At 27.8% G+C, this 57,671-nt stretch carries 55 protein-coding genes and 1 pseudogene (1 of these 56 only partly in view); 45 read left to right on the forward strand and 11 right to left on the reverse strand.

Going from position 1 to position 57,671, the window contains the following annotated elements; all coding sequences use genetic code 11:
- The first annotated feature begins 38 nt into the window (after nucleotides 1-38).
- The 7 genes from ACYUCG_RS01465 to ACYUCG_RS01495 all read left to right on the forward strand — a co-directional run bounded on the left by ACYUCG_RS01465 (nucleotide 39) and on the right by ACYUCG_RS01495 (nucleotide 7,474).
- Nucleotides 39-1,298: a GntP family permease gene (locus tag ACYUCG_RS01465; protein WP_460267914.1), complete on the forward strand. Its 1,260-nt coding sequence runs from the start codon at nucleotides 39-41 to the stop codon at nucleotides 1,296-1,298.
- Between the two features lie 160 nt (nucleotides 1,299-1,458).
- The gene (locus ACYUCG_RS01470) at nucleotides 1,459-2,580 is read left to right on the forward strand and encodes a glycerate kinase (protein ID WP_003465955.1); all 1,122 of its coding nucleotides are present in this window, start codon (nucleotides 1,459-1,461) and stop codon (nucleotides 2,578-2,580) included.
- 401 nt (nucleotides 2,581-2,981) lie between these two features.
- Nucleotides 2,982-4,418: a DEAD/DEAH box helicase gene (locus ACYUCG_RS01475; RefSeq protein WP_460267915.1), complete on the forward strand. Its 1,437-nt coding sequence runs from the start codon at nucleotides 2,982-2,984 to the stop codon at nucleotides 4,416-4,418.
- A gap of 237 nt (nucleotides 4,419-4,655) precedes the next feature.
- Nucleotides 4,656-5,114, forward strand: coding sequence for a hypothetical protein (locus ACYUCG_RS01480; protein WP_003454082.1), 459 nt, complete (start codon nucleotides 4,656-4,658; stop codon nucleotides 5,112-5,114).
- Nucleotides 5,115-5,303: 189 nt separating this feature from the next.
- Complete coding sequence (locus ACYUCG_RS01485; RefSeq protein WP_265884436.1) at nucleotides 5,304-6,680, forward strand: MATE family efflux transporter; 1,377 nt, start codon at nucleotides 5,304-5,306, stop codon at nucleotides 6,678-6,680.
- Nucleotides 6,681-6,786: 106 nt separating this feature from the next.
- Nucleotides 6,787-6,960 (forward strand): small, acid-soluble spore protein, alpha/beta type, encoded by a 174-nt coding sequence (locus ACYUCG_RS01490; RefSeq protein ID WP_003454088.1) that lies wholly within the window; start codon nucleotides 6,787-6,789, stop codon nucleotides 6,958-6,960.
- 334 nt (nucleotides 6,961-7,294) lie between these two features.
- A complete protein-coding gene (locus ACYUCG_RS01495) occupies nucleotides 7,295-7,474 on the forward strand; it encodes a hypothetical protein (RefSeq protein WP_110034946.1) in 180 nt (59 codons plus the stop codon).
- Between the two features lie 110 nt (nucleotides 7,475-7,584).
- Here ACYUCG_RS01495 and alr read toward each other — a convergent pair whose 3' ends face one another.
- Nucleotides 7,585-8,745, reverse strand: a complete 1,161-nt coding sequence (gene alr, locus ACYUCG_RS01500; RefSeq protein WP_265884742.1) for an alanine racemase — start codon at nucleotides 8,743-8,745, stop codon at nucleotides 7,585-7,587.
- A 541-nt stretch (nucleotides 8,746-9,286) separates the two neighbouring features.
- On the opposite strand from alr, the gene ACYUCG_RS01505 reads away from it, so the two are divergent.
- A complete protein-coding gene (locus ACYUCG_RS01505; protein WP_283679065.1) occupies nucleotides 9,287-9,856 on the forward strand; it encodes a GNAT family N-acetyltransferase in 570 nt (189 codons plus the stop codon).
- Nucleotides 9,857-9,918: 62 nt separating this feature from the next.
- Here the strand turns inward: ACYUCG_RS01505 and ACYUCG_RS01510 are convergent, their stop codons facing one another.
- The 3 genes from ACYUCG_RS01510 to ACYUCG_RS01520 form a co-directional block, all read right to left on the reverse strand.
- Nucleotides 9,919-11,013 (reverse strand): sensor histidine kinase, encoded by a 1,095-nt coding sequence (locus tag ACYUCG_RS01510; RefSeq protein ID WP_242862234.1) that lies wholly within the window; start codon nucleotides 11,011-11,013, stop codon nucleotides 9,919-9,921.
- Between the two features lie 170 nt (nucleotides 11,014-11,183).
- Nucleotides 11,184-11,306 (reverse strand): hypothetical protein, encoded by a 123-nt coding sequence (locus ACYUCG_RS01515; protein ID WP_257722256.1) that lies wholly within the window; start codon nucleotides 11,304-11,306, stop codon nucleotides 11,184-11,186.
- A 1-nt stretch (nucleotide 11,307) separates the two neighbouring features.
- On the reverse strand, nucleotides 11,308-11,871 hold the full coding sequence (locus tag ACYUCG_RS01520) for an accessory gene regulator AgrB (protein ID WP_139933049.1): 564 nt from the start codon (nucleotides 11,869-11,871) through the stop codon (nucleotides 11,308-11,310).
- Between the two features lie 361 nt (nucleotides 11,872-12,232).
- Between ACYUCG_RS01520 and ACYUCG_RS01525 the strand changes: the two genes are divergently transcribed.
- From ACYUCG_RS01525 to ACYUCG_RS01545, 5 genes are all read left to right on the forward strand, one after another.
- Nucleotides 12,233-14,008, forward strand: coding sequence for an aminopeptidase P family protein (locus ACYUCG_RS01525; RefSeq protein WP_460267916.1), 1,776 nt, complete (start codon nucleotides 12,233-12,235; stop codon nucleotides 14,006-14,008).
- A 125-nt stretch (nucleotides 14,009-14,133) separates the two neighbouring features.
- On the forward strand, nucleotides 14,134-14,616 hold the full coding sequence (locus ACYUCG_RS01530; protein ID WP_060795657.1) for a hypothetical protein: 483 nt from the start codon (nucleotides 14,134-14,136) through the stop codon (nucleotides 14,614-14,616).
- Between the two features lie 161 nt (nucleotides 14,617-14,777).
- The gene (locus ACYUCG_RS01535; protein ID WP_060795655.1) at nucleotides 14,778-15,008 is read left to right on the forward strand and encodes a hypothetical protein; all 231 of its coding nucleotides are present in this window, start codon (nucleotides 14,778-14,780) and stop codon (nucleotides 15,006-15,008) included.
- Between the two features lie 107 nt (nucleotides 15,009-15,115).
- Nucleotides 15,116-16,243: an aminopeptidase gene (locus ACYUCG_RS01540; protein WP_060795653.1), complete on the forward strand. Its 1,128-nt coding sequence runs from the start codon at nucleotides 15,116-15,118 to the stop codon at nucleotides 16,241-16,243.
- A gap of 103 nt (nucleotides 16,244-16,346) precedes the next feature.
- A complete protein-coding gene (locus tag ACYUCG_RS01545; RefSeq protein ID WP_460267917.1) occupies nucleotides 16,347-16,790 on the forward strand; it encodes a GNAT family N-acetyltransferase in 444 nt (147 codons plus the stop codon).
- A gap of 253 nt (nucleotides 16,791-17,043) precedes the next feature.
- Here the strand turns inward: ACYUCG_RS01545 and ACYUCG_RS01550 are convergent.
- Nucleotides 17,044-17,715: pseudogene (locus ACYUCG_RS01550) on the reverse strand (HAD hydrolase family protein).
- 306 nt (nucleotides 17,716-18,021) lie between these two features.
- Between ACYUCG_RS01550 and ACYUCG_RS01555 the strand changes: the two are divergent.
- The 5 genes from ACYUCG_RS01555 to ACYUCG_RS01575 all read left to right on the forward strand — a co-directional run bounded on the left by ACYUCG_RS01555 (nucleotide 18,022) and on the right by ACYUCG_RS01575 (nucleotide 25,535).
- Entirely contained in the window at nucleotides 18,022-18,960 is a 939-nt protein-coding gene (locus ACYUCG_RS01555) for an FAD:protein FMN transferase (protein WP_283679118.1), read from the forward strand.
- Nucleotides 18,960-19,352 carry an FMN-binding protein gene (locus ACYUCG_RS01560; RefSeq protein ID WP_283679125.1) on the forward strand — a complete coding sequence of 131 codons (393 nt, stop codon included), beginning with the start codon at nucleotides 18,960-18,962 and terminating at the stop codon, nucleotides 19,350-19,352. The genes ACYUCG_RS01555 and ACYUCG_RS01560 overlap by 1 nt, the downstream gene beginning before the upstream one ends.
- Before the next feature lie 11 nt (nucleotides 19,353-19,363).
- Nucleotides 19,364-23,155, forward strand: coding sequence for an FMN-binding protein (locus tag ACYUCG_RS01565; RefSeq protein ID WP_283679137.1), 3,792 nt, complete (start codon nucleotides 19,364-19,366; stop codon nucleotides 23,153-23,155).
- A gap of 250 nt (nucleotides 23,156-23,405) precedes the next feature.
- Nucleotides 23,406-24,857 (forward strand): oligosaccharide flippase family protein, encoded by a 1,452-nt coding sequence (locus tag ACYUCG_RS01570; RefSeq protein ID WP_460267918.1) that lies wholly within the window; start codon nucleotides 23,406-23,408, stop codon nucleotides 24,855-24,857.
- 12 nt (nucleotides 24,858-24,869) lie between these two features.
- A complete protein-coding gene (locus tag ACYUCG_RS01575; RefSeq protein ID WP_283679157.1) occupies nucleotides 24,870-25,535 on the forward strand; it encodes a CPBP family intramembrane glutamic endopeptidase in 666 nt (221 codons plus the stop codon).
- A 222-nt stretch (nucleotides 25,536-25,757) separates the two neighbouring features.
- On the opposite strand, the gene ACYUCG_RS01580 is transcribed toward ACYUCG_RS01575, so the two are convergent.
- On the reverse strand, nucleotides 25,758-26,423 hold the full coding sequence (locus ACYUCG_RS01580; protein WP_460267919.1) for a YitT family protein: 666 nt from the start codon (nucleotides 26,421-26,423) through the stop codon (nucleotides 25,758-25,760).
- 471 nt (nucleotides 26,424-26,894) lie between these two features.
- Here ACYUCG_RS01580 and ACYUCG_RS01585 point away from each other — a divergent pair, with 471 nt between their 5' ends.
- Nucleotides 26,895-27,434 (forward strand): GNAT family N-acetyltransferase, encoded by a 540-nt coding sequence (locus tag ACYUCG_RS01585; RefSeq protein WP_283679162.1) that lies wholly within the window; start codon nucleotides 26,895-26,897, stop codon nucleotides 27,432-27,434.
- Between the two features lie 190 nt (nucleotides 27,435-27,624).
- On the opposite strand, the gene ACYUCG_RS01590 is transcribed toward ACYUCG_RS01585, so the two are convergent.
- On the reverse strand, nucleotides 27,625-28,383 hold the full coding sequence (locus ACYUCG_RS01590; RefSeq protein ID WP_460267920.1) for a DUF1189 domain-containing protein: 759 nt from the start codon (nucleotides 28,381-28,383) through the stop codon (nucleotides 27,625-27,627).
- Between the two features lie 195 nt (nucleotides 28,384-28,578).
- Here ACYUCG_RS01590 and ACYUCG_RS01595 point away from each other — a divergent pair, with 195 nt between their 5' ends.
- A complete protein-coding gene (locus ACYUCG_RS01595) occupies nucleotides 28,579-32,469 on the forward strand; it encodes a beta-N-acetylglucosaminidase domain-containing protein (RefSeq protein WP_460267922.1) in 3,891 nt (1,296 codons plus the stop codon).
- A 164-nt stretch (nucleotides 32,470-32,633) separates the two neighbouring features.
- Here ACYUCG_RS01595 and ACYUCG_RS01600 read toward each other — a convergent pair whose 3' ends face one another.
- Together ACYUCG_RS01600 and ACYUCG_RS01605 are read right to left on the reverse strand one after the other, a co-directional pair.
- Complete coding sequence (locus ACYUCG_RS01600) at nucleotides 32,634-32,774, reverse strand: hypothetical protein (RefSeq protein ID WP_003461987.1); 141 nt, start codon at nucleotides 32,772-32,774, stop codon at nucleotides 32,634-32,636.
- Between the two features lie 15 nt (nucleotides 32,775-32,789).
- On the reverse strand, nucleotides 32,790-33,110 hold the full coding sequence (locus ACYUCG_RS01605; protein ID WP_003453892.1) for a heavy metal-binding domain-containing protein: 321 nt from the start codon (nucleotides 33,108-33,110) through the stop codon (nucleotides 32,790-32,792).
- Nucleotides 33,111-33,547: 437 nt separating this feature from the next.
- On the opposite strand from ACYUCG_RS01605, the gene ACYUCG_RS01610 reads away from it, so the two are divergent.
- From ACYUCG_RS01610 to ACYUCG_RS01620, 3 genes are read left to right on the forward strand one after another with little or no spacing between them, the layout of a single operon-like run.
- Entirely contained in the window at nucleotides 33,548-33,736 is a 189-nt protein-coding gene (locus tag ACYUCG_RS01610; RefSeq protein ID WP_460267923.1) for a hypothetical protein, read from the forward strand.
- Between the two features lie 54 nt (nucleotides 33,737-33,790).
- A complete protein-coding gene (locus tag ACYUCG_RS01615; RefSeq protein ID WP_460267924.1) occupies nucleotides 33,791-34,606 on the forward strand; it encodes an ABC transporter ATP-binding protein in 816 nt (271 codons plus the stop codon).
- Nucleotides 34,603-36,252 carry an ABC transporter permease gene (locus ACYUCG_RS01620; protein ID WP_131439363.1) on the forward strand — a complete coding sequence of 550 codons (1,650 nt, stop codon included), beginning with the start codon at nucleotides 34,603-34,605 and terminating at the stop codon, nucleotides 36,250-36,252. The genes ACYUCG_RS01615 and ACYUCG_RS01620 overlap by 4 nt, the downstream gene beginning before the upstream one ends.
- A gap of 153 nt (nucleotides 36,253-36,405) precedes the next feature.
- Here the strand turns inward: ACYUCG_RS01620 and ACYUCG_RS01625 are convergent, their stop codons facing one another.
- Complete coding sequence (locus ACYUCG_RS01625; RefSeq protein ID WP_003455797.1) at nucleotides 36,406-37,191, reverse strand: LysM peptidoglycan-binding domain-containing protein; 786 nt, start codon at nucleotides 37,189-37,191, stop codon at nucleotides 36,406-36,408.
- A gap of 322 nt (nucleotides 37,192-37,513) precedes the next feature.
- The gene (locus ACYUCG_RS01630; protein WP_087327774.1) at nucleotides 37,514-38,065 is read right to left on the reverse strand and encodes a class I SAM-dependent methyltransferase; all 552 of its coding nucleotides are present in this window, start codon (nucleotides 38,063-38,065) and stop codon (nucleotides 37,514-37,516) included.
- Nucleotides 38,066-38,384: 319 nt separating this feature from the next.
- Between ACYUCG_RS01630 and ACYUCG_RS01635 the strand changes: the two genes are divergently transcribed.
- From ACYUCG_RS01635 to ACYUCG_RS01740, 22 genes are all read left to right on the forward strand, one after another.
- Nucleotides 38,385-39,035, forward strand: a complete 651-nt coding sequence (locus tag ACYUCG_RS01635; RefSeq protein ID WP_131335765.1) for an NUDIX hydrolase — start codon at nucleotides 38,385-38,387, stop codon at nucleotides 39,033-39,035.
- A 90-nt stretch (nucleotides 39,036-39,125) separates the two neighbouring features.
- Nucleotides 39,126-39,545, forward strand: a complete 420-nt coding sequence (locus ACYUCG_RS01640; RefSeq protein WP_003453893.1) for a DUF5412 family protein — start codon at nucleotides 39,126-39,128, stop codon at nucleotides 39,543-39,545.
- 367 nt (nucleotides 39,546-39,912) lie between these two features.
- Complete coding sequence (locus ACYUCG_RS01645; protein ID WP_011590422.1) at nucleotides 39,913-40,539, forward strand: DedA family protein; 627 nt, start codon at nucleotides 39,913-39,915, stop codon at nucleotides 40,537-40,539.
- A 267-nt stretch (nucleotides 40,540-40,806) separates the two neighbouring features.
- A complete protein-coding gene (locus ACYUCG_RS01650; protein ID WP_003455712.1) occupies nucleotides 40,807-41,937 on the forward strand; it encodes a 1-propanol dehydrogenase PduQ in 1,131 nt (376 codons plus the stop codon).
- Between the two features lie 353 nt (nucleotides 41,938-42,290).
- Nucleotides 42,291-42,641, forward strand: a complete 351-nt coding sequence (eutS, locus tag ACYUCG_RS01655; RefSeq protein WP_003453843.1) for an ethanolamine utilization microcompartment protein EutS — start codon at nucleotides 42,291-42,293, stop codon at nucleotides 42,639-42,641.
- Nucleotides 42,642-42,644: 3 nt separating this feature from the next.
- Entirely contained in the window at nucleotides 42,645-43,079 is a 435-nt protein-coding gene (locus ACYUCG_RS01660; protein ID WP_049039831.1) for a EutP/PduV family microcompartment system protein, read from the forward strand.
- A gap of 17 nt (nucleotides 43,080-43,096) precedes the next feature.
- Nucleotides 43,097-43,672, forward strand: a complete 576-nt coding sequence (locus tag ACYUCG_RS01665) for an ANTAR domain-containing response regulator (protein ID WP_003453802.1) — start codon at nucleotides 43,097-43,099, stop codon at nucleotides 43,670-43,672.
- Nucleotides 43,673-43,675: 3 nt separating this feature from the next.
- Complete coding sequence (locus ACYUCG_RS01670; protein ID WP_003455831.1) at nucleotides 43,676-45,103, forward strand: sensor histidine kinase; 1,428 nt, start codon at nucleotides 43,676-43,678, stop codon at nucleotides 45,101-45,103.
- Nucleotides 45,104-45,312: 209 nt separating this feature from the next.
- Complete coding sequence (gene eutA / locus ACYUCG_RS01675; protein WP_049039830.1) at nucleotides 45,313-46,746, forward strand: ethanolamine ammonia-lyase reactivating factor EutA; 1,434 nt, start codon at nucleotides 45,313-45,315, stop codon at nucleotides 46,744-46,746.
- Nucleotides 46,747-46,764: 18 nt separating this feature from the next.
- Nucleotides 46,765-48,132 (forward strand): ethanolamine ammonia-lyase subunit EutB, encoded by a 1,368-nt coding sequence (locus ACYUCG_RS01680; protein ID WP_003454054.1) that lies wholly within the window; start codon nucleotides 46,765-46,767, stop codon nucleotides 48,130-48,132.
- Nucleotides 48,133-48,148: 16 nt separating this feature from the next.
- A complete protein-coding gene (gene eutC, locus ACYUCG_RS01685) occupies nucleotides 48,149-49,036 on the forward strand; it encodes an ethanolamine ammonia-lyase subunit EutC (protein ID WP_003454028.1) in 888 nt (295 codons plus the stop codon).
- A 21-nt stretch (nucleotides 49,037-49,057) separates the two neighbouring features.
- Complete coding sequence (gene eutL, locus ACYUCG_RS01690) at nucleotides 49,058-49,711, forward strand: ethanolamine utilization microcompartment protein EutL (RefSeq protein WP_003461990.1); 654 nt, start codon at nucleotides 49,058-49,060, stop codon at nucleotides 49,709-49,711.
- A gap of 12 nt (nucleotides 49,712-49,723) precedes the next feature.
- Nucleotides 49,724-50,509 carry a BMC domain-containing protein gene (locus tag ACYUCG_RS01695; RefSeq protein ID WP_460267925.1) on the forward strand — a complete coding sequence of 262 codons (786 nt, stop codon included), beginning with the start codon at nucleotides 49,724-49,726 and terminating at the stop codon, nucleotides 50,507-50,509.
- Entirely contained in the window at nucleotides 50,509-51,987 is a 1,479-nt protein-coding gene (locus ACYUCG_RS01700) for an acetaldehyde dehydrogenase (acetylating) (RefSeq protein WP_003480637.1), read from the forward strand. Before ACYUCG_RS01695 ends, ACYUCG_RS01700 begins: the two co-directional genes overlap by 1 nt.
- A gap of 354 nt (nucleotides 51,988-52,341) precedes the next feature.
- The gene (eutM, locus tag ACYUCG_RS01705; RefSeq protein WP_003453976.1) at nucleotides 52,342-52,632 is read left to right on the forward strand and encodes an ethanolamine utilization microcompartment protein EutM; all 291 of its coding nucleotides are present in this window, start codon (nucleotides 52,342-52,344) and stop codon (nucleotides 52,630-52,632) included.
- A gap of 77 nt (nucleotides 52,633-52,709) precedes the next feature.
- Complete coding sequence (locus ACYUCG_RS01710; RefSeq protein ID WP_011590427.1) at nucleotides 52,710-53,486, forward strand: ethanolamine utilization cobalamin adenosyltransferase; 777 nt, start codon at nucleotides 52,710-52,712, stop codon at nucleotides 53,484-53,486.
- Nucleotides 53,487-53,495: 9 nt separating this feature from the next.
- Nucleotides 53,496-54,131, forward strand: a complete 636-nt coding sequence (eutD, locus tag ACYUCG_RS01715) for an ethanolamine utilization phosphate acetyltransferase EutD (RefSeq protein WP_003454092.1) — start codon at nucleotides 53,496-53,498, stop codon at nucleotides 54,129-54,131.
- 207 nt (nucleotides 54,132-54,338) lie between these two features.
- Nucleotides 54,339-55,097, forward strand: coding sequence for a TIGR02536 family ethanolamine utilization protein (locus tag ACYUCG_RS01720; protein WP_034823761.1), 759 nt, complete (start codon nucleotides 54,339-54,341; stop codon nucleotides 55,095-55,097).
- 146 nt (nucleotides 55,098-55,243) lie between these two features.
- Nucleotides 55,244-55,516, forward strand: coding sequence for a EutN/CcmL family microcompartment protein (locus ACYUCG_RS01725; protein WP_003453956.1), 273 nt, complete (start codon nucleotides 55,244-55,246; stop codon nucleotides 55,514-55,516).
- A 1-nt stretch (nucleotide 55,517) separates the two neighbouring features.
- Nucleotides 55,518-56,072: an ethanolamine utilization microcompartment shell protein gene (locus ACYUCG_RS01730; protein ID WP_003477263.1), complete on the forward strand. Its 555-nt coding sequence runs from the start codon at nucleotides 55,518-55,520 to the stop codon at nucleotides 56,070-56,072.
- 50 nt (nucleotides 56,073-56,122) lie between these two features.
- Nucleotides 56,123-57,220 (forward strand): ethanolamine utilization protein EutH, encoded by a 1,098-nt coding sequence (eutH, locus tag ACYUCG_RS01735; RefSeq protein ID WP_003454016.1) that lies wholly within the window; start codon nucleotides 56,123-56,125, stop codon nucleotides 57,218-57,220.
- A 2-nt stretch (nucleotides 57,221-57,222) separates the two neighbouring features.
- A protein-coding gene (locus ACYUCG_RS01740; RefSeq protein ID WP_003453912.1) for a cupin domain-containing protein crosses the window boundary here: on the forward strand, nucleotides 57,223-57,671 show its 5' portion. The gene runs 25 nt beyond the window's last position; only the first 449 of its 474 coding nucleotides appear in the window; it begins with the start codon at nucleotides 57,223-57,225; its stop codon lies off the right edge, out of view.

Consider the following 57,671-nt stretch of genomic DNA (forward strand, 5'->3'; position numbering starts at 1 on the left):
TAAGAATAAATGAGTTTAACAAGAAGGAGGAATTTATTGTGAATGTAACAGTTACAGCTTTAGGTGCAGTAATTGCATTAGTTATTGCAATCACTCTTATCATAAAAAAGGTTCATCCAGCATACGGACTTATACTAGGAGCTTTAATAGGTGGACTTGTTGGTGGAGCAGGACTAACAGGAACAGTTAATTTAATGATGGATGGAGCAAAAAATATGATGCCTGCTATCCTTAGAATACTTACAGCAGGGGTACTAGCTGGGGTTTTAATTGAATCAGGAGCGGCAGCCAAGATTGCAGAGACAATAGTTGAGAAGATTGGAGAATCAAGAGCTCTTATAGCCTTAGCAATAGCTACTATGGTTTTAACAATGGTTGGAGTTTTTGTAGACGTTTCAGTAATAACAGTATCTCCAATAGCTTTAGCAATAGCTCACAAATCAGGTTTAAGTAAATCAGCTATATTATTAGCCATGGTTGGTGGAGGTAAGGCAGGAAATATAATGTCTCCAAACCCAAATACTATTGCGGCAGCAGATAATTTAGGAGTTTCATTAACTAATGTTATGATAGCAGGTATAGTACCAGCTATATTTGGAGTTATAATTACATGTATATTAGCAAGTAGAATAAAACAAAAAGGTTCTTTAGTAGAATCTGATGAACATATGAAAGAGTTAACAGATATGCCTGGATTTTTACCAGCGATGGTTGGACCATTAGTAGCAATAATCTTATTAATGTTAAGACCAATAGCAGGCATTGCTATAGATCCATTAATAGCTTTACCAGTAGGTGGTATATGCGGAATATTAGCTATGGGAAAAATTAAGCATATTAACAAATATGCAACATATGGACTAGCTAAGATGAGTGGAGTAGCTATACTTTTAATAGGTACAGGTACTTTAGCAGGAATAATTGCTAACTCAGGATTAAAGGATGTTATTATAAGTGGAATAAATGCTTTAGGATTACCAAGCTTTATGTTAGCACCAGTTTCAGGAATACTTATGTCAGCGGCAACTGCCTCTACTACTTCAGGAACAGCGGTGGCTACATCAGTCTTTGGACCAACAATTGTTCAATTAGGAGTGGCACCACTTGCTACAGCAGCTATGATACATGCTGGGGCTACAGTTTTAGATCACTTACCTCATGGAAGCTTCTTCCACGCTACTGGTGGAAGCGTTTCAATGGATATGAAAGAGAGACTTAAACTTATACCATATGAATCTTTAGTTGGATTAACAATGACAATTGTATCAACTATAATATTTGGAATAATATTAAAATAGTTATTTAATAAATAAAGAAAATTTTTAATAAGGTTTAATTTAAACTTAGTATGAATTTTATTAACTTTTAAGAATTATGATTTAAAAAAGAGTTTTTAGTAAAAGCACAGTGGGTTTTAAAATGAAAAGTTAAGATAAAATCTAGTAGGAGGAAATAAAGATGAAATTTGTATTAGCACCAGATTCATTCAAGGAAAGTATGACTTCAATGGAAGCCTGTAATGCTATGGAAAGAGGAATTAAAAAGGTCTTTAAAGATGCAGAATGCATAAAGGTTCCAATGGCTGACGGTGGAGAGGGAACTGTAGAAGCCTTAGTTCATGCTACCTTTGGAAGAATTGAAAGAGTAAATGTTACTGGACCTTTAGGAAACAAGGTGGAAGCTTTTTATGGAGTTTTAGGTAATGGAAAGACTGCTGTCATAGAAATGGCTAGTGCTTCTGGGATTCAACTTGTTAAGAGAGAAGAAAGAAATCCTTTAATAACAACAACTTTTGGAACTGGAGAGCTTATAAAGGCTGCATTAGATCAAGGAATAAAACATTTAGTTATAGGAATAGGTGGAAGTGCCACTAATGATGGAGGATGTGGAATGCTTCAAGCTTTAGGTGGAAAACTTTTAGACAAGGATGGAAATCAAATAGCCTTTGGTGGAGGAGCATTAAAGGATATAGAAAGTATTGATTTAAGTTCTTTAGATGAAAGATTAAAGGAAGTATCAATAGAAGTAGCTTGTGATGTAACTAATCCATTAGTAGGAGAAAAAGGAGCCTCAGCAGTATTTGGTCCTCAAAAGGGAGCAACTAAAGAGATTGTTAAAGAATTAGATAATAATTTAGCTCATTACGCTTCAGTAATAAAAAAAGACCTAGGAAAAGAAGTTTCACACATAGAAGGTTCTGGTGCTGCTGGAGGATTAGGTGCCGCTTTATTACTATTAGGTGGAGAATTAAAAAGAGGTATAGAGCTTGTAATAAAACATACAGAGTTAGCTGAAAAGGTAAAGGGAGCAGACTTTGTATTCACTGGTGAAGGAAGTATAGATGATCAAACTATATACGGAAAAACACCAATGGGAGTTGCTACTGTAGCTAAGGAGAATGGAGTTTCTACAATTGCTTTTTCAGGAAAAGTTGGAGAGGGAATAGAAGGCCTTTATGAAATAGGTATAAAGAGTATATTTAGTATAATGACTGGAGTTTCAACTTTAGATGAAGCTTTAAAAGAAGGAAGTAGAAATTTAGAATTAACAACTGAAAATGTAGTTAGACTTTTAAAATAAAGTTTATGGTCGTGTATCAAAATAACTTTTTATAAAAATTATAAACTGATATAGACCCATAGAGTGAAAATAAAATTTAATACTTGCTTAAAGATAGATAGTTTAAAGTGAACATAAGCAATAAAAAATATATTGTTTGTGTTCACTTTTTTATTATAAAGAAAATTCTTTATAATAAGATATTTTAAAATATATAAGTTAATAAAGGAGAAAAAATATTATTATATTATTTTCTTTAATCTTAAGAATTTTAACTGTTTCCCTCTTTATGATTTATGGGAAAATGCAATATTATCTTATTTTATTAGGATTTTAAAAATTAAAATTAGTAGAAAAAATGAATATATGGTATAACTATAAGAAGACTAATAAAGTTTTAAAAAAGGAGATAAACATAATATATGAAATTTAATGAATTAAATTTAAGTGAGGATATTATTAAAGCACTTAATAATTTAGGATATAAAAATCCATCAGAGGTTCAGGAAGCTTCTATTCCAAAGTTATTAAAGGGTGAAGATATAATAGTTAAATCTCAAACTGGTAGTGGTAAAACTGCAAGTTTTGGAATACCTGTTTGTGAAAAGATAAATATTGAAGAAAAAAAGGTTCAGTGTCTAGTTTTAACACCAACTAGAGAGTTAGCAATTCAAGTTAAAGATGAACTTTCTAATATAGGAAGAATAAAAAAGGTTAGATGTGCGGCTATATTTGGGAAACAACCTTTTAATGAGCAAATTAGAGAGCTTAAACAAAGAGTACATATAGTAGTAGGAACTCCAGGAAGAGTATTTGATCATATGGAAAGAGGAACTTTAGACTTAAGTGAAGTTAAATATGTAGTCATAGATGAAGCTGATAAAATGCTTTCAATGGGATTTATTGATCAAATAAAGGACATATTAGGAGAATTAAGATTAAACAAAACCACTGCATTATTTTCTGCTACATTTTCTAAGGAAATAGAGGAAATATGTGAAGAGTATATGAGAAATCCTATGCTTTTAGAGGTTAAATCAAAAATATTTAATAGAGATAGAATAGAAGAAAGTGCAATTGAAATAGAGGAGAAAAATAAGGGGAAAGCTTTATGGAAATGCCTTTATGCTTATTATCCAGAGAGTGCTATAGTATTTTGTAATACAAGAAATAAGGTTAAGTCTGTTTATAAAATGCTTAAGGATGAGGGGATAACTTGTAATGAACTTCATGGAGATATGGAGCAAAAGAAGCGTATTGAGGTCATGGAAAACTTTAGAGATAAGCACTTTAAAGTATTAGTTTGTACTGATATAGCTGCTAGAGGAATTCATGTAGATAGTATAGAACTTGTTATAAACTATGAGGTTCCAATGGAAACAGAAAGCTATGTTCATAGAATAGGAAGAACTGGTAGAGCAGGAAGAGAAGGAAAGGCTATTACCTTTGTAAATAATTATGAGAAGAAATATTTAGAGAATGTTGAAGAGTATATTGGCTATGAAATAAGAAAAGCAAGTCTTCCTTCTGATGAAAAAGTTAAAGCTGGAAGAAAAATATTTAAGGAAAGTCAAAAGGTTCAATTAAAAGAGAGTGAAAAACCTAAGAAAGAAGTCCATGGTGATATAGTTAAAATACATGTTAATGGCGGAAAGAAAAAGAAAATAAGAGCCTTTGACATTGTTGGATGTTTTAGTAACTTACCAGGTTTAACAGGGGAAGATATTGGAATAATAGATGTTCAAGATGGTTTCTCTTATGTTGATATATTAAATGGAAAGGGTGATAAAGTTTTAAAAAGCTTTAAGGAAGTTACTATAAAGGGTAAAAAAGTGAAAATACAAAAAGCAAGAAAATAATAAGGTAAAATACATTTAAGGTATATGTTGTATTTAAAGTACATGTAAAAATAATAGTGACTTATAAGTTTTTATTTTGAAAATATTATGATTAATTTAAGTATAAGAGTAGTTATAATATTAAATTATGTTGAAGTATATAATGATTATGTAATATGTGGTAAAATTAAAGTAAGATATAGTAAAATATATCTTACTTTTTTTAAAAGGAAATTTTATTTTTGAGAGGTGGTCTGTATGAAGAAAAAGGTTGCTATCTCTATTACAACTTTAGTAATAATATTTTTAATATCTATAGTATATCTAGGGTTGTACCATAATGACTATGTTGGAGAAAATAAGTCATTAAACAAAGAAGTTATAAGTATTATAGAAGGTGAAGAGGACAAAAAGCTAGACTTAATTTCTTTAAATAAAAATATAGCTTTTGAATGGGATGAAGTTTATTTAATAGCTCCATACCAAGATGTAAGTGATTTTTTTAAGGAGATGAATGCTTACGCACCAGAAAAAACATACACCTCAGAAATAAATGATGTGTACATGCTAGCTTTTACTAAATATTCTGACAAGCTAGGGAAAAACAAACTAATAGAATATACTTATATACCAGGAACTTATATTGATTCTGAAAAATTGAAAGATATGGAAGTTATAAATGGAAATTATTATTATGCAAATGATAATTTAGTTTAGATTTTAAAGCTCTAAGTTTAAAACTTAGGGCTTTTATTTAATTAAGAATTAATTTAAAAATAAAAATATTAATAAAATTGCTTTAATATTCATATATTGTTAAATTTAAACACGTATTATAAGTTAGTACAGAATGCTATAATGTACATTGACTTTTATAAGAATATATTTTCAGTAAGGGGGCTAATTATGATTATAACTAGAGACAAAAGATTTTATAGGTTACTTTTTAGTATTGCTTTGCCAATAGCAGTACAAAATTTAATAACCTTTATGGTAAGTATGGTAGATACTTTGATGGTTGGAGCTTTGGGGGAAATTCAACTATCAGCAGTTTCTATAGCTAATAATTTATTTTTTGTACTTACAATTTTAATGTTTGGACTAGCTGGGGGATCTAATATTATGATTTCTCAGTATTGGGGAAAGGGAAATGTTAAAACAATTCATAAGATTTTGGCCATAATGTATAGGGTGTGTTTGTTAATAACTGGTATTTTCATATTTATAGCATTATTTTTACCAAAATACTTTATGGGAATTTTCACAACTGATAAGGCTGTTATAGATTTTGGAGCAAGTTATTTAAGAATTGTGTGCATAGGATATTTGTTCTATTCCATAACAAACTGTACAATAATGATGCTTCGTTCAGTAAAAACTGTTAGTATATCAATTATAGTTTATACTGCTTCTTTAGTGGTAAATTCAATATTAAACTGGATTTTTATATTTGGAAATTTAGGTGCTCCTGAACTTGGAATAAGAGGAGCTGCCATAGCTACTGTCTGTGCTAGAATAACTGAGTTCTTAATAGTTTTAGTATTTATGTTTATATATGAAAGAAAGATTGGACTTAAGATAGAACATTTATTAAAACTTGATAAAGAGATTTTAAAAGACTATGTTGGACTATGTACTCCTGTTTTATGTAATGAATTACTTTGGGCAATTGGAGCTTCTATGATATCTGTAATAGTCGGTAGAATGGGAACAGAGGTTGTGGCTGCTAATAGTATAAATGGAGTTGCTCATCAATTTGTAACAGTTTTTATATTTGGTATGTCTAATGCAACAGCAGTAATTATAGGAAATACCATAGGAGAAGGTAAAAAAGAAAAAGCAAAGGAATATGCCTATAGTATAGGGATTTTCAGTGTTGTCATGGGTTGTATATCAGGACTTATGATTTTACTTATAAAGCCATTTGTTGTTAATTTCTATAATGTATCTTATTCAACAAAATTAATAGCTATGGAAATAATGACTGTAACTTCAGGAATAATAGTATTTCAATCTCTTGCAAGTAATTTTATGATGGGTGTACTTAGAGGTGGTGGAGATGCTAAGTTTGTCTTGATAAATGATCTTATTTTTATGTGGCTTGTTGCTATTCCAGGTGGATTTTTTGTAGCATTTGTTTTAGAACTTCCAGTTGCATTAGTATTCTTAGTTATAAAATGTGATGAAATATTAAAATCTCTTACCAGTGTATATAGGGTAATTAGTGGAAAATGGGTAAATGATGTAACTAAGGATTATGAATTTGAGGAAGTAAAGTGTTAGTGATTTTTAGGAAATAGTCAACAGTTTTGGAAAGTTGTTTTAAGGATATAAGAGCTGATAAAGTTAAATACTAATTAAGAACTTAATTTGAAAGGAGTGTTTAACTTTGTCTCATAAAAATAATAAAAACAGCAAAGATAATAAAAAGACTAGTCAAAAAACTAAAAAAGAAGTAGAGAAAATGAAAAATGAAACTGCTAATGAAATAGGATACTCTAAGGAATCAAGAAAACTTGGAAAAGATAAAACTAGAAATAACCCATATATGGGACCACAATAATTAAAATTGCAGCAAAATATAATAATGGAGAGCTTTCTTCAAAAGAAGCCATAACTTTAAGAACTGAAAGATAAAATAAAAATTAAATAATTATATTTTTTTATATGAAAAGAAGCTGTATTAAAAAGCTAAGTACAATTAAGTTTAATTTATTTAACTATATTTATACAGCTTCTTTTGTTTTTTATTAGAATTTTATTTTGTAAGGGAGCATATATATAATAGGGGAGGTTTATTTAAACAGAAATTAATTATTTTAAAGATATAATAAAAAGAAAAAATTTGTTTAATAATAGATTTTTAGAAAAATCGGTTTAATTATAGGAGAGGATTTATGGGATATATTATAATTTTATTAAGTCCAATTTTAGGATTAATTTTTTCAGAAATATATGTTTTTTTAACTTCATTTATGCCATGGATGTCTGCAGATGATTTTGTTACATCCACTAGTGTGATGTTTGCTATTTTAGGACTCATAATAGTGTTTAATGATAAGGAAAAAACAAAATAAAAATTAGTGCTAGAAATAATTACGATTAAATTAGGTTAGGGTTTATTTAAATTTTAATGACTAAATTAAGAGAGTGTATTAAAATAAATTTTAATACACTCCTATTTTTATTAAATATAGTTTCTTACCTTAACTATTTCATTATTTTTTTTATATATTCTAGGAACTCTGTGGCTGATCATACAAAGTATTTCGTAGTTTATTGTTCCCATAATTTCAGCCATATCATTAGCATCAAATTTTAATCCATTTTCTTCACCTAAAAGAATTACTTCATCACCAATTTTAACATCTTCTATATGAGTTACATCAACCATACATTGATCCATACAAACTCTTCCTATAACATTAGCAAATTGACCCTTTATTATAACTTTGGCTTTTCCACTAAGAAGTCTTGAATAGCCATCAGCATATCCTATTGGAAGAGTGGCAATTTTACTTTTCTTTTCAGTTTTATAAGTTCTTCCGTAGCTTACATACATATCTTCATCTAACTCTTTAACAAAGGCTACATTAGTTTTTAATGTAAGTGCTGGTTTAAGTTTTAAGTTTTCTTTTTTTACTTCTTCAGATGGATAGTATCCATAAGAAATAATTCCACATCTAACTCCGTCTAAATAAGTTTCTGGTAAATCCATAATAGCCCCACTATTAGAAGCATGTTTTAAAGGAATGTGTATTCCATTGTCTTCTAAAGCTTTATTAAAAGCAGTTAATTTTGAAAATTGTTCATAAGTATAAGTTTTATCTTTTTCATCTGATGTTGAGAAGTGAGTAAATAAGCCTACTACCTCAACTCCAGGTAAAGAGCATATTTCTAAAACTTTATTTAATCCCTCTTCATTTGGAAGGAAACCTATTCTACCCATTCCTGTATCTATTGCAATGTGTATTTTAGCTTTTTTGCCAAGCTTTAAGGCAAAGTCAGATAATTCCTTAGCATATTCCACATCATAAACTGTTTGTTCAATTTCATTATTGATTAAATTTTCAGCAAAATTTATAGGAGTATAGCCTAAAATCATAATAGGTGCAGTTATTCCAGCATCCCTAAGTTCATCAGCCTCTGTGATTATAGCTACTGCCAATCTAGAAGCACCATTTTCTAAAAGAGTGGAAGCTATGTCTAAAGCTCCATGACCATAAGCATTAGCCTTAACAACGGCTATTATTTCCTTTTCACCAACTAGGTTTTTTATTTCTTTCATATTATTTGCTATTATATCTAAATCTATTTCAGCCCATACAGGTCTAACACATATATCCATTTTAAAACACCTCAAATTAATTACAGCTTTTGTGATTTTGATTTAATACTTAAATCATTAAATTAAGAAGTTGTAGCTAAATTATTATGCTCATATAAAGTATTACATATAAATCACCATATTTTTTATTAAAAAACTTAACTACATATACTATTATAAGATATTGTAGCATAAAGTGAAGAACCACCATAATTGTAATTTTTATATGGAGTGGTTTCAATATTAAGAATCTGTCATAATTTTTTATAAGTGAGTTCAATAATATCATAATTAATATCTACAAATTAATATGGATTTCTGTAGATATACAAATACTAAGTTGAAGAGGTATTTACTTAATTAAATTATTATTTTCTTTGGATCAATTAATATCTAGATATAAAGAATGAAAAAAAGTAGTGTAATATTAAAATTATTATAAGTTTAATGATAAAATTAAATATAGAAAGGTATAAGCGATTATTTATAGTCTTATTAATGAGTATCTATAAGTCTAGAAATTAAGTTTCAATAGGTTATATGGTTTATTTGGAGGGATAGAATGTTAGATAAAAGTATAGAATTTTTTAAAATAATTTTAAAGAGAGAAAAGGGAAAAGAATTAAAAAATGAAACTTTACCAGAGGGGTTTAAATTTGTTAAGTTTAAAAAAGGTGATGAAAAAGCTTGGGCAGAAATAGAAAAATCTGTACTGGAATTTGAAAATACTAAAGATGGAGAAGAATATTTTAAAAACAAATATTTACCTTATATAGATGAGTTAGAAAGAAGAACTATATTTATAGAAAATAATAATGGAGAAAAAATTGCTACATTTACAGCTTGGTGGAGATATACAGGGGAAAGAAGATATCCATTTATGGAGTGGGTTGCTGTTAAGCCAGAATATCAAGGGAAAGGATTAGGAAAAGCTCTTATCTCTAAAGGAGTTAAATTGATGGTATCTATTGAAGGGGATTGTGATATGTATATACCAACTCAGACTTGGAGTTATAAAGCAATTAGGTTATACAGATGGGCTGGTTTTGAATTTGAAACTGAAGAAAAGTTTCCAGGTGGAATTAAAAATGAAACCATAGAAGGTATTAAAGTAATAAAAAACTTAATATAATTTTTAGGTATATTATAAAATAAGTGAGAAAAGAAACAGAATATAGAACTCTGTTTCTTTTCTCACTTTATTGTAGGTAAGTATATTGTAAATTCAGTGAATTCATCAGTACTACTTACTTGAATTTTTCCATTATATGATTCTACTAACTCTTTTACTATAGCTAGTCCAAATCCATTATTACTTTCTTTATTTTCCTTTGTTGTAAATCCAGTATCAAATATTTTATTTAATATTTTATCTGGAATTTTAGGACCATTATTTTGAATTTTTAAAACAAAATAACTAAAGCTATAATAAGTACTAATTTTTATTGAACCACAACCATTTAAAACTTCAACAGAATTTCTTAATATATTAGAAACTATGCGTTGAAAATCTAATTCGTTTACATTAGTCTCTAATAAATCAGCATTTTCATCTATCAACACAGTAATATCTTTTAAATTAATAGTATTTACTATCATTGATATAATTGAAGTATCATGAGACATAACAATATTATTAATAATATTATCATTGCCATCAATTATGTTTTTTAATAATTCTCCTAATTTCTCATAGTTTCCCATAAGATGTAATCCATATAAATATGATATTTGAGAACCATAATCATGTTTTAATTTTCTTAAGGAGCTAATATTTTTTTCTAAATTTGAATTTAGTAGCTCAATTTCTTTTGATTTTTTCTCTATGTTAGAAAAATATATTATTATAAATATTATGAATATAAACAATAATATTAATATTATTTCTGTAAATATAGGATTATCCTTTGCGTTAATAATAGCATTAAATGAAACTATAAAGTCTAGTACTATTGTAAGAAGTAACAAGTATATAATTGAGCTATTTCTAGACTTTATAGTTTTGTAAATAGAGTATATAGTTTTCTTCTTATATATAGCTAAAAAGGAAATTATATACTGAGGAAAATACATTATAGTTATGAAAAATATATTACTTTCATTTATTAATGATATACTTTGGGATAAGACATTATATACAAAAGATGAAATTATTAAAGTTATAGCAATAAATGAATAAACCAAGCTAAATCCAATAGCTGCAGCTAAAAAATCTTTTTTATATATTAGTCCTCCAATGATTAACATTACTAAGTGAAGAATTAGTGTTGCAACACTGGAATTTCCCATAAAAAAAGTTGTTAAAGATATCATTGTCCACAAAAGAAATATATAAAATAACATCTTCGACTTTGGTTTTTTGCAATCTTCTTTACTACATAAGTTTATTGTATTTATAAACAATACACATTGTAAAAAAGTGTTTATCGTATCAGCTAAAAATATTGATGTATGCATTTTTATCTAGATTTTTTCATAGATTCAGGCATCTCTTCTAATCCTATAGTAGCAAAAGAAGTAGTTGAAGCGTTGATAGTTAATGTAGTTAATAATGCTAACATTGATAATATTGTTTTTTTCATTTTAAGAATCCTCCCTTTTATACTTATTAAATAATAGTAATGTTTGTATCAATAAAGTCCAAGTTATTGTTTGAGAAACCCATGGAATTTTGAAAAATATTAAGGTTATTAAAAAAAGAATACTTGAGTTTGTAACACTTAATATTTTATTTTTTTTAATTAAATGTTCTTTAGTCAATGGGAATCTACTATCTATTACTGGAGCTTTATTATAAATACTAAAAATACTAAACAAATTTAAAATAACAATGCTAAATAGATTTAGATTGTTAAAAGTAACAAGCATGATTATACTTGTTGTAATAATTAATGTTGCAATAAAACATTTTAATTGGCTATCTTCATGATATCCACCAATAAATGGCTTTATAAAGCACATACTAAGAATTACTATTAAGCTTTCTTTAAAATATCCAAAGATTCCAGCAATTAAAATTACAGAAATACATTTAATAAATTCAAAGGTCAATACAATTACAACATATTGAATTTGCTCTAATAATTCTTTATCCAAGTCAAGATCTTTTGCTAAATATTCTATAGCAGATTTTAAAAATTTTCTCATAAAGGATCACTCTTATCTATTTTTTATAAACATTAAAATAAATGTAATATGATTACATTATAATAAAAAAACAATTGATTTAAATAGGATACTTCCTTTTTTAAAGGTATATTTACAATTTTTTCATAATGTAGCCAATATATATGTTTTATATTGTAATTTTATAAGGAAATATGTAATTTTTTAAGATGTATTATTAATAGTATTAATAAGTTATACTTATAAACTTAATTAATTTTTATTAATTGGTATTTTTAGGAGAATATTTTTATGTTACTATTATTGAAAGCAGAAAATTAAATTGAGGTTTGAAAAGTTAAATCAAATTAGCAATTTAGATTTAAAAGAGGGGGCTATAGTTATGAAAGTGACTGAAAGATTAGAAAGATTAAGAAAAATCATGAAAGATAAAGGAATTGATTATTATATAATTCCTAGTGGGGATGCTCACCAAAGTGAATATGTATGTGAGTATTACAGGGGAAGAGCATATATGTCAGGTTTTACAGGATCAGCAGGAACTTTACTTGTTGGATTAGAAAAGGGGATTTTGTGGACTGATGGTAGATATTTTATACAAGCATTAGAGGAGTTAAAAGGTTCTGGAATTGAAATGTTTAAAATGAGAATTCCAGGATGGCCAAATTTATTAGAATGGCTTAAAGAAAATGCAAAGGCAGGAGAAACTATTGCTTTTGATGGTAAGGTATTTTCAGTAGGAGAGTATAAAGATTTTAAAAAGTTAGAGAAAGAAAATAAGGTTAATATAAAAATAGATGAGGACCTTTTAGATGAAGTTTGGAAAGAGAGACCAGCTCTTCCTGAGGAAAAGGCATTTTTACATGAAGTTAAGTATTGTGGAAAAAGTGCTAAAGAAAAATTAAGAGAAGTTAGAGAGGAAATGAAAAAGCTAGGCGCTAATAATTATATTATAGCTTCATTAGATGATATAGCTTGGCTTTATAATATTAGAGGAAATGATATTAAATGTAATCCTGTAGTTTTGAGCTATGCCTTAGTTAAAGAAAATGAAGCATATCTTTATTTAGATAAGTCAAAGTTCACTGCTAAAATGGAGAAAGAACTTTTAAATGAAGGGGTAACTTTAAAATCATATGATGAAATAGGAAATGCTATTAGCAATTTAGAAGGGAAGATTTTAATTGATCCAAACAAGACAAGTGCTTATTTATACGAGTGCATTAAGGATAAAAATAATATTGTGGAATTTGGAAACATAACAACTAAGTTTAAGGCTATTAAGAATGAAGTTGAATTAGATAACTTAAGAAAGTGTCAAGTTAGAGATGGAGTAGCCATGGTTAAATTTATGAAATGGCTTAAGGATAACATTGGGAAGATAGAAATAAGTGAAATGTCAGCTTCAGATAAATTAGAAGAGCTTAGAAGTTTAGGTGAGTTATTTAAAGGAATTAGTTTTGAAACTATAGCAGGGCATAAAGAACATGGCGCTATGATGCATTATTCAGCAACTCCAGAGAGTGATTACACTCTAGAACCAATAGGATTTTTATTAATAGATTCAGGTGGACAATACTTAGATGGAACTACAGATATAACAAGAACCTTTGTTTTAGGAGAATTAACTGAGGAAGAGAGAAAAGATTATACTCTAGTTTTAAAAGGGCATATAGGCCTTATGAGAGCTAAATTCTTAAAGGGAACAACTGGATCAGCCCTTGATATAAAAGCTAGAGAACCATTATGGAATGAAGGAATTGATTATAAATGTGGAACAGGACATGGAGTTGGATTTTTCTTAAATGTCCATGAAGGACCACAAAGCATAAGTCCAGTACCAAATAAGGTAGCTTTAGAACCAGGAATGATAATAACTAATGAACCTGGAGTTTATAGAGAAGGAAAACATGGAATAAGAACAGAGAATACAATGGTAGTTATTAAAGATACTTCTTCAGAAGAGTTTGGAGAATTTTATAAGTTTGAAACTATTTCACTTTGTCCAATAGACTTAGCAGGATTAGATATAAGGTTATTAAATGAAGAGGAAAAGGCTTGGCTAAATAATTATCATAAAAAGGTTTATGATTTATTATCACCATATTTAGATGAAGAGGAAAAAGAATTCCTAAAGAATGAAACAAGAGAAATATAATTTAAAATATGATATGATTAACTGAAATCTTGGTATATCTATATAGGGTTATATTAAATTATTGATTAATACTTTTAGGATGAAGAAAATTTTCATAGACATATTATATCTTAAGGAGAATTTTTATGAAGAACTTTAATGAGGTGGGAAAAATAACACTTGCTTATTTTATCTCAACTATAGTATATATGATTGTATTAAATTTGGTTGTTAAGGATGAATTAATTACAACAAGGGAGTCATTAAGAGTAGAATGGGTAGGTACATTGGCTTTTAGTTTAGTATTATTGTTATTAGTATGGATATTTAAGATGAAATTTAAAACATTTTTAATTTTCTTGGGAATTATTTTTCTACTATTTATACCTTTAACAATAAATAGAGAGTCTATTTGGAATTCTTTATGGAGTACACCAGATACACCGGTTTTTATATATTTAACATCGCTATCTTTGTTAACAACATTACCTTTTCATGGTTTAATATGGTCATTAACTGGATATAGGTGTTTAGATCTTTTAAATATTATATTTCCAAGCTACTTAATTATTATGGGTATTCTAGGATATATAATAACAAAAATTAGAGGTTTGATTAAAAAAGAATAGAGTTAATATTAATTTAAGAAATTTATTATATAGTTTCATAAAAAGAAGATGGAATAATTATTCCATCTTCTTTTGTATTTATATAGTTTTCAAACTTTTAGAGGAGTATAATAAAATTAATAGATAAAACTTATGAGATAGACATAACTGGAGGAAGTTTTATGGAGAGAGAAAAAGGTCTGGCTAAAGGAAAGATTTTATCTAAAAAGAAAACAAAAGTATTATTTGTATTAAATATTATTCTTTCTGTAATAATGGCAATATTAATTTTAAAGAAAATATATGATAGAAATTACTCTAATATTATAGGACTTTTAACACCTTTAATTATTATTACTTATAATTTTTATTTTTTAAATTTAAATATTAAAGAAAGAAAAAGATTAGGATGAGATCAGAAAACTAGTTTTAAAAATTTATTGTTCTTAATAAAAATAATAAATAAAAATAGAATTTAGAAATTAAAATACATAAACTTGTATGTTTAGGAGGAATATATATGGCAGATCAAAGATTAAATAAGTTAGCTAAACTGCTTGTAAATTATTCAACAGGAGTTAAGGAAGGGGATTTTGTTTTTGTATCTTGTAATGAGGTTGCAAATCCTTGGCTTACTGAAGTAGTAAAGGAAGCTACTAAAGCAGGAGCTCATGTTGAGTATATTTTAGAATCAGAAGAAGCTAAAGAGGCAAGACTTAAATTTTCTACAAAAGAGCAGCTATTATCAGGTAACTTAATAATGGAAACTATGCTTGAAAAGGCAGATGTTTGGTTAAGTGCATGGGGAGCTAGGAATACTAGAGCTTTTAGCAATATAGATTCAGAAAAAATAAAAGATAGCAGAGCTGGAGAAAAGGGATGGAGAAAATTCTATTCAGGAAGAATGGGAGATGGCTCTTTAAGATGGTGTGGAACTCAATTTCCTACATATGCAGATGCGCAGGAAGCTTCAATGAGTTTTAGTGAATATGAAGATTTTGTTTATGGAGCAGGGCTTTTAGACCATGAAGATCCTGTGGAAGAATGGAATAGAGTAAGCGCAGAGCAGGAAAGATGGGTTAGATATTTAGATACTAAAAAAGAACTTCATATTTTAGCAGAAGGAACTGATATTAAGGTTTCAGTAGAAGGAAGAAAGTGGATAAATTGTGATGGTAGAGTAAACTTCCCAGATGGCGAAATATTTACATCACCAGTTGAAAATAAGATAAATGGACACATTACTTTTTCATTCCCAGGTATTTATGCAGGAAAGGAAATAGAAGGGATAGAGCTTGAAGTTAAAGATGGTAAAGTTGTTTCATATAAAGCTAAAAAAGGAGAAGATTTATTAAAGGCTTTATTAGAAACTGATGAAGGAGCAAGCCACTTTGGAGAAGTAGCTATAGGTACAAACTATGGAATTAAGAAGTTTACTAGAAATATGCTATTTGATGAGAAAATAGGAGGAACAGTTCATATGGCTATAGGAGATTCTATGCCAGAGGCTGGTGGTAAAAATAAATCATCACTTCATTGGGACATGCTTTGTGACATGAGAAATGGTGGAAGAATATATGCAGATGGAGAGCTTTTCTATGAAAATGGAGAGTTTAAAAAAGAAATATTAGAAAAATATAATCTTTAATATTATATATAAATTATAGAATAATAATTAAATTAGGGGATGAAGAAACTCATCTCCTAATTTAATTCTAGTTGAATTTTAAAATAATAGGAGAATAAGAATTATGAGTAATGTATATGAGTTTAAAAAAGAAGATTTAAATGAATGTGCTGAGCTTTTTGTTAAAACATTTAGTAAGGAACCGTGGAATGAACCTTGGAATTTTGAAAGTGCAAAAAAAAGACTTAATGATGTAGTTTTAACTCCAGGCTTTAGGGGAGCTGTTTTAAGAAATGATGAAAAAATAGAAGGCGTTATTTTAGGAAATTTAGAACAATGGTATGATGGAGAGCATTTTTGTGTTAAGGAATTTTTTGTGGATTCAAGTTCACAGGGGAAAGGAACAGGAAAAAAACTTTTAAACGCTTTAGAAAATATACTTATGGAAAAGGAAGTAGGATTAATTCACTTTTGGACTATGAAAGGAAGCACAGCTGAAGTTTTTTATAATAAGAGAGGGTATGAAATTCCAAAGGAATTAATAATGATGAGAAAAAAGTTAAAATAATACATGGTTTTTAAAATAATAAAATTCTAAATGATTTATACAACAAATTCACTTGAAGGATTTGATAGGTAATTGAGAAAATTTATTCGGTATTAGTATGTAAATAAAGAAAATTATAAAAATATAACTGGAAATAAAATTTCCAGTTATATAACTTATATAGAATATTAACTTATACAAATTATTCTACATTTTAAATAGTTTATAAAATTTTGATTGAATATCTATTTTAATAAATATTTTTCAATTGCTTCTACGCATCCATCATTGTCATGTCTGAAACAATAACATCCGCTAAGTTTTTAATATCATCATTGGTATTTGCCATAGCAATAGATAATCCAGCTTTTTTCATAGCTCCTTTGTCATTATCAGCATCTCCAACTACAATTGTTTTTGATAATGGAATATCAAGAAATTCACATAGTTGTTCTAAACCTATTCCCTTATCAATTCCTTTTGCTGAAATTTCTAAAGAGTTTTTTTCTGAATTAGCCATTTCTACTTCTAAACCACTTTCTAATATTATTTGCTTAGTATTATTTCTTGAATCAGGTGATGTATGATAAATATTAAGTTTTTCTATTGGGAAAGCATTCTCATTGTATTGTTTACACAAATCATCCTATTTAATTGTTACTTTTTTATACATGTCTTGATAAACACTCATATGGTAAGCATCCCTTTTATCAAGATTATACTTTTGAATAATAGACTCTCATGTTAATAAGTGAACCATATCATCTTCATAAGAAGCAATATCTATCAATTTTTGTATTGTTTTTACATCTAAAGTCTTAGTATATATTTTTTCTCTTTTTCTATCATAAACAAGTGCACCAGATACACAATTAAGATATTGTATGTCATCTAAAACTTCAAAATATTCATTTAGCTCTGCAGTACATCTTCTAGTAATTAATATTACTGTTTTTCATTGATTTATAGCTTTTTTTATAGGTAGTACACTTTTTTTAGAAATTTTTTTATCACTGTTTAATAATGTTCCATACATATAAAATGCTATTAATTCGCATTCACCTATTTTTTCATTCTTTAAAATATTTGAGTATAGTATTATTGCACCGCAAATTTATTTCTTCTTAGATTTTGGAAAATGGAATAATAGTTAATTTATTAATTATTTGACAAATATAAATTTTGATAGTAATATTGTTATTGAAATTGATATTCAATATCAATTTCAATATTTATTTAATGGAGGTTTTAAATGGAAAAAGAATCGATTTTAAATAATAATTTTTTTATGCAGGGATTTTATTTTGATACAATCGTAGAAATTAGAATATCTTGTTGCTTGAATAAAGGTAAAAATATATTACATAAATCTTTTGACTTATGTAAATATTATGAAGAACTTCTTAGTAAAACTAAAAAGGGTAGTGATATTTACAATATAAATAATAATGTTGAAAAAGGTTTTAATGTTAATAATGAAACACTAAGCATAATAAATAGAAGTTTGTATTATAGTGAACTTTCTAATGGAAATTTTGATATTAGCATTCAACCACTTTTAAAACTTTGGAATTTTAAAAGTGAAAAAAAAAGTATTCCTAGTCAAAAAGATATTGATGAATGTTTAAAATTGGTAAATTATAAAAATATATTGATTGATAGAAATAATATTAAGCTTAGAAAAAAGGGAATGTCAATAGATTTAGGAGGTATTGCTAAAGGATATATAGCAAATAAAATAAAAGAGTATTTAATTTCAGAAGGTGTAAATAGTGGAATAATAAATTTAGGCGGCAATGTGTTATGCATAGGAAAAAAAGAGAATGGAGAAAGTTTTAAAGTTGGCATTCAAAAGCCTTTCTCAGAAAGAGGAGAAGTATTAGGTGTTTTAGAAATATGTGATAAATCAGTTGTTTCTTCAGGAATATATGAGAGATTTTTTAAAAAAGATAACAAGGTATATCATCACATAATAAATCCTAAAAATGGGAAACCCTTTGAAAATGATTTGGTTCAAGTAACTATAATATCTGATGATTCAATGGATGGTGATGCATTAAGTACAATAGCATTATCATTTGGTGAAAAAGAGGGTATGAATCTTATAAATTCTATAGATGGGGTAGAAGGTATTTTTATAAATAAGAATGGAAATATAAGATTTACTAAAAATTTTGAAGGAGTGTTTTAATGAATAAAAAAATTATTTTTTTTATAGGTACTATCGTTTTAGTATCAGTACTTTCTGCGTGTTCCAAAAACGAATTTAATGTAAAAGAAAGTAAAAATGAAAAGTCTAGTATTACTGTTAATTCAGTTAATTTTAAAGATGGAATTTTTAAGGGGGAAGGAGAAGGATTTAATGGGAAAACTAATGTATTGGTTGAAGTGCAGAATGGAAAAATTAAAAGGGTAGATGTTCTAAGCTCTGGAGATGATGAAAGCTATTTAAATGAAGCTAAAAATTTGATACCCACAATAATTGAAAAACAAAGTCTAAATGTTGATTCAATAAGTGGTGCTACTTTTAGTTCGAAGGGGATAATTTCAGCTGTGGAAAATGCATTGAAAAATGCTAAATAGGAGGAGTATTTATGAAAAAAAAATCAAAAATAATTGCTGGTGGGATTCTTATTACAAGTGCAATTGGTGCAACTACTTTTGCAATAATGGATCCTTACAATATACTCAATAAAAAGAATGTGGAAGTTCCAGAAAAAAGTTTAAAACTTACAGAAAATAATGACAAAAATAAAGATGATATTGATAGTAAAAAAGAATTGGATAATATAAATTTAAATGGGATAAAAGATGGAACATATTTAGGAACTTCAAAAGGATATGGTGGAGATATTAAGGTAAAGGTTACTATAGAGAATGGTAAAATTAAAAATATTGAAGTAGTTTCTCATTCAGAAACACCCAACTACTATGAAAATGGCAAGCAAATTATTGATAGTATTATAAAAGAGAATTCTATTAATGTAGATGCTATTTCAGGAGCAACTTTAACTTCTAATGGAATAAAAAATGCTGTTAAAGATGCTTTATCTAAAGCAGGCTTTAATATAGATGCAAATAATAAAGAAACTAGCTCATCTAAGAATAGTAGCAAAACTAGTGGTTTAAAAGCTAATAATATTACTGAAAATATTAAGAGGATAGACTTAAAAGAATATAAGCTTAAAGATGGAGAATACATAGGGGAAGCAATAGGATTTAAAGGAAATGTGAAAGTAAAAGTTATAATAAATGCTGGTAAGCTATCTGATGTTAAAATAATTAGTCATAATGATGATGATGAGTTTTTCAATAAAGCAAAAGGTGTAATCATTAAGATATTGAAAAATCAAGGGACTGTTGGAGTAGATACGATTTCTGGAGCAACTTATTCAAGCAGAGGAATATTAAATGCCGTTAATTCAGCTTTAAATAAAGTGGGTAAGGAGAATTATGGTATATTTGATACGATTAAAGTTTCTAAAAGCAACAATATACCTGAAAAGAATAATACTACACCAATTAATATAAAACATATTATTAAAGATGCATTAAATAAAGTTAGTATAGGGATGAATCAAAATAAGAATAGTAATAACTTCTTAGAGGGACATAAGTTTAAAGATGGAGAATATACAGGGGAGGCAGAAGGATTTAAAGGAAATGTAAAAGTAAAAACTATAATAAAAAATAGTACATTAGTAAATATTGAAATAATTAATCACAATGATGATGATGAGTTTTTCAATAATGCTAGGAGATTAATATTTAAAATATTAAAAAATCAAGGCACAACTGGCGTTGATATAGTTTCTGGAGCAACTTATTCGAGTAGAGGAATATTAAATGCTGTGGATGAAGCCTTAAATAAAGCTAAATCTCAAGATTATATAGTTTCTAATACAACTAACCTTTCTGAAAATAAAAATACATCTGAAAAAAATAATGAAAATTTAAATAATAAGCCTAAAGATAGTATAAAAGAATCTAAGGATACTGTAGAAGAATCAAATAATAAAGTGAATTTAGACAATAATGAACTTAATTACTTAGATGGAAAGTATGTAGGAGTAGGAGCAGGTTTTACTAATAAACCTATTAAATCTGAAGTAATATTTGAAAATAATAAAATAAAGAATATAAATGTTGCAACAAAAGAATCAGGTGATTATGGTGATGATTCTGGATTCTTTAGAAAGACTGCTATAAAAATAGTACCTTTCCTACAGAATAATCCAAAGGAAACAATTAATATTTTATTACTTCATGATGAAATATTAGATAAAATTTTTAAATCAGATAATTATTATGAGAAAGGAAAAGAGTTAATAGGAGATTTTGCTGAAAGTTTAAATGAATTACCTAAAAATTCTAGAGAAGAAATAAAACTTAATAAAATTTCTTCATGTGTAAAGGAGTATTTAAAAGACACTAAGAAAACTAATATTCTTGATGTAGTCTCTGGAGCTACATATAGTGCTAAAGGAATAGCAAGATCAGTGCAGGATGCTATGAATAAATCAGCTAACGATTTTAAAACAGGAAATATTATTAATAATTTAGAAATAAAAATACCTAATAATAAACGTATAGAAGCAAATATAAAAGAAAAATTAGACTTATCTAATTTAAAAATAATTATATCAATGAAAAATGGAACAAAAGAAGAAATAGGGTATGATAAGTTTAAAGAAAATGATATAGAAATTTTTGATAGAAATACAGGACAAGCTATATATCATGGGATGAGTTTAAGTAAACGTCAAGCGTATCATGGTATTTATGCTGTAATAAAACATAAAAAATCTTTATACAAAGATGAACTTCTAATAATTCCACAAAATATTGATAAAAATTATATAACTGGGATAGAATATAGCCTAGATGAGGGAAATTCATGGAATAGATTTAGTGATATAAAGAAATATAAAGATAATATTAATTTTGCACAAGATTTAAAACTTTCTAAGAAGCATGAAGGAAAAAACTTATTACTAAGATTAATTTCAATTAATAATGATGTATATTTACTAAAACCAGATGATAGACATGAATCATTAAAAGCTGATAGTACGGAGTATTATTTAAAAGTAAGCGATAAAGATAGAGCTAGTAATATTAATATTCCAAGCACTTTAAGAATTAATTTTAAATTTGCAGAAGATACACATGAAGAAGATACAACTGATTTAGAAAAAGAAAATAATAATGTATCTGACAATAATCCTAAAGTAGATTTTGAATTACCTATTGATAAAAATATTAAGTATTTAGACGGTAGTTATAATGGTATTGGTTATGGATTTACAGGTAAACCCATTAAGTCTGAAGTAGTATTGGTAAATAATAAAATAAGGAGCATAAATGTTGCAACAAGAGAGTCTGGTGATTATGGTGATGATGGTGAATTTTTTAGAAATAAAGCTATGGAAATAGTACCTTATTTAAAAGAAAATCCTCAAAAAACAATTAATGATTTGTTACTTCATGATAGAATAATTGATGAAATTTTAAAATCAGATAACTATTATGAAAAAGGAAAAGAATTAATAGGAAACTATGCCGAAAAATTAAAGAATATTTCAAATGAGGATTCAAGTGAAGATAAGCGTGGTAAAATTTATTTATGTGTAAAGGAATATTTAAAAGAATATAAAAAAATCAATCTTTTTGATGTAGTATCTGGTGCTACATATAGTGCTAAAGGAATAGCAAGATCAGTTCAAGATGCTATGGATAAATCAGCTAACGATTTTAAAACAGGAAATGTTATTAATAATTTAGAAATAAAAACACCTAATAATAAAAGTATGGAAGTAAATATAAAAGAAAAATTAGACTTATCTAATTTAAAAGTAATTATATCAATGAAAAATGGAACAAAAGAAGAAATAGGATATGATAAATTTAAAGAAAATGATATAGAAATTTATGATAAAAATACAAAAAAGCCTATTTGTAACGGAATGGATTTAAGTGGATACGAACTATATCATGGTATTGATTGTATTATTGAGCATAAAAAATCTTTATATAAAGATAAACTTTTAATAATCCCTAGAAATATTGATAAAAATTATATAACTGGAATAGAGTATAGCATTGATGAAGGAAAGAATTGGAATAAATTTGATAGTCTAGAAAAGTATAAAAATAATATTAATTTTAAACAAGAATTAAAAATTTCAAAAGAATATGAAGGTAAAAAGATATTACTTAGATTAGTATCAGATAACAACACAACTTATTCATTACATCCAGATGAAGAAGATGTAACACTAAAAGTCGATGATAAAGAAGAATATTATTTAGAAGTAAATACTGAAGATAAAAAAAATAATAACAATATACCTACTTTATTAAGAGTAAAGTTTAAATTTATATAAAATAATATTAATTATTCATTTAAATATTAAAAAATCAATATAAATTTATATTTGAAAAGAGTAGTTAAATTTTTGAATTAATAGCTACTCTTTTTATTATATTTAAGAACAACTTATAAAATATTCTTAATATAACCTTAAAAATAATTTGACTTTATTGAATTAATGAAGTATATATGATATTTTTTATAATATTAAAATAAAGAGTAAAAAATTATTATAAAAATAGACTTATTTATTAGGAGAATTTATGAATAGTTCATTATCAAGAAATATAATATTTAAGTTTTTATTAAATACTTTTAATGTTGTGATACCAATAATTATAGGACCATACACACTTAGAATTTTTGGGCCAGACTTAATTGGAGTAATAAATTATTCTCAAACAATATATGGATATTTTTTTATATTTGCTGGGTTTGGAGTTTATCAATATGGGTTAAGAGAAATAAGTAGAGTTAGAGATGATAAAAAAAAGTTATCACAAATTTATACTAATTTATTTACTCTAACTTTTATAACAAATATATTAACAACTATTTCATATATAATATTTGTTCAAATAAATTATTATGGAACAGAAATTTATGTTGTATGTATGATACTAACTTTTAATTTATTAGCCAATATCTTTTATACTGAATGGATGAATGAGGGATTAGAAAATTATGATTTTATAACGATAAAAACAATCATAATTAGAATTATTTATGTAATCTTCTTATTTATACTTGTTAGAAGTGCAAATAATTTAAAAGAATATATTATTCTTTTATCTTTATCAATATTTTTAAATAATATTATAAGTTATATATACATAAGAAAAAAAATACCTTTTGATTTTTCTGATTTAAAATTATTTAAATATATAAAACCTATGTTTTTAGTAGTTATATTGTCTAATGCTAATATTTTATATACACAACTTGATAAATATTTTATTGGTAAATATATAGGTATGGATTCAGTGGCTTATTATACAACAGCGCAAAATATAAGTAATATAATAAATACTTTATTACTTACAGTTATTTATGCAACTATTCCAAGATTATCAAATTATATAGCAAATGATGGGAATGATAAATATACAATCTTATTAGATAAAATTTCAAGGTTGTATTTTTTAATTCTTTTTCCTGCATCTATTGGAATGTTTGTTTTAGCAAAAGAAATAATACTTATTTATGGTGGACATAAATATTTATATGCTATTCCAATACTTAAAGCTTTTGCTATATATATAATTACTATAGGAATTGAAACTATTTTAGTTAATCAAATTATATATATAAAAGGGAAAGAAAAGGAACAAGTAAAAATAACATTTATAGGTGGTTTTGTAAATTTAATTTTAAATATATTATTAATTTGTACAAACCATTTTAATGAAATAAATGCAATTATAACAACATTATTTGCTAATATAGTTGTTATTTCACTAGAATATTTTTATATAAGATTTATCATAAAATTAAGTTTCAATATTTTTAGTTTAGATAAGACAAAATATTTAATTATTTCATTCTTATTTATACCTATAACATGCTTTTTAAGTAAATTTATAACAAATATTACGTTTTTCACTTTAACAGTAATAGTTATAAATTCATTAATTTATTTTTTTATTTTATTAATTATTAAAGATAGTTGTTTATTAGAAATAATAAATAGACTTAAAATAAAAAATAGAATTTAAAAGGAGGATTTTATGAAAAGATATAAAAATTTTATTTTTATTTTTATTTATGTACTTTTAGTAGTAATTTATCCTAAAACTCCATTTCTAGAAATAATATTTAAAAATAGTGAAGTATTAACAAAAGCATCTTTGTATAGCTTCTTTTTAATACATATTGTTTTATTTTTATGTGGAGTATATCTGTATAAAGATAACTATATACAAGGTTTCTTAAAAGTGAAAGAAAAGCCATTAAAATTTTTATTATTTTTAGTAATAGGTATTATAGCTATATATATATCAAACGTAGTTTTTGATATCTTTATAAAAGAACAGGGTAGTAATCAAGAAGCATTAATGTCTACACAAAAATATATAACTGGATTAACAGCAGTTTTTTATTATATAATAACAATAATAATAGGGCCTTTAAATGAAGAATTAATTTTTAGAAATATACTTATTGGAAAATTTAAAAAGTATATTCCAACAATGCTTACATTAGTAATATCATCAACTCTTTTTGGATTAATACATATACATTCTTCCTCAGAATTAGTTCAGGTATTACCTTACATAGGATCTGGAGTAATATTCGGATTAATATATTGGAAATCAAATTATAATTTAGTATATTCCTCTAGTGTACATATCTTAAATAATTTATTAGGTATATTAGCAATTCAATTTTCTTAATAAAAATATAAAATAATTATATATATAAAGAGTGATATTTTAAAATAGTGTTTTAAGAAATAGTAATTTAAGTTAAAGTTTAAGAAAATAATAAAAAATATAGCTGGAAATTTTATTTCCAGCTATATGACTATATAGAATATTAAATTATACAGTTTATTCTACATTCTTATTTAAACATTAATATGCTATTTTAGTATTTAATTTAAATTCTATATATCATTAAACTGTAAGAGAACCATTTTTCTCTAAAACTTCAGCTTCTTTATTTTCATCTTTAGTATCAATACCATCATTTTTGTATTCATAAATTACGCTTATTAGTTTACCACTTATACATACTGCTATTATTGAAAAGAATATTTGCTTGAAATCTAAATAAACTAAGGACATTAATAAAACAATGGCATCTGTTAACATGTAGACATGTTGTACCTTAAGAGGAGTAAATTTATTACCTAATAAGGCTATTACATCATCTCCACCAGAAGCACCACCACCACGTAATACTATTCCAGCACCAACACCGACTCCAATACCTGCTAAAACACTAGCAACTAGCATATTATTAGTAAAGTTAGGTGTTAAAAATCCTATGCTTTCCCAGAATCTATAGGATACTGAGAAGCAAAAAGTTGCAAATATTGAACATGCTAAGAATTTTTTACCAAAGAATTTAAAACCTATTGCAAATAATGAAAAGTCAATGATTAAGTTTGTTATAGATGGAGATATATCAAAAACATTTTTTACTAAAAGTAATAAGCCTAAGACTCCACCTTCTGTTACATTATTTTGATAGTTAAAATTATAGCTACCAAAGGCTAAGATGCTTGAACCTAGTGCAATTAATAAAACACTTCTCAAGATCTTCTTTTTCGATTCCAAAATATCACTCTCCTAAAATTATCGTAAGTTAACTATAAAGAAAATAGCAGACCGAATATGTCCACTATATAGAAATAAAAAATTATGAATTTTAAATTATATTTTATAGTAAATTACTGTATATTTTAATTATAATCTTAATAAATATTAAGAGCAAACCATATAAAATAAGAGTAATAAGGATTAAAGGGGCAATTCTTTAATAGAAATAAATAGTCTCTGTGGTCATCTGTTTTTCTTTAAAGTGTTCATTTTTACAACTGTTTACGAAAGATTGAAATATTGTTGTTAATAGAGAGAAAACTTCATATGAATAAATGGTTAATATATATAAATTTATTTTTATTTGAAATACTATAAAAGAGAGGAAATATATAAATTGTTCTTAAATTTAAAAATGATTATTTTATAGAAAATAGATTTGAATTTTTAAATTGTAGAATAAAACATATGAGAAGGGATGTTATATTTATGAAAGTAATTGTTAGAAAAGAGTCAGAACAAGATCACAAAACAGTTGAACTTTTAGTAGAAGAGGCCTTTAAAAATGCTGAATATAGTGATCATATGGAACATGTTTTAGTTAGTAAACTTAGAAAGGGAGAAAACTTTATTGATGGTTTATCTTTAGTGGCTGAAAAAGAAGGGGAGATAGTAGGACACATATTATTAACTAAAGCTAATATAGAAAATGAAACAGAAAAATATGAAACTTTAGCCTTAGCACCAGTTTCAGTTTTACCTAAATATCAAGGTATTGGAATTGGAGGAGAGCTTATAAGAGAAGGTATGAGAATGGCCAAGGAGCTTGGCTATAACTCAATAATAGTTTTAGGTCATGATAAATACTATCCTAAATTTGGATTTAAAAAGGCTGGAACTTGGGGAATAAAAGCTCCATTTGAAGTACCAGAAGAAAACTTTATGGCAATAGAATTAAATGAAGAAGCTTTAAAAAATATAAGCGGTGTTGTAAGATATGCCAATGAATTTTTAGTAGATAATAATTAGTAATAACTTAATGTATTTATTTAAACACTGATTAAATATTGAAATAATATTTTGTTAATCTAAAGTAAAAAATACGGTGGTTGTATAAAAATAAATTATAAGTTTTATAATTTTCTTATGCAACCACCTTGTTATTTTTATATTAAAGTTTTAAAGTGTTGTTGATTTTTATAATATTTAAAAAGTATTGTTATTTAAAATTATATTTATTTAAATAATCTATTCCAAAGTAAACATATATTATTGATACTAAAAAGCTTAATGGAAGAGTAATAAGCATATTTAAGCTTGCTAAATTTAGTAATGCTAATAATACTAAGCATGGAGTTATTCCATAAGTGTTTAGTTTCATTATTTCTCCAAAACTTACATGGTTATTTCTTATATTACATATAATTTTAGTTATTATGGCTAATATTAAGGTTGCAATGTATGAGAAAGCAATAAATACAATAACCATTAGGGATAAATAAGTGTTTCCAAAGGTTTTCTCTAAACTATTTATAGAATTTTTTAAGTCATTATCATTTAAAGATAGATTCATATTTGAATAATTAGCTTCAGTAATTTTATTATTGTCATATTTAATTATTAAAGATTCATTTCCAAAGGCAATTCCTGATTCATAATCTTTTAATAAGTCTTTTGCAGGTTCCTTATCATTTAGTACAAAGGTCCAATTTTCTTCTTGAAAAACTACAAAGTTAGAATCTTTTAGGTCTAAAACTCCATCTTTAATTTCAAAGGGAGGAATTTTATCTTCAAAGGCAGATTTTCTAGAAATTAAAAATTTATTAAGTTCAGTGTAATTTCTACTAAAAGCTAAAAGTCCTAATAAAAGAGATAAAATAAGTAAATAAAAGAATGCACTGATTCCAGAGGTTTTAATAAGTTCTTTATATCTTTTAGGAGTAAATAAACTTATATAAAATCTTTTAAATAGATTCATATAATCACCCTTTCTATTTTTTATTAGTTTGTTCATTAAATAGAAATTTATTAATACTGTTAACTTTTGTTTAATTAATTTGAAAACGATTTTAAAAGAATGTGTCGTATGTTATCATAAAAATGTATTAAATGTAAAATAAATAATAAAAAGTATTTTATAGGAATTAATATAATTAAATATTGGGGGATTTTTATGATTAAAAGGGATTTTAGAAGAAAGTTAACTATGTGCTTAGCATCTGTTATGGCTTTAAACCTTGGTATAACTGTATCGGTAAAAGCTGATGAGGGATTAAAAAATGAGATGAAAAATAATGATATTACTAAAGATATAAGTATATATCCAACTCCTAAAGATATGTCTATAGGAAATAGTGAATTTATCTTAGAGGATTCAGTTAATATAGTTGGAGGAGATTTAGCAGATACATATGCCTTTGAACTTTTGAAAAATATGTTAACTGAATTTGGCATAAAAATTAATGAATCAGAAATTGAGGGGGCTACTACTATTTATATAGGAGAGAGCGATGACAATATTGAAGAGATGGAAAATACATTAGAAGAAATGAATGTAGACACATCTTCAATAAGCAAAGATGAGGGCTATGTATTAGTAACTGATGAAAATACAGAGGGAAATAAAATAGTTATAAGAGGAAATAATGAAACAGGAACTTTTTATGGGGTAAAAAGTTTAAAGCAGTTAATTAAAAAGGAAGATAATGAGGTTAGCTTAGATGAAGTTATTATAAAAGATGAGCCGAGTTTTAAAATGAGAGCTGTAGTTGAAGGTTTCTATGGAACACCATGGTCTCAAGAGGAAAGATTGGATCAAATAAAAATGTATGGAGAATATAAAATGAATGCTTATATATACGCTCCAAAGTCAGATCCATATCATAGAGAAAAGTGGAGAGAGCCGTATCCAGCTTCTGAATTAGATAGAATGAAAGAACTTATAAAAACAGCTAATGAAAATAAGGTTGATTTTGTTTTTGCAATATCACCAGGTTTAGATATAAAGTTTGAGGGAGAAGAGGGAGAAGCAGATTTTAAAGCTTTAATAAATAAAGCTGAGACTCTATATGATATGGGAGTTAGAAGCTTTGCAATTCTTTGGGACGATATAGAAAATCGTAGTGGAGTTCAACAAGCAGAAGTTTTAAATAGATTTAATAAAGAATTTATAAAAAATAAAGAAGGTGTTAAGCCATTAATAACTGTCCCAGTAGAATATTGGGGAAGCTCAATGCTTAACGGAGAAGAGGTAAAGACATATACTAAAGAATTTGCAGAAACTTTAGATAAGGATATTGAAGTAATGTGGACAGGAAATGATGTTATTCCTCCAAATGGAGTTAGCTTAGAGGATGCAAAGAAGGTTTCAAATATATACAATAGAAAAATGATGTTATGGTGGAACTATCCTGTTAATGATTATAAAGAGGATAAAATGGCTTTAGGACCAATATATGATCTAGATAGAAATTTAGATGAGGAAGTGTCAGGATTTATAGTTAATCCTATGAGATTTTCTGATGCATCAAAGATTTCTACATTAACAGGAGCTGACTATGGATGGAATTCAATTTCATATGAAGCAGAAAAATCATGGGACAAAGCCATTGAAATTATTGCAGGAGAAATGAAAGAAGAATTTAAGATTTTTGCTAATCATTCAACTAGATTAGATACAGGAAGACCAGATTCACCAGAGATTAAAAATACTATAGATAGCTTATGGGAAAAGTGGGAAGCAGGTTCTGATATTAGTTTAGAATTAAGTAATTTACAAAATGAGTTTTCTAAAATGGTTCAGGTACCAAATAAATTAAGAAGTAATTTAGAAAATAAAGCTTTATTAAATCAATTAGATTCACACTTATCAAAGTTTGAGATTTATGGAAATGCTGGACTTAAATCCATAGAAATATTACAAGACATATTAAATAAGGATATGTCAGAGTTTTGGAGTGATAATTTTGAAGGAATAAAACTTCTTAGAAATTTAGATGGAATAAAAGCTACAATTGCTAACAATGTGGTGGATCCATTTATAAGAAAAGTCCATGAAGTTGGAAATGAATATTTCAATAAGGAAACTACTGTTTTAGAGGAGAAGGAATATTCTTATACATCAATTGGAAATATTGCTGACCATAAATATTCAGAATGGTTTATTTCTGAAGAAACGCACGTTCCAAATTATATGTTTGATGATAAAGATAATACAGGTTTCTGGTCAGCAGCACCAGTACAAAAGGATGAGTTCATAGGATTTGATTTAGGTGAAGCTGAAGAGATTAAAGATATATATCTTCTTATGGGAAGAAATAATAATGATACAGATGTTTTAACAAATGGAGTAATAGAGTATTCATTAGATGGAGAAAATTGGACAGAGTTAGAGGTTAATAAGGGAGAGAGAGAATTACTAGTTGAAACAGGAATAAAAGCTAGATTTATAAGATATAGAGCTCTTTCAGATTCTGAAAATAAGTTATATGTTAGAGATTTTAAAGTTAATACTGGAAAGAGTAAGGAAAAATTAATAGGAAATGTAGAAGTTAAAGACTCAAATATTAATAAGTCTTCAGAGGGAGAAAATGAAATTATATCTGCAAGTAATATAAATAAGATTTCCTTTGAAGAGGGAGATTCTATAGGACTTGCTATAAATGATGTTAAAAATGTAATTGGATTTGAAGTCTTAGGAGATGTAGAAAGTAATAAATTTGTATTAGAAAGTTCCTTTGATAATATAGAGTGGGAAGAAGTTTGCAATGGAACTAGCTTTAAAGATGAGACTCCTTTAGTAGGAAAGTTCTTTAGAATAAGAGCGAAGGAAAAAACTGAAGCTAATATTAATGAAATTAAGATTTCATTAGAAGGATATTCTAAGGGAATAGTTTCAACAAATAGAAGAATAAGCTCAAACGCAAATATACATCCTGATTTTGTTGCTGATAATGATTATGGTACATCTTTTGTATGCTCAGATACTATTAAAAAAGGTGACTTTGTACAATTAGATCTTGGGGTAGAAAAGAAAATTAGAGATATAAGCTTAGTTCAAGGACCAGGCGGAGATTATATGGATGGAGATATTGAGTATTCTTTAGATGGAGAAAATTGGACAAAGTTAGGTGTTGTAGAAGGAACTGATACCTTAATAAAAGATTTAGATGTAAAAGCTAGATATGTTAGAGTTATTTCAACTGGATATAAGGATCGTTGGTCAAGAGTTAGAGAATTTACTGTAAACAAAACAGTAAAAGAATTTGAGACTAAGGCTACTTCAGAGGGAACTTATACAGATAGAAGTGAGAATATAAGAGATAATAATTTAAATTCTGCATATATACCAGAAGGTGAAATTAAGAGTGGAGATTATCTTCTACGCAGAATTTTTAATGAGAGATTAGTTTCAAAAGTTACAGTTGCTCAGAGTACAGATAATTTATCAGGAGCGAAAGTTATTGGAAAGACTGTAAATGGAGAAACTTTAGACCTTGGAGTGGTAGATAAGGGATTAAATGAGCTTGTTCTTAAGAATCCAAGACAATTAGTATCTGTAAAGTTAGTGTGGGAAAAAGATGCTGGAAAGGTGGAAATCTTTGAAGTAAAACCTACCTTTGTATCTTTAGATTCCATAATTGAAGATATTAAAAATGAAATTCAGCGTGGAAAAGATGTTTTAGTTGAGCATAAAGATAAAGAAAATGAAGAAAGAACTCAGTTAGAAGAAGCATTAAAAAATATTGAGAATTTATTAAATAATAAAGCTTCAGATGATGAGATTGTAAGAGCATATGAGGATTTAACAAATAAAATAAATAACTTTATTGATTCAGAGTCAAATAAAGAAGAGAATAAGCCAAGTAAACCAGAAGGTGGAGAAAATGGTTCTGAAGGTGAAGGAGACAAAGAAGACTCTGGAGATAAGAATGAAAATGAAGATAATAAGGATGAGAATGGAAATCTTCCAAACACTGGATCACCTTTAGGAGCAGGTGAGTTAATGCTAGTAGGTGCAGCTTTGGCTACACTTGGAGGAGTAACTATTAAAAAGAAAAAGTAATTAAAAAGAAATAAAATTATTTTATAATATAGTAGCTGTATCAAAATAAGTTTTAATTTTGATACAGCTACTTATTAATAGAAATTTTTCTTATATTAAATATGCTCTTAAGAAACATATAAAATCAGTATTAAACAAAAATATAATTATACACTAAATTAAAATTAATATTTTTTATATTTTTCGTGATCAATTTTTTCACGTTTTTTTTCTTTAATTCTACTTCTAATTGTCCAAATAATTAAAATTATAGAGCCTAGGATTATAGAGCCATAAAACAAGGCAATAATTCCTAATATAATCATAAAAACACTTCCTATCTAGGCATCTTCATAAATAACTGCTGTACCATAAGCAACCATTTCAGCAGCCCCTGCAGCAAGAGAAGAAGAAACAAGTCTCATTCCTATAATAGCATTTGCACCTAAAGATTCAGCTTCATCTACCATTCTTCCTATAGCAATTTGTCTAGCTTCTGTAAGCATTTCTGTATAAGAATTCATTTCACCACCAACTAAGTTTTTAAAACTTGAAGCGATATCCTTACCTATATTTTTACATCTTACAGTACTTCCTTTAACAAGTCCTTTAACTTCTTTTATTCCTTTGCCTGGTATTGTTTCAGTTGTTAATACTAACATAATTTATACCTCCTGAAAGTATTTTTATATTTATATTTTAAATTAAAATATATTCTAAATATAAACTTAGTTAATAAAATAATAAATTGAAAAATCAACCAACTAAATTGTTAGATAAATCATATCATAAGTTAAAGTACAATTCAATATATAGTATTAAAAAACTTATTAGAAGATAACTATAAGTTTATATATTACTAAAATTTGTAAATAATTTAATGTAATATTAATATTGTGTGAATAAGAATGGTAGTGTAAAATAATGCTATAATGTAAAATTTTACTTGAAAAGTTATTTGTTTGATAGGGTTTTGGTGTATTTAAATAGGCCTTGAAATCGAAAAAGAATTTTAAAATTTCTTTTAAAAAACTTCATTAATAAATTACTTAATAGGTTTGGTTTTACGTTAAATAATCTTAGAAAAGAGGATAAGAAGATGAAAAATATTGATAATTACACAAGTAACAAAGAGGCTAGAAATAAGATTCTTAAAGAATCTTCTGAATTTGTTACAGATGGAATGAGAAAGTTACAAGAACAAGAGGATGAGAAGAAAAGAGAAGAAGGTATAAAAGAAACTTCTGAAAAGTTAGCTAACTATATGAGAGAGCTAGAAGAAAAATAATTTTTAAATAAGGTGGATAATTAGTAAGGGTTTTAGGGACAAAAATTAAAAAAAATGGGGGAATTATTAGTGGCTTTAGAAAATTCTAATGAGTTAATTATAAAAATAAGAGATTTGAAGATGAATTTTGGAACAAAAGAGGTTTTAAAAGGAATAAATTTAGATATACATAAGGGAGAAATAATAGGCTATATTGGAACAAATGGTGCTGGAAAAAGTACAACAGTTAAAATAATGTTAGGAATTATAAGTGGATATACAGGAACAGTTGAAATTTTTGGAGAAAATATTTTAAAGAGTGATGGAAGTTATAAAAGGAAGATAGGGTACGTTCCAGAAATGGCAGACATATATGATACTTTAACTGCTAAGGAATATTTAACTTTTATGGGACAATTATATGGTATGGAATATAAAGATGTTTTATATAAAAGTAAGCAGCTTATGAAGATATTAGGCATAGAAGATGTTTATAATTCAAGAATTTCAAGCTTTTCTAAGGGAATGAGACAGAAAGTTCTTTTAATATCAAGTCTTATACATAATCCAGATATATTATTTTTAGATGAACCTTTAAATGGCTTAGATGCAAATAGCGTTATGGTTATAAAAGAAATCTTATCTGAGCTAGCTAAAAATGGGAAAACCATATTCTATTCATCACATATAATTGATGTTGTTGAGAAAATAAGTCATAGAATAATTCTTTTAAACAATGGAGTAGTTGCTGCTGATGGTAGTTTTGAAGAGCTTAAGAAAAATTCTAATGAAGAATCCTTAGAAGAAATATTTAATGACTTAACTGGTTTTAATGATCATAAAAGATTAGCAGAGGAATTTACTGCACTTATAAAGGAGTGTAGTTTATGAAAAAGGATAAATCTTTAGTTGTAGTTCATAGATTAAGAGGATTTTATGAAAAGCTTGGTGTTGATTATGAAATGATGAGATTAATATTAGAGACTAAGCTTACAATGGACAGAAGAAGAGAGCCTACAATAACTATGAATAATAAAAGTAGTGATGAGAAAGATAATAGTTTTGGCAAGGCATTAATTCTTTATGGAGTAATGGGAACATTTATGTCTATTCTTATAATTATTAAGCATAATATAATGCTTCAAATGGCTGTTTATTTTGGATTTTTTATGTTTGTAATAGGTACTAGTTTTATAGCTGATTTTGCTTATGTTCTTTTAGATGTTAGGGATAAAAATCTACTTGGAATTACTGGTGTAAGTTCTAAAACTATAAATGCAGCTAAAATTACTAATATTTTGATTTATATGACAAAGCTAAGTTTAGCTTATGGGGGAGTAGGAATACTTGTTTCTTTAAGGTATGGGATATTATTTACTCTTGTTTTTATAATTGAGATTATACTTATTAATTTATTCATGATACTTATAACAGCATTTATTTATTATTTAGTTCTTAAGTTTTTTAATGGAGAAAAGCTTAAAGACATAATAAATGTAGTTCAAATAGTTCTTACTGTTGGAATAATGGTTATGTATCAACTTGTAGGAAGACTCTTTGATATTTTAGATGTAGGTAGTAGATTTACTATAACAAGTTGGTGGCAAGGATTTATAGCTCCTTTATGGTTTGCTGCACCTCTTGAAATAATAGAAAGTGGAGTAATAGATAAGACATTAATAATATTTACAGTGTTAGCAGTTTTAGCACCAATATTATCAATACTTATTTATTTTAAAATAGCTAAAAAGTTTGAAGATTACATTCAAAAGTTAAATGATAATACTTATAAAGGTAAAGATAGAATTCCATTTTCCTTTAGGATTGGAAATTTGGTGTGTAGAAGTAGTACTGAGAAAAGTTTCTTTAATTTTACTGTAAATATAATAAAAAGTGAGAGAAACTTTAAGTTAAAAACATATCCCAATATAGCTATGTCTTTAGTTTTCCCTTTCATATTCTTATTTAACTTTATTAGAAGTTATGAAAGTTTTGCAGATTGGAAAAATCATATGGCTAATTCAAATGAGTTTTTCACTTTGTATATATGTATATTTATGTTGACTCCTGTAATCCTTATGGTTAAATATTCAGATCAGTTTAAAGCCTCTTGGATTTATAAAGCTGTTCCTATAGATGATATGGCTTCAATATTTAAAGGGGTATATAAAGGTGTGTTTTATAAAATGATTCTTCCTGTATATATAGTATTGGCTTTAGTATATTTATGGGTATTTGGACTAAGGATTATTCCTCAAATTATAGCTATATTATTTGTAATAATTATTCTAAACCTAATAACAGTTAAGTTGATGGATAAACATCTTCCATTTTCAGTAAGCTTTAAAGATGGCGAAAAGATGGATGATTTAGGAATAACCTTATTTATTTTTATGCTAAGTGCAATATTGGGAGTAGTTCATTATATAATTAATAGACTTAATTATGGAGTATATATCTTTATCCTTATAGAGTTAATATTAATAGGAATTTTATGGACAATAATAAGTAAGAGCAAATATCATAAAATTAATTAAATAAAAACAAATTAGAGTTTAATAGTTATAGAATATATAAGCTAGAGTTAAATAAAATTAACCTTAACTTTATATATAAAAATAAATTTAAAAATCTTAACCTTATTTTTAAGAAGGTTAAGATTTTTATTATATATTTAAGTGGTAAGATATTTAAATATTAGGTAAGAATATATCTTCACCTAATGGAAGAATATCATTTTTAAATGGGTTTATATCCATAAGGAAATCTATAACTACCTCATGATTATATTTAGGGTAGTGTTTTCTAGCTATGCTATACCAAGTATCCCCTTCTTTTACAGAGTATTTTTTCCCATCTTGAAAAGCGTTAACAGGAACTAATACTGTATCCCCTGATTCTAGTGATGAAGTATTGCTTATTTGATTGAGAGATTTTATAATATTCAAACTAGAATTAACAGTACAAGTATCCTTAAACTTTTTAGCCACGTCACTTAATTTTTCATCATCTTTAAGAGTATATTTTTCTGTTTCTAAATCTTTCAAGTAAGAAGAGTAGCTTATTGTATTTTTACTTTCTGATTTAGAGTTTTCAGATTTGTTTTTATCATTATTTAATGTTTCTTTTGAATTAGTATTTTTATCAGAAGTATTTTTTTTGTTTTCATTAGTAGAATTATTTGATTTATCATTAGCAGATTTATTTTCTGAACTATTAGAAGTTTTTTCTGATTTCTTTTCATCAGTATTGTTTTTATTTTCTTCCTTCTTTTCGTCAGTTTCTTTTAATCTTTCACTTAAGTCATCTTGTGAGTTTTTATCTTTATTCTCAGAGGAGGTATCTTCAGTAACAGTAACCTCTTGAGAAACGGATTTAGATTTCATTAATGTAGAAACCGTTGAATATGTAAAATAACCTAATAAAGCTACACATGTCAATGATCCTACAAGTACTAAAATATTTTTTTTATTCATTTAATAGCCCTCCTAATATGAATTTATACTGAGATTATTGACAGCTATAAGAAAAATATACATAAAAAAGAATCTTAAAAAATATTAAATATTATTTCTAAGATTCTTTATAATCAATAAATTTAAGAGGGGGAGAAATATTATATTTAAAGTTTTCATCTTTATTATGGATAAAAATAACTATTTTTTTGAAAAAAGCTTGATTTGGTCTAAAATTAGAATTATAATGTAAACGTATTAAGATATTGGTTTATATATGTATAGATTTAGTTATATAATTTATTTTTAGCCTTCCAGAGCGGTTAAAGGAAGGCTCTTTTTTTTATCTTTCTCCTATTAGACAAATAAGTTCATTTGAAAGTAATACCTCTTCAATAGGAGAAAAGGCAGCTTCTTTCATATCTAATATAATAGAATCCTTACTTAAGGCCCCTTTATGCATACCTTCTTTCCAATCTGCAATGAAAATTTTCCCCTCTTCTTTTAATACTCTATAAGCATCTTTTAAAAGCTCCTTAGGAGATAATAACTCATGGTGAAGGTTTATCATTACTATTAAGTCAATAGAGTTATCTTTTAATGGAATATGAGTTTCTTGCATCTTTCCGATTTTTAATCTATCACCATAATAGTCTTGAAGATTTATATCCATATAGTTTAGAAACTCATCTGAAATATCAAGGGCATACAAGGTACAATTAGGAATCTTCTCTAAAAATGCACGTGAAAATAGGCCAGTGCCTGCTCCCACATCAGCAATTTTTGGACAATCATTTAAGTCTAAAATTTTTAAAAGTTCTCTTAAATCTATTAAGTTTAATCTTTCTGGATTATTAAGTTTTTCTAAGTTATCAGGATTAAATTTTTCACTCATAATGTTTATACCTTTCTTATAAGATTTATATACTTTATATTATTATCAAAGTAGTTAAATCTTATTATTTATAATATTATATAAAATAAAATTTATATATTTTAATGTAAACATTAAAATAATATTGTGATTTTATCATATTATGATAAAATAATTGAAGTTAGATTAATAGAGTTAATTTTATAGTTAAGTTTATTAGAAGTTTCTTAAACCAATAAATAAAATAACAAAACTCAATGTAATAAAAATAAATTTAATTTTATAATATTGATAATAAGTATTGAAAATACATTAGTGGTATTAAGAGGTGAATTATATTATGAATAATATTGAGAATATAAAAGATATCTTTAGAGATTATAGAATAGGAATAAATGGGGAAGAGGACATGAAAAGATGTTCCGTTTTAATCCCCGTTGTAAATATAGATGGGGAAGATAATATTATTTTTGAAATAAGAAACAATAAATTAAATAGTAATCCAGGAGAAATATGTTTCCCAGGTGGTGCCATAGAAGAGGGAGAGACTCCTAAAGAAGCTGCTTTAAGAGAATGCTTTGAGGAAATTGGTTTAGGAGAAGAAAATTTGGAAATAATAAGCCAATTAGATTTTTATGTTTCACCTAATAACATATTAATTTATCCTTTTTTAGGAGTTCAAAAAAATAAAAAAGAAGATATAAAAAATCTCATTTCAATTAACAAAGAAGAAGTATCTCATATATTATTAGTTCCTTTAAAATATTTATTAAATTATGAACCTGAAATTACCTACAGCAAAATTATAAATATGCCAAAGGAGGATTTTCCTTTTCATAATATAATCGGTGGTAAAGATTATAAATTTAGAGATGGAAGATACAAAGTTATGTTTTATAAATATAATAATTTTGTGATTTGGGGAATGACAGCTAGAATATTAGAAAATTTCTTAAATGTATATAAGGAGCATTATAATAAAAATATTTAATATAGTAATTTAAAAATAAACTAAAACTTGTATTAAAACAGGTTTGTGTTAAATTTTATAAATATATAGACATTTTAAAGGAGCGATTAAGTGGACCAAAGAAGTTTAGAGAAAAAGTGTAAGTTCAATAAAAGGGTTATTCTATTTACATTTTTACTTACAATTGCTACATTAATAGCAATTTGGATTTCTACATTTAAGTATTATTACAATGAAATTAAATGCAATAATGTTACTATGGAGAAATTACCCATAGGAAGCTTTCAAGAAGAGTATAAATCTCCAAACAAAAAATATACTATTAATTCTTATATATGTAGTTCTGGAGGAGTACCTGATTGGGCCGTAAGATGTGAAGTGGTTAATAATATGAGTGGAGAAGTAAGAAATATATATTGGGATTATAAGATAAAATTAATTGATGTAAAATGGATTAATGATAATATAGTCTCAATAAATGGACATAAAATAGATGTTAAAAATGAGGTTTATGATTGGAGAAAAATATAACTAAAATAAAAAAGACAAATACTTTTAGTATTTGTCTTTTTTAATCACATTCAATAATACGTAAATAACACAAAAGTGCATTAAAAATGAAAAAATAATTGCTTTTATCGATGATAAAGTAAGAAAAGAGGGTTTCATCGATAAAACCTTTACATTAATTATAATACAATGTTTTTAAAAATGCAAGAAAATGTTTTCAAAAATAAGAAACTTTTTAGTAATAAATTAAAAAGAATAATTTGTTATTATTATTTATGTAGTATGATCATAAATAATAACTTAAAAAATATTGATTATTTATATGTAAAAATACATATTTAAGAATTAGTTTATAAATTAATACAACAGATGGGAAGGAAAATAGTTTATGGGGTTTTTAGAGAGCTTTGTTAGCTTTATAGTTTATTTGGCTAGCACTTGTGGATACGTAGGAATATTTATATTAAACATGCTTGAATATGCTTGTTTGCCATTTCCAAGTGAAATTGTATTACCTGCAATAGGTGCTAGTGTAGCAAGTGGTAAATATAGCATGATATATGCTTTGCCAATATCCGTTATAGGAGGCGTAGTTGGCACCCTAATAAGCTATTCAGTGGGAATGTATGCAGGAAAAAAAGTAATTTCATTTGCTAAGAGAAAGCATAAAAAAAGTAAATCTATATTTGAAAAAATAGATAGGTTATTTTCTAGGTATGGCAAAATAACAGTTTTCCTAGCTAGATTATTACCATTTACAAGAACATATATATCACTTTTTGCAGGAGCTGAGAAGGTTAATAAAATTATGTTTGTTATATTTTCAGCTTTAGGTATAACAATAATGGATAGTTTCTATCTTCTATTAGGATATTTTGCATATGATAATAAATCATTTATAGAAAAAGCTTTAAGACATTATTCAATAGGATTAATAATTATAATAGTAATAGCTATTTTTTCATATTATATTTATAAAAATCTAAAATTAAAGAAACTTAAAAAAGAGAATTAAGTTTTATTGACAAGTTTTTTTAAAAAGAGTATATTAAAAATAACACGATGTGGTGTTTAGAGAGCAAAGAAGCTCCATAGGAAATCCCTATGGAGCTTCTTATTTTTTTATAAGTATATTTTTGGAAATAGCCAATTTTTATTTATAATTAAAAATTCACCTTAATTATATTAAACAAGAAAGATCAACAAAAAAACTACCCGTAAACTAAAAATATACTTATAAATAAGCTCTTACCCATAATTAATAAAAAGAGGGGAGCTAAAAATGAAAAGGTTTAAGATTAAGACAGAAATACTTTTTGGAGAAGGAGCCTTAGATTACCTAAAGGAACTTAAGAATAAAAAAGTTTTTATAGTAACAGATCCTTTTATGGTTAAGTCAGGGACTATAGAAAAATTAACTAATAACCTTACATCATCTGAGGTTTTTGTATTTAGTGAAATAGTTCCAGATCCACCTATTGAGTTAGTTGTAAGTGGAATAGAAATGCTTAAAGATTTTAATCCTGATGTTGTTATTGCTTTAGGGGGAGGGTCTGCTATAGATGCAACTAAGGCAATAATAGATTTTTCTAAAAAATTAGTTAAATTAAATGATATTAAGTTTATAGCTATACCAACAACAAGTGGTACAGGCTCAGAGGTAACTTCATTTTCCGTAATAACAGATAAGCAAAAAGGAGTTAAATATCCTTTAGTATCAGATGAATTATTACCAGACATAGCAATTTTAGATCCAGAACTTGTTAAAACAGTTCCAAATTTTATAACTGCTGATACAGGAATGGATGTACTTACTCATGCATTAGAAGCATATGTTTCTAAAAATGCAACAGACTTTTCAGATGCTTTAGCTGAAAAAGCAGCTACTTTAGTTTTTAAATATTTATTAAAAGCTTATGAAAATGGAAATGATATAGAAGCTAGAGAAAAAATGCATAATGCCTCATGTTTAGCTGGTTTAGCCTTTAATGAGGCTTCTTTAGGAGTAAACCATGGTATTGCCCATGTTTTAGGAGGAAAATTCCATGTTCCTCATGGAAGAACTAACTCAATATTATTACCACATGTAATAGAATATAATGCAAACATAACAAGCTATAATTCTAAGGAATTTAGTGAAGCTGCAGAAAAATATGCTAAAATAGCTAAAATGGTTGGATTACAAGGATCAAATACTAGAGGATTAGTAAAAAATCTTATAAATGAAATTAAAAAGATGCAAAAGGCAATGAATATGCCTACAACTTTAAGAGAGTGTAAAGTTAATTGTGATGAACTAAAGAGTTTAGAAAATGAAATAGCTCAATTAGCATTAAAGGATGCATGTACAGAAAGTAATCCAAGAGTGCCAGATGAAAATGATATAATATCTATTTTAAACAAAATTAAATAGTTTTTTTATAAGCTTCAAAATAGGATTGATATGCTTAGAAATTATCCTTTTTTGGAGCTTATTTTAGATAGGCATAGATATATACTTAATAAAGAATCAGGTAAAAGACAATAAATTTATTAATATGACAAAATAATATGAAAAATATGTGAATATATTGACAAAGGGCCTATTAAAATTTATAATAAAGATATCACAAAGGTGTGATTAAGTTTTCGAGCAATGTAGCTTCTTAAAGGTATTTCATTTACTTAAAGATAGGAATGAAACTTTAAGGAGCTTTTTTATTAAATAGTTATGAAAAGGATTTAACTAGTCAATAATTTAACGTGGGAAAGTAAGGTGAGAAGCATATGGGAGAAGAGTCAAAACAGAGAATTATACAAGAATATGTACCAGGGAAACAAGTTACACTTGCTCATATAATAGCAAATCCTAATGAGGACATATATAAAAAATTAGGTCTTATAGTGGATAAAAAGGATGCCATAGGAATATTAACTATAACACCAAGTGAAGCCTCTATTATTGCGGCAGATGTTGCTACAAAGGCTTCAGGAGTTTCATTAGGTTTTATAGATAGATTTAGTGGATCTTTAGTAGTAACTGGTGATATAAGTTCCGTTGAGTCAGCCTTAAATGAAGTTTTAGATGTTTTAGGTAACATTTTAAATTTCTCATCAACTAAGATCACGAGGACTTAATATATGGGAAGAGTAATATTTATGGGTAAGACAGGATGTGGAAAAACAACCTTATGTCAAGCCTTAAACAATCTAGAAATAAAATATAAGAAAACTCAAGCCATAGAACTTTATGATAATGCCATAGATACTCCAGGAGAATATATGGAAAACAGGGGATACTATACTGCTTTAATAGTTACAGCAGCAGATGCTGATATTATAGCTTTAGTCTATGATTGTACCTCAGAGGAAAATTATATTGCTCCAGGGTTTGCAAGTATATTTTGCAAAGAAGTTATAGGTATTATCACAAAGATAAATCTAGCTAAGGACAAGTCAGAAATAGAAGTAGCAGAAGAGAGATTAAATTTAGCTGGAGTAAGTAAAATATTTAAAGTTGATACAGTAGATGATGTAGGAATTAAAGAGTTATTTAATTATCTAAACAAATTTTAATTTGAGGTGAACTGTTAATGAAAAGAACTATAGTAATAGTCGATGATGAGCCTATTACAAGAATGGATACAAGAGAAATTTTAGAGGCTAATGGATACGATGTTGTAGGAGAGGCTTCTGATGGTTTTGAAGCAATTGAAGTTTGTAAGAAATATAATCCTAGCTTAGTTTTAATGGACATAGATATGCCTTTATTAGATGGAATAAAAGCTAGTAAGGTATTAACTAAGGAAAAATTAGTTGGGGGCGTAATATTATTAACAGCATTTGAAGACAAAAAGTATATTGAAATGGCTAAAGAAGTAGGAGCCTTTGGATATATGATTAAGCCTGTAAATGAGAAGGTATTTATTCCTACTGTAGAAATGTGCTTATCAAAGGCAGAAGAATTTGATGAACTAAAAAAAGATTATGATAAAATAAACAATAAATTAAATGATAGAAAGTTAATAGAGAAGGCAAAAGGAATACTTGTTAAGCAATTAAACTCAAATGAGAATGATGCTTATAACAGAATAAGAAAATTAAGTATGGATAGAAGAACTACCATGGCTGAAATAGCAAAAATAATAATTGTTGGTTATGAGGGATAATTAATGATTGGAACACTATGTAAAGAATATACTCTTTTAAGTGAAGAGGAGATAAATAAAATAAGAGAAGTTTCAAAATCTCTACAGATTATGGCTGACTTTTATGAAAGTGATGCATTTATAGATGTTTTAGATAAAGAGGGAAACTTTGCTATTGTGGTAGAGCATGCTATTCCGAAAGATAAGCCTTCATTATATAAAGAAAAAGTAGTTGGAAAAAAAGCTTTAAAGGAAAATGAGCCAGGTGTTATAGAAACATTAAAAAATGGAACAGTTAATAAGGATATAAAAGCACTGACTCAAGAAAATAAGTTTGTAAAACAAAGAATACATCCAATTCTTAATGAAGAAAAGGTTGTAGGAGTTGTTATAGTAGAAAAAGATATTAGTAATGAGCTTGAAAGTGATTTCAAAATTGACATAAGTTCTGCAAATGAAAGTTCAGAATCAAAAGGTTTTTTAAATCTTTTAAGAGAAGGTACTTTAATAACAAATAATCTTCATGATGGAATACTTGTTTTTGATAAAAAAGGAAAGCTTGTTATAAAAAATACTAAAGCAGATAATATATATAGTAGTTTAGGATATAAAAGTATAGACTATGGAGATGATTTTAATAAATTGTCTTTAGATAATTCCAAGTTTGAAGATCTTTCAAATGTTATTGGAGAAAAGAGTGACTTAAAACAAATAATAGAGGTTCAAGTGAAAAATTCTTATTTTGAATTAAGTAGAACCTTTATAGATAAAGAAAATTTAAGAATAATTGAGATAATAAAGGACATAAGTGATGTTAAAAATAAAGAGGCTGAGTTAGTTTTAAAATCAGTGGCACTAAGAGAAGCTCATCATAGGGTTAAAAATAGTTTGCAAACAGCAGCCGCATTACTTAGAAGTCAAAGTAGAAGATGCAAAAGTGAAGAGGCTAAGGAATATTTACAGGAAAGTGTAAACAGAATACTTGCCATTGCTACTACTCACGATTTATTATCTAAATCTCAAGGAAATAATATTAAGGTTAGAGATGCACTTGAGGTACTAACAGAAAACATAAAGAAAAGTTGGTATGGATCTAACATAAACATCTATATAACAGGAAATAATTTTTATATAGATGGAGAAAAGCTAACTGGATTACTCTTAATAATGAATGAACTTATACAAAATTGTTTTGATCATGCATTTATTAATAAAGATGAAGGTACAATACAGATTCTAATACAAAGTGATGGAGAAGATAAAGCCATAGCTGTTGTGGATGATGGATGTGGATTTGACTTAGGTTTGATTAACAATAATAATTTAGGATTATTCATAGTTAATAGTTACATAAAGGATCAGCTAAAAGGAAGTATGAATATAACTTCTAACAAAGAAGGAACCAAGGTACTATTAAATTTTAAAATTGAAGAAAATGAAGAATTTAAATAACTATGAACTGCGAAGTAGTGGTTTGAATTGAGCAATGAGGCTTAAGGTTATAGAAAATAAAACTTAGATTTTTAAATCAGGTTTATTTCTGTAGCTTTAAGCCTTTTTAGTTCTTTAAAATAATTATTTAAGTTAAGGAATTTAATTATATAAGTTGATATGAAAAATAACAGCTTATGAATTTTAAAAAATATTAAGGGGGTGAAAGGATGAGAGAGGAACTTTTAAGTGTTGGAATAGATATAGGCACAAGTACAACTCAGCTTATATTTTCTAAGTTAATAGTTGAAAATGAAGCATCAGCTTTTACCGTTCCAAGAATAAGCATTGTAGATAAGGAAATTATCTATAGAAGTGATGTTTACTTTACACCACTTATTTCAAATACTGAAATAGATGGAAGAAAAATAAAAGAAATTATTGAAGAAGAATATAAAAAGGCTGGAATAAATAAGGATGATATTCAAACAGGTGCTGTAATAATAACAGGAGAGACAGCTAGAAAAGAAAATGCAAACGATGTATTACACACATTGAGTGGATTTGCTGGAGACTTTGTTGTGGCAACAGCTGGACCAGATTTAGAAAGTATAATAGCTGGAAAGGGTGCTGGAGCACATATTTATTCTAAGGAACACTCAACCAGTGTTGTAAATATGGACATTGGAGGAGGTACAAGTAACCTTGCACTTTTTTTAAGAGGTGAAGTTAAGGAGACTGGCTGTCTAGATGTAGGTGGAAGACTTATAAAGATTAATCCAAATACAAGAGAGATAATATATATTTCACCTAAAATAGAAAAAATAATAAAAGAAAAGAATTTAGGTCTAGAAATAGGAACTAAGGCAACCGTAGAAAACATTAAACCAGTAGTCAATATGATGGTTGCTTGGTTAGAGGAAAGTGTTGGTTTAAGACCTAAGGATGAATACTTTGATTACATAGTAACTAATAAAAGTATAGCTTTAGAAAATGAGATAAAATGCATTTCCTTCTCAGGAGGAGTTGCAGATTATATATATTATGAGGGAGAAATCCAAGATTATTTTAAGTATGGAGATATAGGAATAATACTAGGACAAGCTATTAAAAATTCAGATTTATGCAAGAAGCTTAAAGTAGTAAGATCTATTGAAACCATAAGAGCAACTGTTGTGGGAGCAGGCTCTCATACAACAGAAATAAGTGGAAGTACAATTACTTACACAAAGGATAGCTTCCCAATAAAAAATTTACCAATACTAAAGCTTAGTTTAGAAGATGAAAGTCAAGGTTCTTATGAATTAGAAACAGCTCTTAAGAAAAAAATAGAATGGTTCAGGTTAGAAAATGACTTTCAAAAGATAGCAATAGCTATTAATGGTAAAAAGAATCCATCCTTTAAAGAGATACAGGAGTATGCAAAAGGTCTTGTAAATGGAATGAAGGATTTGATTGAGAAAGAGGGACAACTAATAGTAGTTGTTGAAAATGATATGGCTAAGGTTTTAGGACAAGCAATATATTCCTTACTTAATTTCCAAAAAGAAATTATATGTATTGATGGTATTAAGGTTGAAAATGGAGATTACATAGACCTTGGAACACCAATTGCAGATGGGAAAGTATTACCTGTTGTTATAAAAACATTAGTTTTCAACTAGTTGGAAGGAGGATAAGAAATGATTTTAAAAACAAAATTATTTGGAAAAGTCTATGCTTTCAAATCTTTAAATGAGGTTATGGCTAAGGCAAACGAAGAGAAATCAGGAGATAGATTAGCTGGATTAGCAGCAGAGTCTTCAGAAGAAAGAGTAGCAGCAAAGGTTGTATTATCAAATATAACTTTAGAGGATTTAAGAAATAACCCAGCAGTTCCTTATGAAATAGATGAGGTAACTAGAATAATTCAAGATGATGTAAATGAAAAAATATATAGTGAGATAAAACATTGGACAGTATCTGAATTTAGAGAGTGGATATTAGATGAAAATACAACAGGTGCTGATATAAGAAGAATTTCAAGAGGTTTAACTTCTGAAATGGTAGCAGCTGTAGCAAAATTAATGTCTAATATGGACTTAATATATGGAGCAAGAAAGATAAAGGTAACAGCTCACTGTAACACAACAATAGGTGAAAAAGGAACTTTATCAGCAAGACTTCAACCAAACCATCCAACAGATGATCCAGATGGAATAATGGCTTCATTATTAGAAGGATTAACTTTTGGTGTTGGAGATGCAGTTTTAGGATTAAACCCAGTTGATGACTCTGTTGAGAGTGTTACTAAAGTATTAAAGAGATTTGATGAAATAAAAAGAAAATTTAAAATACCAACTCAAACTTGTGTACTAGCTCACGTAACAACTCAAATGGAAGCTATAAGACAAGGGGCGCCTACAGACCTAATATTCCAATCAATAGCAGGTTCTGAAAAGGGAAATGAAGCTTTTGGATTTAATGCAGCAACTATAGAAGAAGCTAGACAATTAGCTTTAAAACAAGGGACGGCTACAGGACCAAATGTAATGTACTTTGAAACAGGACAAGGTTCAGAGCTTTCATCAGATGCTCACCATGGAGTTGACCAAGTAACTATGGAAGCTAGATGTTATGGATTCGCTAAGAGATTCCAACCATTCTTAGTTAACACAGTTGTTGGATTCATAGGACCAGAGTATTTATATGATTCAAAACAAGTTATAAGAGCAGGTCTTGAAGACCACTTCATGGGTAAATTAACAGGAATACCAATGGGATGTGATGCATGTTATACAAACCACATGAAAGCAGATCAAAATGATATAGAAAACTTAGCTGTATTATTAACAACAGCAGGATGTACTTATTTCATGGGAATTCCACATGGAGATGACGTAATGCTTAACTATCAAACTACAGGATACCATGAAACAGCAGCTTTAAGAGAAATGTTTGGATTAACAGCTATTAAAGAGTTCCAAGATTGGTTAGTTGAAATGGGATTCGTAGATGAAAATGGAAAGCTTACTAAAAAAGCAGGAGATGCATCTGTACTTTTAGGATAGGAGGGAGAAGAGAGTTATGAACGAAAAAGATTTAAAACTAATGGTTGAGCAATTAGTTAGCCAAATGGTTGGACAAGTTGATATGCAATCAGTAGAAAAAGTGGTTAAGGAAGTTTCAAAAAATCAATCTCAAGTGGAAAGTGATGAGTTTATACCAGATATTACAGAGATAGATATAAAGAAACAACTTTTAGTTGATAATCCAGCTGATAGAGAAGCTTACTTAGAAATGAAAGCTAAAACTCCAGCTAGATTAGGATCAGGAAGAGCAGGAGCTAGATATAAAACTATAACAGCTTTAAGAATGAGAGCTGACCATGCTGCTGCACAAGACTCAGTATTCTCAGATGTTTCAGAGGAATTCATAAAGAAAAATAATTTTATACCTGTGAAAACTATGTGTACTGATAAAGATGAATATGTAACTCGTCCAGACCTTGGAAGAAGATTTTCGCCAGAAACAACAGAGATCATAAAAGAAAAATGTGATAAAAATCCTAAGGTTCAAATAATGGTTGGAGATGGTTTAAGTTCAGCTGCAATAGAAGCTAACGTAGAAGATATTCTTCCTTCAATAGAGCAAGGATTAAAAATGTATGGTTTAAATGTTGGACCTATATTATTTGTTAAATATTGTAGAGTTCCAGCTATGGATGCTGTAGGAGAAGCAACTGGAGCAGATGTTGTTTGCTTACTAGTTGGAGAAAGACCAGGTCTTGTAACTGCTGAGTCAATGTCAGCATATATAGCATATAAACCAAAGGTTGGAATGCCAGAAGCTAAAAGAACTGTTATATCAAACATTCATAAAGGTGGAACAACTGCCGTTGAAGCAGGAGCTCACATTGCAGAGTTAATAAAAACAATGTTAGATAAAAAAGCTTCAGGAATAGATCTTAAATAATAAGTTTGGAGGGAATTAAGCATGAAAAATGATTTAATACGTCCTAATGTTTTAAGCGTTAAGATAATATCAAATGTTAGTCCAGAAATGGCTAAAAAATTAGAATTAGAACCACATCACAAGAGTTTAGGATTAATCACAGCAGACTGTGATGATGTAACTTATACAGCTTTAGATGAGGCTACAAAGGCAGCAGAAGTAGATGTAGTTTATGCTAGATCAATGTATGCTGGAGCTGGAAATGCTTCAACAAAATTAGCTGGAGAAGTAATTGGTATCTTAGCTGGACCAAGTCCTGCTGAAGTTAGAAGTGGATTAAATGCTACTTTAGATTTCATTGATAGTGGAGTTGGATTTGTAAGTGCAAATGAAGATGATTCAATTTGTTACTATGCTCAATGTGTATCAAGAACTGGATCATATCTTTCAAAAACAGCAGGAATAAGAGAAGGTGAAGCTTTAGCTTACTTAGTAGCTCCTCCATTAGAAGCAATGTATGCTTTAGATGCAGCATTAAAGGCTGCAGATGTTGAAATGTGTGAATTCTTTGCACCTCCAACAGAAACAAACTTTGCAGGAGCCTTACTTACAGGATCACAATCAGCATGTAAAGCAGCATGTGATGCCTTTGCAGAGGCAGTACAATCAGTAGCTAGTAATCCATTAGGATTCTAATAGGCTAAAGATATGGGAAAAGCTTTAGGATTAATAGAATTTATAGGATATGTACCAGCCATATGTGCTGCAGATACAGCCTTAAAAGCTGCAAGTGTTGATTTGATTGGAATAGAAAAGGTTACTGGAGGAATTGTAACTGTAAAAATTACAGGAGATGTAGATGCTGTACAAGCTGCAGTGGAATCTGCTGAAAATTATGCAAGTAGAATTGGAAGTTTAAGAAGTGCTCATGTAATTCCAAGACTTGATGATGAGGTAGAGAATCTTTTAATAAATAGTAAAAGTTCAGAAGAAGAAATAGAAGAAAAAATTCAAGAGTTGGAAGAAGATATTAAAGAGGTTTGTGAAGAGATAAGAGAGGAAATTACAGAAACTATTATAGAGGAAACAGAATCTAAAGAAGAAAGCCTACAAGAAGATGTTGTTGAATATGTTAAAAATGTTAATGATGAAGTAGAAGAAATTTCTGAAAAAATAGAAGGTGAATCTCACTTAGATGAAATAGAAGTTTTTGAAATCTCTCAAAATAAAGAAAGCTCAAAAGAATCTTTAGAAGAAGTTATTATAAAACCTGAACTGATAGAAGATAAGGAAGAATATTCAGAGGATAAGACCACAGAGAATAAAGAATCTGATTCTATAGATATAAAAGAAATATCTAAAATGAGTGTTAAGGAATTAAGAAAGAAAATAAAATCCTTAAATATCAACATAACTTCTAATAAGCTTAAGTCTCTAAAGAAGAAAGATTTAGTAGATATATTACTAAAATATAATGAAGAAGGTGACAGTTAATGGAGTTTTTAGATAAAGACTTAGTTTCCATACAGGAAACTAGGGGGCTTATAAGAAAGGCTAAAGAAGCTCAAAGCAAGTTAGCCCGTATGAGTCAACAAGACATAGATAGAATAGTTAAAGCTATATCTGATGCTGCTTATGAAAATTCTGAAAAACTTGCTAAGATGGCAAATGAGGAAACAGGATTTGGTAAATGGGAAGATAAAGTATTAAAAAATGTTTTTGCTGCAAGAACAGTTTATGAATCAATAAAGGATACAAAAACTGTTGGAATAGTAGAGGAAAATGTTGAGAAAAGATCATTTAAAATTATGGTGCCAGTAGGAGTAGTTGCAGGACTTATACCATCAACAAATCCAACTTCAACAGCAATCTACAAAGCTATGATTTCAATAAAAGCTAGAAATGCAATTGTTTTATCACCACATCCAAGTGCAAAAAAATGTATTATTGAAACAGCTAAGATAATAGCTAAGGCTGCTGAGAGAGCAGGGTGCCCAGAAGGAGCTATAGGATGCATTACAGTACCTTCAATAGAAGGAACTAATGAACTTATGAAGAATAAAGATACTTCATTAATCCTAGCAACAGGTGGAGAAGCAATGGTTAGAGCTGCTTATTCATCAGGAACACCAGCTATAGGTGTTGGACCAGGAAATGGACCAGCCTTCATAGATAAGAGTGCAGATGTTAAGTTAGCAGTTAAGAGAATATTAGATTCTAAAACTTTTGATAATGGAACAATATGTGCTTCAGAACAATCAATAGTAGTTGAAAAAGCTATGGAAGATGAAGTTGTTAGAGAATTAAAAGAACAAGGAGCTTACTTCTTAACTGAAGAACAAGCAAATCAACTATCTAAATTTGTAATGAGAGCAAATGGAACTATGAACCCACAAATAGTTGGAAAAACTCCTCAAGACATAGCTAAATTAGCTGGTTTAGAAGGAATTCCATCTTGGGCAAGAGTTTTAATTCCAAGAGAGTGCCATGTTGGACATAAGTATCCATTCTCAAGAGAAAAGTTAACAACTATTTTAACTTTCTTTGTAGAAGAGAATGTAGATGCTGTATTAAATAGATGTAGAGAAATATTACTAAATGAAGGAGCTGGACATACATTCTGTATGCATGCAAATAATGAGGAGCTTGTTAAGAGATTCGCATTAGAAATGCCAGTTTCAAGAATGGTAGTAAATTCACCAGGAGCTCTTGGTGGAATAGGAGCTACAATCAACTTAGTACCTGCCTTAACATTAGGATGCGGTGCAGTTGGAGGAAGTTCTACATCACATAACATAGGACCATTAGATTTAATGAATACAAGAAATGTAGCTTATGGAGTTAGAGAACTTGAAGATATTAGAGAGTTAGCTGTAGGAGCTACAAAGGAAGTTGCTGCAAGTTTAGACTTAGGTGACAAGGAAGAATTAATAAACTTATTAGTTAAGAAGATTATTGAGGAACTTAAGTAAGTTTTAAGATAATTGGATTCTAATATAAATTAAAAACTTATTTAATATTAAATATAATTTTCATTACATAAAAATGAAAAGATGTAAAAAGGCTTAATATGTTTTAGTCTTAGGAAAATTACTCTTAGGACTAAGATTATATTAAAAGTCTAAAGGCAGGTTCTTTAGGCTAATAGATAAATATAAAATTTTTAAATAATTCAAATTAAAAAGATGTAAAAATACATTAATACTAAGATTTTGGAGTTAAAAGCTCTATGTGAAATTTTAACTAAAAAGGTTTAAAATTAAATTAAAGACAAATTAAAGTCTAAATTAAAAAATTAAGAAGGATATTTTGAGGAGGAATTTGTTATGGCAAACGCAAACGCATTAGGAATGATCGAAACTAGAGGATTAGTAGGAGCAATAGAAGCTGCTGACGCAATGGTTAAGGCTGCAAATGTTCAATTAGTAGGAAAAGAACAAGTTGGTGGAGGATTAGTAACTGTTATGGTTAGAGGAGATGTTGGAGCTGTTAAAGCTGCTACTGACGCTGGAGCTGCTGCTGCTGAAAGAGTTGGAGATTTAATATCAGTACATGTAATCCCAAGACCACACTTTGAAGTGGATGCTATATTACCAAAGGCACCAAAAGCTGAATAATAAAAAGTTGTAATTAGGGGTTGCATAAAGAGTCTTTTATGCACTCCTTTTATACATCTAATAGGGGATGTGATAAAATGGCTGTTTTGACAGAAGGTGAGGTAAGAAAAAGATTAAGTAGAGAAGACCTAAAAGCTCTAAAAGAATTTAAGGTTGTAAAGGGAGAAATAATAACTCCATCTGCAAAGTCTTATTTAGCTGAACATAATATAAATTTAGTTTATGTTAATTCTGAAGAAGAAAAATTAAATAAAGAAACAGAACCTAAAGAGATAATAAGAGAAGTCGTTAGGGAAAAAGAATACAAGTATGAAACTGTTTTTGGAGCTAAGTTAGATGAAAAGCCAGAGCATATGACTCATCTAACAGGCAATCTTCTTGTATTTAAAGATCATAAGAGAATAATATTCAGAGGTAAGATAGATTCTCTTGAAGCAAGAATTGTTGAAACACAAGTTCTTTGTCATAAACAAGGAATGAATAAACTTGTAGAAGACCTTCAAGAAATACTAAATCTTATAGGAAGAATATTGAGATGTGAGGTTTTAAGTGAGCCTTTAGAAGATTTTTCTCTTCAAGGAATGACAGAAAAGGATCTTAGAGAAAAATCACATAACCCTAAAAAATACTTTGGTATAGGACATGAAATGCCAACTTATGAAATGGGTGAAATAGTGGCTGCACTAAATATTTTAAGAACTTTAACTAGAGAAACAGAGCTTTCAGCTTATGAAGCTTTTAAAGGTGAATATGGACAAGTTGAGAGAGAAGATTTAATTAGAGCTTTAAATAGACTATCCTCAGTATTTTGGATTATGATCTTTAAAGTTAGAACAGGAAAGTACGAGAAATAGGAGGAAGCTATGGACAATCTATTACAGGACATTATAGAGGAAGTAGTCAGAAGAGTTAAGGATGAAGCTTTTATAGAAGTTGAAGCTTCAGGTAGACATGTTCATTTAACTAGGGAGCATATAGACATATTATTTGGAGAAGGACATGAGCTTACTAGAATAAAAGATTTATCTCAACCAGGTCAGTATGCTTGTAAAGAAAGAGTTACTATATCAGGGCCTAGAGGTAAGATAGATAATGTTGTGGTTTTAGGACCACCTAGAAATGAAACTCAAGTGGAAGTTTCATTTACAGATGCTCTAGTACTAGGATCTATACCTCCGGTTAAATTAAGTGGAGATTTAGAGAATACTCCAGAAATAACAATTTCAACAGAGAGAGCTTCTATAGCCTTAAATAGAGGGCTAATGGTTGCTAAAAGACATATACACATGACACCAGAGGATGCAATAAAATTTGGTGTTAGTAACAATGAAAGCGTAAAAGTTAAGGTTTTAGGGAAAAGACCTTTAATATTTGATGATGTAATTGTAAGAGTTAGCAAAGATTACAGAACATTTATGCATATTGATTATGATGAAGCAAATGCCTGCGGATTTTCAAAGGGAACTTTTGCCTTAATTGTTGGAAAAGATGAAAAATAATAATTTAAGATATTAAGCTTATACATTAAGTTAGAAGTTAATTATGCTTTAGAAAGCTTTATACTAATTTAATGATATAGAAGTTTTAAAGAGTTATCTTAATTTAGTATATTAAGCTTTTGTAAAGGATTATATAGTTTAACTACCTAAAATATTATAAGCATTTAAATAAGATTTTAGGTAATGTAAGTGAGAGCAAGCCTCTAAATGAAAGGGGGTAAGGATAATATGGACTATGAAAAGTTAGTTGAATTTTTAGTAGATGAAATATACAAGAGAATTCAAGAGGAAAATAGTAAAAGCAATTCTTTAGAAAAGAGAAAATCCATTGTTGTAATTGGAGAGAGTAATGTAAGTTTCTACAGAGAAGCCTTAAAAGGATTTGATATTAATCCATTAACATCAGAATGCAAAGATTGCGACATATTACTTATATCAAAGCTTTGTATTAAGGGACTTAGCAACATAGCTCAAGGAACATGTACAACAAAGGCAGAAAATTTTGCTTTAGAAATGCTTTTAAAAGGTAAGAAAGTTTATATTCTTGAGGATGGTATTGAGTATAGAAAATACAAAAATACGGCTCCAAAAGTTTTATACAATAAATATATTAAGTTTGAGGAAGAGCTTATAGCCTATGGCATAGAGGTTATAGATGATTTAAATAGGATTTCAATAGAAAGCAAGGATGAAAAAGTTTCTTTTAGTGGAATTAAAGAAGAAATAAGTAAAAATCTTTGTTTATGCAGTGAAAATAAGGTTGAAGGAAAAAAGGACTTAGATACTACTGCTATTGCAGATGAGTTCACAATAAATCTTTCAAATAAGAAATTAGTATCAGAAAGTGATCTAAGAAAGCCTCACATAAATGGAGTAAGAACCTTAATAGTTGATAAAAAAGCTATAATTACTCCCTTAGCAAAGGATTATATTCGCATAAATAATTTAAATGTTGTGCTTTCTTAGAGTAGCTTAACTCTTTAAAATATGGATGATTTTTGTTTATGAAGCTAATTAAACTTAAGAATCATCCATATTTAAAATAAACAACCTTTAAAAAGGTTTAAAGTATTTAGGGAAAGTGGCAATAAGAGGATTGGGAGTGAATTATTATGGAAATAGGAAGAGTAGTAGGAAATGTGTGGGCAACTAGAAAAGACGAAAAACTAAATGGACAAAAGTTTTTAATAGTTAAGCTTCTTGTAAGTAAAGATAAGGAAAAAGAGGGCTTGTTTGTAGCCGCTGATAATGCTGGTGCTGGAATTGGAGATATTGTTCTTATAACTAAGGGTGGTGCTGCAAGACAATCAATTGGAAATAGAGAAGTTCCTATAGATGCTGCCATAGTAGGTATTGTAGATTCTATAGATATTGAAGAGGATTAATATGAAAAAAAGTATAGGAGCTTTAGAATTTAGAAGTATCAGCAAAGGAATTGAGGTTTCAAATGAGGTTGTAAAAAAAGCTTTTGTAGAAGTTTCTTACCTTAAAAGTATTTGTCCTGGAAAATTCTTTTTAATTGTTAATGGAGATGCTGGAGAGGTGAAGGAAGCCATAGAATTTGGAGAAAAACTTGGAGAGAAATATTTAGTTGGAAGCTTTATTATAAACTCTATTCACCATGACATAATAAATGCTCTTAAGGGAAAATATTCTCAAAAAAACATAGAGGATAAAGCAATTGGAATAATGGAAACGGGAAAGGTTTCTTCCGGTATATTAGCCCTAGATAAAACATTAAAAAGCAGTGAAGTTAATTTAGTTAAGCTTCAACTGGCTTTTGGAATTGGTGGAAAGCTTGTATATATAGTCTCAGGAGATTTAAGTAGTGTAGAAAATGGAATGAGAGAAGGACAAGCTATTTTACAAGAAAAGGACATTATAAATGTTTCTATAATTCCTTTTGTACATAGTGAGATAGCAAAAAATTTAATTAAATAAATTTATAAAAAATAATTAAGTCCATATTTTGAGAATAAGGGGGAAGAGAAATGTCTATCAATGAAATTATCGTTTATATTATGGTTGCATGTATGGCTTTAGGAGCTATAGACAAATGCCTAGGAAACAAATTTGGAATAGGTGAACAATTTGAAGAAGGTATAATGGCAATGGGTTCTCTAGCTTTAGCTATGGTTGGAGTTATATGCTTAGCACCAGTACTTGCTTCTGTTTTAGGACCAATAGTAACACCTGTATTTAATGCTTTAGGAGCGGACCCAGCAATGTTTGCAGGTTCAATACTTGCAAATGATATGGGGGGAGCACCACTTGCAGCTAGCTTAGCACAAGATCCACAAGCAGGAATGTTTAGTGGTTTAATCATAGGAGCTATGATGGGAGCTACTATAGTATTTACAATTCCAGTATCTTTAGGAATTATAGAAAAGAAAGACCATAAATTCTTAGCAACAGGAATTTTAGCAGGAATAATAACTATACCAGTAGGAGCTTTTGTTGGAGGATTAGTAGCAGGATTCCCAGCAATGATGGTTCTTAAAAACTTAGTTCCAATAATAATATTTGCAATTTTAATAGCTATAGGCTTAGCCTTTGCAGAAGAAGCTATGATAAAAGGATTTAATATTTTTGGTAAGATAGTTGTTATAATTATAACTTTAGCTTTAGCAGCTGCTATTATAGAAGCTTTAACAGGCTTTGTTATAATACCTGGTATGGCACCAATAACAGATGGAATTGAAATAGTTGGAAGTATAGCTATAGTTTTAGCTGGAGCATTCCCACTAGTTTATATAATCACTAAAGTATTTAAAAAACCTTTAATGGGACTTGGAAAAATATTAGGAATGAATGAAATAGCTGCAGCTGGTATGATTGCTAGTTTAGCAAACAATATCCCAATGTTTGGAATGTTAAAAGACATGGATGACAGAGGAAAAATAATAAACGTTGCCTTTGCAGTATCAGCTTCTTTCGTATTAGGAGACCACTTAGGATTTACAGCTGGTTTTAATCCAGAAATGATATTCCCTATGATAGTTGCTAAATTAGTTGGAGGAATCACAGCAGTTATTCTTGCAATGTTCATAGCAAAGAAAACTTTAGGAAAAATAGAGGAGGCTAAATAATTATGGAAAACATAAGTAAGGAATTATTAGAAAAACTAGTAAGACAAATAATTGAAGAAAAGCTTGCTGGAGCAGGTAATAATGATTCAGTTGACTTTATAAGAAATAAAGACAAAAGTGGAATAATGTCAATTAAGCTTCCAACAGTTAAGGTTGATGAATCCAATAGATTAGATACTGGAAACCCAAGAGATGTAGTTTATACTAAGGATTTATTTACATTAGAAGAAAGTCCAAGACTAGGCGCTGGAATAATGGAAATGAAAGAAACTACTTTTGATTGGACTTTAAACTATGATGAAATTGATTATGTTATAGAAGGTCATTTAGACATAATAATAGATGGAAGAAAGATTTCAGCAGATGCTGGTGAAATTATTTTAATACCTAAAGGATCAAAGATTCAATTCTCAGTTCCAGATTATGCTAGATTCATTTATGTAACTTATCC

The sequence above is a fragment of the Clostridium sp. CTA-17 genome, from assembly GCF_054767895.1.

What these genes read in the sequence shown, in the direction of transcription:
- ACYUCG_RS01470 (WP_003465955.1), top strand. Translation starts at nt 1,459, where the DNA reads ATGAAATTTGTATTAGCACCAGATTCATTCAAGGAAAGTATGACTTCA.
- ACYUCG_RS01475 (WP_460267915.1), top strand. Translation starts at nt 2,982, where the DNA reads ATGAAATTTAATGAATTAAATTTAAGTGAGGATATTATTAAAGCACTT.
- ACYUCG_RS01480 (WP_003454082.1), top strand. Translation starts at nt 4,656, where the DNA reads ATGAAGAAAAAGGTTGCTATCTCTATTACAACTTTAGTAATAATATTT.
- ACYUCG_RS01485 (WP_265884436.1), top strand. Translation starts at nt 5,304, where the DNA reads ATGATTATAACTAGAGACAAAAGATTTTATAGGTTACTTTTTAGTATT.
- ACYUCG_RS01495 (WP_110034946.1), top strand. Translation starts at nt 7,295, where the DNA reads ATGGGATATATTATAATTTTATTAAGTCCAATTTTAGGATTAATTTTT.
- alr (WP_265884742.1), bottom strand. Translation starts at nt 8,745, where the DNA reads ATGGATATATGTGTTAGACCTGTATGGGCTGAAATAGATTTAGATATA.
- ACYUCG_RS01505 (WP_283679065.1), top strand. Translation starts at nt 9,287, where the DNA reads ATGTTAGATAAAAGTATAGAATTTTTTAAAATAATTTTAAAGAGAGAA.
- ACYUCG_RS01510 (WP_242862234.1), bottom strand. Translation starts at nt 11,013, where the DNA reads ATGGGAAATTCCAGTGTTGCAACACTAATTCTTCACTTAGTAATGTTA.
- ACYUCG_RS01515 (WP_257722256.1), bottom strand. Translation starts at nt 11,306, where the DNA reads ATGAAAAAAACAATATTATCAATGTTAGCATTATTAACTACATTAACT.
- ACYUCG_RS01520 (WP_139933049.1), bottom strand. Translation starts at nt 11,871, where the DNA reads ATGAGAAAATTTTTAAAATCTGCTATAGAATATTTAGCAAAAGATCTT.
- ACYUCG_RS01525 (WP_460267916.1), top strand. Translation starts at nt 12,233, where the DNA reads ATGAAAGTGACTGAAAGATTAGAAAGATTAAGAAAAATCATGAAAGAT.
- ACYUCG_RS01530 (WP_060795657.1), top strand. Translation starts at nt 14,134, where the DNA reads ATGAAGAACTTTAATGAGGTGGGAAAAATAACACTTGCTTATTTTATC.
- ACYUCG_RS01535 (WP_060795655.1), top strand. Translation starts at nt 14,778, where the DNA reads ATGGAGAGAGAAAAAGGTCTGGCTAAAGGAAAGATTTTATCTAAAAAG.
- ACYUCG_RS01540 (WP_060795653.1), top strand. Translation starts at nt 15,116, where the DNA reads ATGGCAGATCAAAGATTAAATAAGTTAGCTAAACTGCTTGTAAATTAT.
- ACYUCG_RS01545 (WP_460267917.1), top strand. Translation starts at nt 16,347, where the DNA reads ATGAGTAATGTATATGAGTTTAAAAAAGAAGATTTAAATGAATGTGCT.
- ACYUCG_RS01555 (WP_283679118.1), top strand. Translation starts at nt 18,022, where the DNA reads ATGGAAAAAGAATCGATTTTAAATAATAATTTTTTTATGCAGGGATTT.
- ACYUCG_RS01560 (WP_283679125.1), top strand. Translation starts at nt 18,960, where the DNA reads ATGAATAAAAAAATTATTTTTTTTATAGGTACTATCGTTTTAGTATCA.
- ACYUCG_RS01565 (WP_283679137.1), top strand. Translation starts at nt 19,364, where the DNA reads ATGAAAAAAAAATCAAAAATAATTGCTGGTGGGATTCTTATTACAAGT.
- ACYUCG_RS01570 (WP_460267918.1), top strand. Translation starts at nt 23,406, where the DNA reads ATGAATAGTTCATTATCAAGAAATATAATATTTAAGTTTTTATTAAAT.
- ACYUCG_RS01575 (WP_283679157.1), top strand. Translation starts at nt 24,870, where the DNA reads ATGAAAAGATATAAAAATTTTATTTTTATTTTTATTTATGTACTTTTA.
- ACYUCG_RS01585 (WP_283679162.1), top strand. Translation starts at nt 26,895, where the DNA reads ATGAAAGTAATTGTTAGAAAAGAGTCAGAACAAGATCACAAAACAGTT.
- ACYUCG_RS01590 (WP_460267920.1), bottom strand. Translation starts at nt 28,383, where the DNA reads ATGAATCTATTTAAAAGATTTTATATAAGTTTATTTACTCCTAAAAGA.
- ACYUCG_RS01595 (WP_460267922.1), top strand. Translation starts at nt 28,579, where the DNA reads ATGATTAAAAGGGATTTTAGAAGAAAGTTAACTATGTGCTTAGCATCT.
- ACYUCG_RS01600 (WP_003461987.1), bottom strand. Translation starts at nt 32,774, where the DNA reads ATGATTATATTAGGAATTATTGCCTTGTTTTATGGCTCTATAATCCTA.
- ACYUCG_RS01605 (WP_003453892.1), bottom strand. Translation starts at nt 33,110, where the DNA reads ATGTTAGTATTAACAACTGAAACAATACCAGGCAAAGGAATAAAAGAA.
- ACYUCG_RS01610 (WP_460267923.1), top strand. Translation starts at nt 33,548, where the DNA reads ATGAAAAATATTGATAATTACACAAGTAACAAAGAGGCTAGAAATAAG.
- ACYUCG_RS01615 (WP_460267924.1), top strand. Translation starts at nt 33,791, where the DNA reads ATGGGGGAATTATTAGTGGCTTTAGAAAATTCTAATGAGTTAATTATA.
- ACYUCG_RS01620 (WP_131439363.1), top strand. Translation starts at nt 34,603, where the DNA reads ATGAAAAAGGATAAATCTTTAGTTGTAGTTCATAGATTAAGAGGATTT.
- ACYUCG_RS01625 (WP_003455797.1), bottom strand. Translation starts at nt 37,191, where the DNA reads ATGAATAAAAAAAATATTTTAGTACTTGTAGGATCATTGACATGTGTA.
- ACYUCG_RS01630 (WP_087327774.1), bottom strand. Translation starts at nt 38,065, where the DNA reads ATGAGTGAAAAATTTAATCCTGATAACTTAGAAAAACTTAATAATCCA.
- ACYUCG_RS01635 (WP_131335765.1), top strand. Translation starts at nt 38,385, where the DNA reads ATGAATAATATTGAGAATATAAAAGATATCTTTAGAGATTATAGAATA.
- ACYUCG_RS01645 (WP_011590422.1), top strand. Translation starts at nt 39,913, where the DNA reads ATGGGGTTTTTAGAGAGCTTTGTTAGCTTTATAGTTTATTTGGCTAGC.
- ACYUCG_RS01650 (WP_003455712.1), top strand. Translation starts at nt 40,807, where the DNA reads ATGAAAAGGTTTAAGATTAAGACAGAAATACTTTTTGGAGAAGGAGCC.
- eutS (WP_003453843.1), top strand. Translation starts at nt 42,291, where the DNA reads ATGGGAGAAGAGTCAAAACAGAGAATTATACAAGAATATGTACCAGGG.
- ACYUCG_RS01660 (WP_049039831.1), top strand. Translation starts at nt 42,645, where the DNA reads ATGGGAAGAGTAATATTTATGGGTAAGACAGGATGTGGAAAAACAACC.
- ACYUCG_RS01665 (WP_003453802.1), top strand. Translation starts at nt 43,097, where the DNA reads ATGAAAAGAACTATAGTAATAGTCGATGATGAGCCTATTACAAGAATG.
- ACYUCG_RS01670 (WP_003455831.1), top strand. Translation starts at nt 43,676, where the DNA reads ATGATTGGAACACTATGTAAAGAATATACTCTTTTAAGTGAAGAGGAG.
- eutA (WP_049039830.1), top strand. Translation starts at nt 45,313, where the DNA reads ATGAGAGAGGAACTTTTAAGTGTTGGAATAGATATAGGCACAAGTACA.
- ACYUCG_RS01680 (WP_003454054.1), top strand. Translation starts at nt 46,765, where the DNA reads ATGATTTTAAAAACAAAATTATTTGGAAAAGTCTATGCTTTCAAATCT.
- eutC (WP_003454028.1), top strand. Translation starts at nt 48,149, where the DNA reads ATGAACGAAAAAGATTTAAAACTAATGGTTGAGCAATTAGTTAGCCAA.
- eutL (WP_003461990.1), top strand. Translation starts at nt 49,058, where the DNA reads ATGAAAAATGATTTAATACGTCCTAATGTTTTAAGCGTTAAGATAATA.
- ACYUCG_RS01695 (WP_460267925.1), top strand. Translation starts at nt 49,724, where the DNA reads ATGGGAAAAGCTTTAGGATTAATAGAATTTATAGGATATGTACCAGCC.
- ACYUCG_RS01700 (WP_003480637.1), top strand. Translation starts at nt 50,509, where the DNA reads ATGGAGTTTTTAGATAAAGACTTAGTTTCCATACAGGAAACTAGGGGG.
- eutM (WP_003453976.1), top strand. Translation starts at nt 52,342, where the DNA reads ATGGCAAACGCAAACGCATTAGGAATGATCGAAACTAGAGGATTAGTA.
- ACYUCG_RS01710 (WP_011590427.1), top strand. Translation starts at nt 52,710, where the DNA reads ATGGCTGTTTTGACAGAAGGTGAGGTAAGAAAAAGATTAAGTAGAGAA.
- eutD (WP_003454092.1), top strand. Translation starts at nt 53,496, where the DNA reads ATGGACAATCTATTACAGGACATTATAGAGGAAGTAGTCAGAAGAGTT.
- ACYUCG_RS01720 (WP_034823761.1), top strand. Translation starts at nt 54,339, where the DNA reads ATGAAAGGGGGTAAGGATAATATGGACTATGAAAAGTTAGTTGAATTT.
- ACYUCG_RS01725 (WP_003453956.1), top strand. Translation starts at nt 55,244, where the DNA reads ATGGAAATAGGAAGAGTAGTAGGAAATGTGTGGGCAACTAGAAAAGAC.
- ACYUCG_RS01730 (WP_003477263.1), top strand. Translation starts at nt 55,518, where the DNA reads ATGAAAAAAAGTATAGGAGCTTTAGAATTTAGAAGTATCAGCAAAGGA.
- eutH (WP_003454016.1), top strand. Translation starts at nt 56,123, where the DNA reads ATGTCTATCAATGAAATTATCGTTTATATTATGGTTGCATGTATGGCT.